Here is a 57671-nt window from a genome sequence, read left to right on the forward strand (position 1 = left end):
CAAGGCATCCACCGTGTACGCTTAGTCACTTAACCATACAACCCCAAAGAGTTTCAGATGAAACCATGAGATTGTTTAATCAAACAACCAAAGTTGTCTGCAATTTTTATACATGATGCAGACTCGATTTTGCCGTACTCAAATTCCAAGAACACTTGAATGTGTGTTGGTACCTAAATGATTAAATCATCTAGGATTTGAGAACTTTTAATTGAATAACATTAATCAAATGTTATTCGTCAGCTTTCCAAATTTTTAAAGAGCTAGTTTCTTTCGAAACCATTTTTAAGAACACTTCAGCAAATGTGCTTAAAGATGGTGGGCGATACCGGGCTCGAACCAGTGACCCCCTCCTTGTAAGGGAGGTGCTCTCCCAACTGAGCTAATCGCCCACGAAAGTCATTCCGTGGAATGTTCAAGAATGGTGGAGCTAAGCAGGATCGAACTGCTGACCTCCTGCGTGCAAGGCAGGCGCTCTCCCAGCTGAGCTATAGCCCCATTTCTTGAGAGTTCCTTCAAAGAAGGAATGGTGGGTCGTGCAGGATTCGAACCTGCGACCAATTGATTAAAAGTCAACTGCTCTACCAACTGAGCTAACGACCCAATGGTATCCCGTAGGGGAGTCGAACCCCTGTTACCGCCGTGAAAGGGCGGTGTCCTAGGCCTCTAGACGAACGGGACACTAAGTTGTAAGTGTTGGGCACTTACATTATCTCTTTACATCATAAACCATCAATCTGTGTGAACACTCATCGCAATAATCTTTCGTATAAGGAGGTGATCCAGCCCCAGGTTCCCCTAGGGCTACCTTGTTACGACTTCACCCCAGTCATGAACCACAAAGTGGTGAGCGTCCTCCCGAAGGTTAAACTACCCACTTCTTTTGCAGCCCACTCCCATGGTGTGACGGGCGGTGTGTACAAGGCCCGGGAACGTATTCACCGTGGCATTCTGATCCACGATTACTAGCGATTCCGACTTCATGGAGTCGAGTTGCAGACTCCAATCCGGACTACGACGCACTTTTTGGGATTCGCTCACTTTCGCAAGTTGGCCGCCCTCTGTATGCGCCATTGTAGCACGTGTGTAGCCCTACTCGTAAGGGCCATGATGACTTGACGTCGTCCCCACCTTCCTCCGGTTTATCACCGGCAGTCTCCCTGGAGTTCCCACCCGAAGTGCTGGCAAACAAGGATAAGGGTTGCGCTCGTTGCGGGACTTAACCCAACATTTCACAACACGAGCTGACGACAGCCATGCAGCACCTGTCTCTCAGTTCCCGAAGGCACAAGACTGTCTCCAGTCTCTTCTGAGGATGTCAAGAGTAGGTAAGGTTCTTCGCGTTGCATCGAATTAAACCACATGCTCCACCGCTTGTGCGGGCCCCCGTCAATTCATTTGAGTTTTAATCTTGCGACCGTACTCCCCAGGCGGTCTACTTAACGCGTTAGCTCCGAAAGCCACGGCTCAAGGCCACAACCTCCAAGTAGACATCGTTTACGGCGTGGACTACCAGGGTATCTAATCCTGTTTGCTCCCCACGCTTTCGCATCTGAGTGTCAGTATCTGTCCAGGGGGCCGCCTTCGCCACCGGTATTCCTTCAGATCTCTACGCATTTCACCGCTACACCTGAAATTCTACCCCCCTCTACAGTACTCTAGTCAGCCAGTTTCAAATGCAGTTCCGAGGTTGAGCCCCGGGCTTTCACATCTGACTTAACTAACCACCTGCATGCGCTTTACGCCCAGTAATTCCGATTAACGCTCGCACCCTCCGTATTACCGCGGCTGCTGGCACGGAGTTAGCCGGTGCTTCTTCTGTCGCTAACGTCAAACGATGCCGCTATTAACGACACCGCCTTCCTCACGACTGAAAGTGCTTTACAACCCGAAGGCCTTCTTCACACACGCGGCATGGCTGCATCAGGCTTGCGCCCATTGTGCAATATTCCCCACTGCTGCCTCCCGTAGGAGTCTGGACCGTGTCTCAGTTCCAGTGTGGCTGATCATCCTCTCAGACCAGCTAGGGATCGTCGCCTTGGTGAGCCATTACCTCACCAACTAGCTAATCCCACCTGGGCATATCCTGACGCGAGAGGCCCGAAGGTCCCCCTCTTTGAGCCGAAGCTATTATGCGGTATTAGCCATCGTTTCCAATGGTTATCCCCCACATCAGGGCAATTTCCCAGGCATTACTCACCCGTCCGCCGCTCGACGCCGTTAACGTTCCCCGAAGGTTCAGTTAACTCGTTTCCGCTCGACTTGCATGTGTTAGGCCTGCCGCCAGCGTTCAATCTGAGCCATGATCAAACTCTTCAATTTAAGATTTTGTCGGCTCAATGAATACTGAACATTACATAAGTAATGTTTGAATTGACTGTGCTGAATCTTTCGATTCAATGGTCACTTCGTTTCATTGAAACCTAATTTGATACCGCTCTTTATTAAGAGAAATATCTAATTTGATTATCATCAACGAGTGCCCACACAGATTGATAGGTTTATATTGTTAAAGAGCTTGTTTCAAAGCTTCCCTTGAAACGGACGGCCATTTTAGCGAGATAAGTTTTCGTGTCAACCACTTTTTTCAACTTATTTTGCTAAGCTTCTTAGAAGCTTGTGACCTTCTGACTCGTTGGGGATTTCGTTGTCCTTTCCCGTGTCAGCGAGGGGGCATTATAGAGATCGAAATCACATTGGCAATACCCTAAATGCAGTTTTTTCGCATTTTTTGTTTGCATGGTCATTTTTTGTGCTTTAGCGCTGTAAATTACTGCAATAACTCGCCAAAATAGCTCCATTCCACAGATTTAGAGACTGATATGACTTCAATTCGCAGTTACAAGGGCATTGAGCCACAATTAGACAGCTCCGTCTATATAGATGAAACCAGTGTTATCGTCGGCGATGTCCGCTTTGGTAAAGATGCCAGTGTTTGGCCCCTAGTGTCGGCGCGTGGTGATGTGAACCATATAGAAATAGGTGAGCGCACTAATATCCAAGACAACAGTGTATTGCACGTTACCCATAAGAATGCGGAAAACCCTGAAGGCTACCCATTACTCATAGGTAATGACGTTACTATCGGTCATAAGGTAATGCTGCATGGCTGCATCATCAAAGATAGGGTTCTTGTGGGTATGGGGAGCATCGTACTTGATGGCGCAACCATTGAGTCCGATGTGATGATAGGAGCAGGTTCGCTGGTGCCACCTAATAAAGTTTTAGAAAGCGGCTACCTCTATGTAGGCAGTCCGGTCAAACAGGCTCGTCCTTTAACCGATAAAGAAAGAGCCTTTTTGCTGCGCTCTGCCAATAACTATGTGCAGAACAAAAATGACTATATGCAGGAAGTAACGATCATTCGTTAGTTAATGATAATGCGTCCCTGTTCATCGAAAGCCTCATCTTCAACGAGGCTTTCAGCTATCTCTTCTATATCAAAGCGCGCCGCTTCAAACTGCTCTAAGGCGTTTTCCTTGGAAACCTCACTGGAGTTATTAAGCTTACCCAGCTTGTCCAGACTCACCAAACAGATAATCAACATTCCAGCCTGCTGAGCATGAAACTCAACCATGCCGGCTTCCTCATTCCAAGTAAGCTGGTCAGAAAACAAAATGGACTGATTCATTCGATTAACCTTCTAGGTTCTTTCTTAGTTCTCGCAAGATCTGCTTAGTGCCTGGCCTCAAGCCTCGCCATAACATGAAGCTTTCGGCTGCTTGCCCCACTAGCATACCTAAACCATCATAAGCGAATCTTGCGCCAGAGTCCTTAGCCCATTGATTGAATGTCGTGAGCCCTTGACCATAAGTCATGTCATAACTCACGGTGTGGTTAGCAAAGATAGCACTGCTAACATCAGGAAGCTGTTTGTAGAGGCTGGTAGAAGAAGAGTTGATGACCACATCATAGGCGTTTGCAATATCGCTCATTGGAACTGCTGCAATTGGGCCAAACTCATCAAAAAGCTCAGAGAGCTGCTGTGCTTTTTCAAAAGTACGGTTGGTGATGGTTATAGATGCGGGCTTTTGATCGAGAAGTGGCTTGAGAACACCTCGAGCAGCACCACCAGCACCAATCACTAAGATAGATGCGCCTTCTAGCTGAACTTGGTGTTGTAGCAGATCTTGAACCAAGCCTTCGCCGTCGGTGTTATCTCCAATGATTTCGCCGTCATCGAGTTTCTTGAGTGTATTGACCGCGCCAGCAAGCTGCGCGCGTTCGGTCAGACGACCAGCGAACTGATAAGCGTCTTCTTTAAATGGTGCGGTAATGTTGCACCCTTTGCCACCCGATAGAAAAAAGTCCGTTGCTGCTTGCTTGAAGCCTTCAGGTTCTGGTTCTTGGCGACCATACTCTAGGTTTTGCGAGGTTTGTCGTGCGAAAAGTGTATGAATATACGGTGACTTACTTTGTGAAATGGGGTTACCAAATACAACGTACTGATCGGGCTTGCTCATGTCTGTGCCTACTGTCCTTGCCTAATGGGTGCCGAAAGGTATAGCTCGACACTATCATTTCGACACACATTCGCCAAGTTGAACCATGGCTATTTGAACTGTGGCTATCCGCTCAATTACCACTCTCTAGGTTGTAGATAGTCGCTATACAGCTTCGCCTCGGCACTTCCCTCTTCTGGTTGGTAACTGTATTCCCAACGAGCCAATGGAGGCATCGACATCAGAATGGACTCTGTACGGCCGCCACTTTGCAAGCCAAACAGCGTCCCACGATCATAAACAAGATTAAACTCTACATAGCGTCCGCGACGATACAATTGGAAATTGCGCTCGCGTTCACCATAAGACTCATCTTTGCGCTTCTCGACTATAGGCAAGTAAGCATCGGTATACCCATTACCTACCGCCTGCATGTAGGCAAATGAGCGCTCAAATCCCCACTGGTTGAGATCATCAAAGAATAAGCCACCTACACCACGAGTTTCATTTCGATGCGGCAAGAAGAAGTAATCATCACACCACTTCTTATGCTCTGCATAGACTTCTTCGCCAAATGGCTGACAGATTTGCTTAGCGGTATCATGCCAGTGCTGGCAATCCTCTTCGAACGGATAAAAAGGTGTCAGGTCAAAGCCTCCACCAAACCACCAAATCGGATCTTCTCCCTCTTTTTCTGCAATAAAAAAGCGCACATTGGCATGTGAGGTAGGGATATAAGGGTTTTTAGGGTGAATCACTAGCGAAACCCCCATCGCTTCAAACTTACGCCCGGCTAGCTCTGGTCGGTGAGCCGTTGCGGAAGCGGGCATCTTGTCGCCAAACACGTGTGAGAAGTTCACGCCGCCTTGCTCAAACACGTGGCCGTCTTTCATCACTCGACTGCGACCACCGCCACCTTGCTCTCGTTGCCACTCATCTTGTTGAAAGGTAGCGACACCGTCTTGTTGCTCTAGCTTTTGGCAGATATCGTCTTGAAGCTGAAGTAGAAACGCTTTGACTTGATGTTTATCGACTTGCTGCACAGGGTCTCCTTAACCTTGTCTTAGTACTTTTAAGGTGCGCGCATCGCGGATTTCACTAGGCTTGTTTCGACCGCCGGTTTCACCCTCGAGAATAGCCACTAATCGGTCACCGAGCTGCTCTTTCACTTCTTCTGTCGTCATGCATGATGGCATACCGGAAAGGTTAGCACTGGTTGAGGTAATCGGCTTGCCGTAGGCCAAACACAGCTTTTGCACCAGTTGATGGTCGGTCACGCGCACCGCAATGGTATCAAAAGCACCGCTTAACCAAGAAGAGACACGAGAGCTGGCTGGCATGATCCAGGTATAAGGCCCTGGCCAGGTCTGTTGAACACTCTCAAGCTGTTGCTGCGTTAGTTGTGTTTCATCTATATAGGGACGCAGCTGTTCAAAATTGGCCGCGATGAGGATAAGACCTTTCTCTACCGGACGCTCTTTTACTGCCAGCAGTTTTTCAATCGCCTTAGTATCATCAGGGTCACATCCAACACCGAACACACCTTCCGTTGGATAAGCAATTACTTCACCGGATTGAAGCGCCGCAACTGTGGTTTGAAAATTATCCACCGAGACTTCCTTTTATTAAAAGCTAAACAATTATTTTACATTTCAACGGCACTATGCTCAAAAGCCGGGTGAGAATCCAGAAAAAAACACAAAATTCACCCACGCAAACGTTTTCCTAAGAAAAAAATCCTCGTATAATGCGCGCAAATTAGTCCATTTGCACACGCCTTGAAGGAGCTTCGGATGAAAGTCGGCATTATTATGGGTTCAAAATCAGATTGGCCAACCATGAAACTTGCAGCAGAAATGCTGGATCAGTTTGGTGTGGATTATGAAACCAAGGTTGTTTCTGCTCACCGTACACCGCAACTACTCGCTGACTACGCGACCTCTGCTAAAGAGCGTGGCATCTCAGTTATCATCGCCGGCGCCGGCGGTGCTGCACACCTTCCAGGTATGGCTGCAGCATTCACAAGTGTTCCTGTATTAGGCGTTCCAGTTCAAAGCCGTGCTCTAAAAGGCATGGACTCATTACTGTCTATCGTGCAAATGCCAAAAGGCATTGCGGTTGGCACACTGGCAATTGGTGAAGCAGGTGCAGCAAATGCTGGTATCCTAGCTGCGCAAATCATTGGTGTTCACGATAATACCGTGATGGAAAAAGTTGAAGCGTTCCGCAGCCAACAAACAGAAACCGTACTTGCTAATCCAGATCCTTCTGAGGACTAATAATGAAACACGTACTGGTTCTAGGGGCCGGACAACTGGCACGTATGATGTCACTGGCTGGCGCTCCATTGAATATTCAAATCTCCGCATTTGACGTGCGTAGCGAGAATATCGTTCACCCGCTAACACTTGAAGTTTTAGGTAACGGTCTAGAGCAGGCTATCGCTCAAGCTGATGTGATTACTGCTGAGTTCGAACATATTCCACATGACGTGCTCGCAATCTGTGAGAAGAGTGGCAAGTTCCTACCTTCGACAGAGGCCATCAAAGCCGGTGGTGACCGTCGCATAGAGAAAGCACTTCTCGACAATGCCGGAGTGAAGAACGCTAAATACGCTGTCATCAACACACGCGCTGATTTCGACGCGGCTATTGAGCATGTTGGCCTTCCAATGGTGCTCAAAAGCGCTTTAGGCGGATACGATGGTAAAGGCCAGTGGCGATTGAAAACGCTTGATGACGTCGATGCTATCTGGACCGAAATGGCACAGTGCATTGCTGAATCAGACAGCCAAGCCATTGTTGCCGAGGAGTTTGTTCCTTTCCAACGGGAAGTCTCATTGGTTGGTGCTCGCAATAAGCAAGGTGAGATTGCTATCTATCCACTGGCTGAAAATGTGCACACCGATGGCGTATTGACACTATCTACTGCGATTGATGAACGTGAACTTCAAGCACAAGCGGCACAGATGTTTACCGCTGTTGCTGAGTCTCTGGACTATGTGGGTGTACTCGCGCTTGAATTCTTCGATGTCAATGGTCAGTTGCTTGTCAACGAGATCGCTCCTCGCGTGCACAACTCTGGGCATTGGACTCAGCAAGGTGCTGATACGTGTCAGTTCGAAAACCACCTACGCGCAGTATGCGATATGCCGCTGGGCTCGACACAAGCCATTCGCACGACATCAATGGTAAACATTTTGGGTGAAGATACCCTGCCAGAAGCCGTGCATGCTCTGACTGGCTGCCACGTGCACTGGTATGGTAAAGACAAACGTGCTGGTCGTAAGATGGGTCACATCAATGTGACTGCAGACGACAAAGCCGCGTTAAAAGCGCAGCTGCTTGCCTTGTCTGAACTCCTAGATGAGACCGCTTTTCCTGCACTTAAACCAGCCGCTGAAGCACTTTAAGCTTGGTTAAACGCTAGAATTTAAAACGGCTCCCATTGGGAGCCGTTTTGTTATTCGCTTTCTTGCACTTTATGGCAGCGCCTTGACGCGCACTCAAGTACCGTACCTGATGCCCGCTTCTTTTCTACCAACAACTCAAAACCACAATACTGACAGTGCCCCTCGACTGGAGGGTGATTAACTGCGAACTTACACTTCGGATACTGATCGCAGGCATAAAAGGCCTTGCCAAAGCGCGACTTTCTCTCTGTCAGCGCGCCTTTAGCACATTCCGGACAGGAGACCGTCGCTTGGGTTGGTTGCTCTGGCTCTTCTTGCTTGTTGGGTGATTGAATAAAATGACATTCTGGGTAGTTACTGCAGCCGATAAACATTCCAAATCGTCCTTGGCGCAGCAGTAGCTCTGAGCCACAGTCAGGGCACGCTACACCTAACTCTTTGATGATATGACCATCATTTTGATGCAAGGGTTTAATGTAATCGCAGCTAGGGTACTGGTCGCAACCTAGAAAAGGGCCGTGTTTGCCATTTTTAAGGATCAGCTTACCAGCGTCACATTGAGGACACGGCTCATGATCCAGTGCATGCTCATGAGCCGAGAAAAGTTGATTGTCGATTTTACCACTCATGGTGTTCTCTTAACGCAAGCAACCCAATTGATTGGGCTGGGAGGATTAATGCACCACACCTCGTTCAGCGGTGTAGATGAGTTCTTCCATGAGAGTGTACGCGTTTTCGTTGCCTGGAACATTGAACAAAACCATTAAAATGATCCATTTCAGGTCATCGAGCTCAAAGTCGTTGGTTTCCAGTCCCATTACACGGTCGATAACCATTTCACGGGTTTCTGTGGTCAGTACACCAATCTGTTCTAAGAACATCAATAGTCCACGACTTTTCACATCCATGCGCGTCATTTCTTGAGCAGTGTAGATTCGTGTCGAGGTCGCGGCACTCATCGCAATGGCGGAGTGATTGTCGGTGTTTTGCAGCTCAGCTAGATCCTCAAGCCATTCGAGTGCCTTGTAGATATCTTTTTGCTTAAAGCCTGCTCTTAACAGCTCATCCTCAAGTTCGTCTTGGTCAACCTGCAGATCTGCATCGCTATGCACGTAGGTTTCGAACAGGTACATCAGTATGTCCATCATCATAGCTAGCCTCTCCCCTTAAGAATATAACCACCGTTTACAGCAACAACATGACCCGATAATTCGAGCTCTAAAAGCTGTTGCATGACCTCTTGAACAGGAATATGGGTCTTTTGCGCCAAAATATCAACCGGCGTTGCCTCTATTCCTACGTTAGCCAACAGATCTGCAAATGGCAATTCTTCTTTATCAATAACTTGGTCAAAAAGTGTTGGTTGTACTTTTTTAGACCAGTTAGACAGAGATTCTATTTCACACAATACATCTTCAACACTTTGTACGAGACAGGCACCGGTTCGTATTAATGAATGGCAACCTGAGTGATAGGCATGACGAATAGAACCAGGAACGGCAAAAACTTCACGTCCTTGCTCCGCTGCATATTTTGCGGTTATCAGTGAGCCACTTTTCTCGGCCGCTTCCACCACCACGACACCGAGCGATAGCCCGCTGACAATTCTATTTCGTCTCGGAAAGTGCTCGGCTCTCGGCTTTATCCACGGAAGATGTTCACTCACCAAGGCTCCTTGCTGAGCAACCCTTTGCGCGAGGGAACGGTGGCGGGCTGGATAAATAGAGCCTAGCCCTGAGCCCAATACCGCTATGGTTTTCCCGCATGCATCTAGTGCGCCCTGATGTGCATGGCCATCAATTCCGAGTGCCAGACCACTTGTCACGCAGTAGCCATACCGAACAAACTCAGCCGCAAAGCTGCGCGCGGTTTCGAGCCCCCCTGAGCTCGCATTTCGGCTGCCTACCATGGCGATTTGCTGATCGGACAACACACTCACATCGCCTTGGACATAAAGAATAGGAGGGCAGCCCTTAGACTCACGCAATAATGGCGGATAGTGCTCATCTTGATGGATTAAGATGTGGTTGTCGGCACAATTGCTCCATTCCATCGCTTTATGTGCAAGCTCAACTGACTTACGCCGAATAAAGCTCACTTGATTTGGCTTGAGCCCTATCGCAGATAAGGTTTGTTCATCTGACTCCACAATGTTGCGCGGGTCATCAACGGCTAGCAGCTTATAGAACGTGACGGGACCAATTCCCGGACACAGGGAGAGGCGGAGCCAAGCTACTCTCGTATTATCATCCATAGCATTCATCCATACCTTTCATCAATAGCATGGCCCATTAACTGGTCGGCGTTTTATCAGGATTAGCCACGATGGTTTGGCGAGTAATGGGCTCACTGGCCTCGGTAATGAGAGCGATACTGAAAAACGGATAGCTGCGAATCACCACAAGATGCCCAATTTCTATCGTCGGCAATTGTTGTGATAGCCCTTCGTGGTAGGTGTCAGTCAATCCGTGCTCCCCTTGAGCGAACTGAAACGCCTGTGCCGGTCTCACCAGTGTGTAGCTACTCCCTTGCTCAATACCAGACACAAACCCGTGATTAAGTACCACCGCCTGACCTCGAACCGCATAATGGGTGGCTTCCATCATGCCAACGATAGCAAGTCCATCGACGGGTATTCCGGCGTGAGGTTCAAAAGATTGGAGATGTTCAGGCGTTTGAATCGACGACAGAGGAATCACCACATCCTGTTGTTTAACTTCATGAATGAGCCTTTCAATCTCAAGTGTTGTGATGTCAGCACTTTGTGTTTTCGTCTTCGCGACTGCCACCATCCTAACCTGCTGCATACTGTACTCTGGTTGCAATGCAGAGAATGTTTGGCTTACGCGGTAAATAGCCCAATCGGTCTCATTACCTTGATAGTTGATATAAACATCATCTTGCGCGGTGACATACTTTAGCCCGTTGCTGGAGCCAATCACTTTGGGAAAATCTCGCAGCTCACTACTTAAGACCAATCCTTCTGTGCGTGTATAGCGAGCTTGCGTTATCGCGTTAATTGCAGCGATTGGTGCTTTGCTCGCGATTTGAATTCTCGGCGATAGCTTCTCAAGTTTTTTATGAGTCAATCTTGGCTGCCCATCGACCCAGCTCAGCGACAATCGATCACCAGGATAAATAAGGTGTGGATTATGGATGTGTCTATTCTTTCCCCAGAGTTCTGGCCAGCGCCACGGAGAGTGCAGATAAAGGCTGGAAATAGCCCAGAGCGTGTCGCCCTTTCTCACTTCGTAGAGTGAAGGGGCTTGGTCTTTTAAGGTGAGTGAATTATCAGCGAGAGTAGGAAAACCTAAGACGAGCGTGACGACAACAATGTAACCCCTCAATAACAGCACATTTCCCTGCTTCATACACCGCAATCCTTCGCTTTGTTTCAAGGGATGCTGTCATTTAGGTTGGAAAATGTCTAGAATTGAACCAACGAAGTCCAAGCCTATTCGGCACAGTTCAACATTTTGAGTGTATATGTCTGTATTACAAGTATTAACTTTCCCGGATGATCGCCTAAGAACGGTAGCAAAGCCCGTTGAAGCGGTAACGCCGGAAATCCAAAAAATCGTCGACGACATGATTGAAACCATGTACGACGAAGAAGGTATCGGTCTGGCAGCAACCCAAGTTGACGTTCATCAGCGAATTGTTGTGATTGATATTTCAGATACTCGCGACGAGCCTATGGTTCTGATCAACCCAGAAATCACTGAAAAACGTGGTGAAGACGGTATCGAAGAAGGCTGTCTATCGGTTCCTGGCGCTCGCGCATTGGTGCCTCGCGCAGCTGAAGTAACAGTAAAAGCGCTAAACCGCGACGGTGAAGAGTTCACTTTCGATGCGGACGATCTACTGGCTATCTGTGTTCAACATGAGCTTGACCACCTAGAGGGTAAACTGTTTGTTGATTACCTATCCCCTCTAAAGCGCAAGCGTATTAAAGACAAGCTTGAAAAAATTAAGCGCTTTAACGCTAAGCAGTAATCGAATAAGAATTTAAGTTAAGAGAGGTCAGTGTGAGCCAATCATTACGTATTGTGTTTGCCGGTACTCCAGACTTCGCCGCCCGTCACCTGGCGGCGTTATTGTCTTCGGAGCACGAGGTTGTTGCTGTTTATACCCAGCCAGATCGCCCAGCAGGTCGTGGTAAAAAACTCACCGCAAGTCCTGTTAAAAACATTGCGCTTGAGCATGACATCCCGGTTTATCAGCCCGTCAATTTTAAATCTGATGAGGCAAAGCAAGAGCTAAAAGATCTTAACGCTGACATCATGGTTGTCGTGGCGTACGGTCTTCTGCTTCCTCAAGCTGTTCTAGATACACCCAAGCTTGGTTGTATCAACGTGCATGGTTCGATCTTGCCTCGCTGGCGCGGTGCGGCGCCGATTCAACGCTCTATTTGGGCGGGCGATGCAGAAACTGGTGTTACCATCATGCAGATGGACATCGGTCTTGATACCGGCGACATGCTAAAGATCGCAACGCTTCCAATTGAAGCCACCGACACCAGCGCGACTATGTACGATAAGCTCGCCGAGTTAGGCCCAGAAGCTTTGGTTGATTGTCTTGGCGATATCGCGTCAGGCAATGCCAGTCCAGTAAAACAGGACGATGAGCAAGCCAATTACGCCAGTAAGCTGAGCAAAGATGAAGCCAAAATTGATTGGTCTCAAGATGCCGCGTTTATTGAGCGCTGCATTCGTGCATTTAACCCGTGGCCAATGAGTTTCTTCTCTGTTGAAGAGAACAACATCAAGGTTTGGCAATCGCGCGTTGAAGCGAATGCGACAGACGCCACACCGGGGACTATTCTTAAGGCTGATAAAACAGGAATTTACGTCGCAACGGGCAAAGACACCTTGGTTCTGGAGCAGATTCAGATCCCAGGCAAAAAAGCCATGTCAGTGAGTGATGTTCTTAATTCCAAAGCTAGCTGGTTTGAAGTCGGTAGTATCCTAGGATAACGATACCGACCACGTACGATATTTAGGGCCAGTACTGACCAGTACGGGCCCTAGTTTGTTTTCATAGCAACACAATTTTAGGTAACTAACATGAACGTTCGCGCTGTCGCGGCTAATATCCTTTTCCAAGTGGTTGATAAAGGCCAATCGCTATCGAGTGCTCTTCCATTGGGCCAGCAGCAGGTGAAACCTCGCGACCAAGCACTGCTACAAGAGATCTGCTTTGGTGCACTTCGAATCTTGCCTCGCCTTGAGTCTGTCGCCTCCGAATTAATGGATAAACCCCTAAAAGGCAAACAGCGCGTATTTCATCATTTAATTTTGGTCGGACTCTACCAAATCGGCCATATGCGTATTCCCGCGCACGCTGCGGTTGGTGAGACAGTAGAGGCCACCAAAGCACTCAAAGGCCCAAGGCTGCGTGGCTTGATTAATGCGGTACTGCGTAACTATCAGCGCAATCAAGAAGAGCTAGACCAAAAATCGGTAAGCCACAACGCAGGTAAATATGGTCATCCAAGTTGGCTGCTGAAGCTGCTGCAACAGAGCTACCCTGAGCAGTGGGAGAGCATTGTTGAAGCCAACAACATGAAGGCGCCTATGTGGCTGCGCGTGAACCACCAGCACCTACCTCGTGATGACTATCAGGCACTTCTCAAAAATGAAGGCATAGATTCCACCTCTCACCCAGAAGCGCAAGATGCCCTAAAATTGGCCGCGCCTTGCGATGTGACCAAATTACCGGGTTTTGAAAAGGGCTGGGTCTCAGTTCAAGATGCGGCGGCACAGCTATCGATTAACTATCTACAGCCACAAGATGGCGAGCTAATTCTAGACTGCTGTGCAGCGCCAGGCGGAAAGACTGCGCATATCCTAGAGCGCACCAAAGAGAGTCAGGTTGTCGCGATTGATTGTGACGAAACACGTCTTAAGCGTGTTCATGACAACCTAAAACGTCTGAATCTCCAGGCAAAAGTCGTCTGTGGAGATGCAAGAACGCCACAAGAGTGGTGGCAAGGTGAGCAGTTCGACCGCATCTTATTGGATGCACCGTGTTCTGCGACTGGCGTTATCCGCCGCCACCCCGACATTAAGTGGCTGCGCCGCGCTGACGACATCGAAGCACTCGCTGAGTTACAACGCGAAATCTTTGATGCTATGTGGCAGCAATTGAAAGTAGGCGGTACCTTGGTTTATGCGACATGCTCTATCACGCCGCAAGAAAACAGAGACCAAGTGATTGCTTTCTTGGCTCGTACGGCAAATGCCAAGCTTATCGGCTCAGATAAAGAGAACCCTGGACGTCAGATTCTTCCGGGTGAGCACGATATGGATGGCTTCTATTACGCTGTTCTACAAAAGACGCAGTAATCGACCATTAGATAGTGAACTTAAAAATCAATAGCATGCTAACTTATTGATGGCTATGCTATTGGCGTAATGAGTTTATAAAAAACAGAAGAGCGAAATGTTATGAAAATCATCATTCTTGGAGCTGGTCAAGTTGGTGGCACCCTAGCGGAGAACCTCGTTGGTGAAAACAACGATATTACTATCGTCGACCGCGACAGCGACCGCCTAAGAGAGCTGCAAGATAAGTATGATTTGCGCGTGGTGAATGGTTACGCCTGTCACCCAGACGTTTTAAGAGAGGCCGGCGCACAAGATGCTGACATGTTGGTCGCGGTGACCAACATGGACGAAACCAACATGGCAGCCTGTCAGGTCGCGTTCTCGCTCTTCAATACACCAAACCGCGTGGCACGTATTCGTTCTCGTGAGTACCTGATCGAAAAAGAGAGCCTGTTTAACTCAGGTGCTATCCCTGTTGACCACCTTATCGCACCAGAAGAACTCGTTACCAGCTACATCGAACGACTGATCCAATACCCAGGCGCATTGCAAGTGGTCAGCTTTGCCGACGAGCGAGTTAGTCTGGTCGCGGTTAAAGCCTACTACGGCGGCCCGTTGGTTGGTAATGCGCTGTCTACATTGCGTGAGCACATGCCACACATTGACACCCGCGTAGCGGCAATATTCCGTCAAGGGCGACCAATCCGTCCTCAGGGTACCACCATCATTGAAGCCGATGACGAAGTATTCTTTGTCGCGGCAAGCAACCACATTCGCTCGGTCATGAGTGAGCTACAGCGTCTGGAAAAGCCGTATCGCCGTATCATGATTGTGGGTGGTGGTAATATCGGTGCCAGCCTCGCTAAACGTCTGGAGCAAACCTACAGCGTTAAACTGATTGAACGCAGCTATCAGCGCGCTGAAAAACTCTCTGAAGAACTAGAAAACACCATCGTATTCTGCGGTGATGCCGCTGACCAAGAGCTGCTTGCCGAAGAAAACATCGATCAAGTTGATGTGTTTATTGCCCTCACCAACGAAGATGAAACCAACATCATGTCAGCCATGCTGGCAAAGAAAATGGGCGCTAAGAAGGTAATGGTACTGATCCAGCGTGGCGCCTACGTGGACTTGGTGCAAGGCGGTACCATCGATGTGGCGATTTCACCGCAACAAGCTACGATTTCGGCGCTACTGACACACGTTCGCCGCGCTGACATCGTTAACGTTTCGTCACTCCGTCGCGGCGCTGCCGAGGCCATCGAAGCCGTTGCACATGGTGACGAAACCACCTCCAAAGTAGTTGGCAAAGCTATCGGCGATATCAAGCTACCACCCGGTACCACCATTGGCGCCATTGTGCGCGGTGAAGAGGTATTGATTGCCCATGACCGAACCATTATCGAACAGGACGACCACGTAGTGATGTTCTTGGTTGATAAGAAATACGTGCCTGACGTTGAGGCATTGTTCCAGCCGAGTGCGTTCTTCTTGTAAGGCAATTTTATGGTTAACGCCCGCCCGGTCTCGTTCGTTATAGGGTTAGTACTCTCTAAACTCGCCCTGTTCATGTACGTACCGACATTGGTCGCCTTCTTTACGGGTACTGATGGCTTCCTCGATTTTGGTCTAGCGGTCATCATCACCCATGTTGCGGCATTCTTGTGTCTATCTATAGGCCGAACCAAACACTTTAAGCTTGGTGTTCGAGATATGTTCTTGATCACCAGTTTAGTGTGGACCATTGCCAGCGCTTTCGCGGCGCTGCCCTTCGTATTCATCAACCACATCAGCTTTACCGATGCCTACTTCGAAACTATGTCAGGTATCACGACAACAGGCTCTACCGTACTCAGTGGCCTAGACAATATGGCACCGAGTATTTTGTTGTGGCGATCCATCTTGCAATGGCTTGGCGGCATTGGTTTTATCGTTATGGCGGTGGCGGTGCTCCCCATGCTCAACGTGGGTGGTATGAGGCTGTTCCAAACCGAGTCCTCCGATTGGTCAGATAAGAGCAGTCCACGCGCCAAGACCGTCGCGAAAAACATCGTTGTGGTGTACCTAGTGCTAACTGGGCTGTGTCTGCTCGGCTATCTCGCCACTGGAATGAACCTTTTTGATGCCATCAATCACTCCTTTACCACCCTATCCACCGGAGGATACTCAACCTCTGACGGCTCAATGAATCATTTCTCACAGGGCTCACATTGGGTTGGTACCGTGTTTATGTTTTTAGGTGGTCTGCCATTTCTGCTTTTTGTTGCCGCACTGTCTAAGCGAGATCCTAGAGTGCTCTTGAATGATGCACAGGTACGAGGCTTCGGTTATCTATTTCTAGTCTCTAGCACCGTTGTTGCTCTTTGGCTGTTTATTGAAGATGGCTATGCACTCTCCGATGCCTTCCGCGTGTCCATGTTCAATATCGTTTCCGTCGTCACCACCACTGGATTTGGACTGGAAGATTTCACCGCTTGGGGACCTCTCCCATCCGTGGTCTTTGCCTTTATGATGATGGTCGGTGCCTGCTCAGGCTCGACATCCGGTGGTATCAAAATCTTTCGCTTTCAGATAGCGGTGACTCTGCTTCACAAGCAGATGATGAAGCTTATCCATCCTTCAGGCGTGTTTGTTCAGCGATACAACCAAAGGCCAGTAAACGACGACATCGTCCGCTCGGTTGTCGCCTTTGGTTTAATGTTCTTCGTGACCATTATCGTGCTGGCGGGTGCACTTAGTGCCATGGGATTGGATCCAGTGACTAGTATCTCTGGCGCAATAACGGCCGTTGCCAACGTAGGCCCAGGAATGGGATCGATAATTGGCCCAACAGGAAACTTTGCCCCTCTACCGGATGCCGCTAAGTGGTTACTCAGCTTTGGCATGCTGATGGGACGCCTAGAAATCCTGACCCTTATCGTACTATTCTTTCCTGCGTTTTGGCGCCGCTAAGCGTTTTAACTGAGCGCTAAACAGGCTCTACATACCGATACACGGCGAAGAAGTGACACGCTGCGCCACCGAGAACAAACAGATGCCAAATAGCATGATTGTAAGGAATGCGCTTATTGGCGTAGAACACCACACCGAGCGTGTAAATCGCGCCACCAGCAGCCAGAAGAATCAAACCGGATGGGTCGAGATGTTTGGCAAGCTGGTAAATCACGATCAGCGACAGCCATCCCATCACCAAATAAGTAATCAATGATGCGCGCTTATATCGATACACGAAGAACAGCTTCATTATGATGCCTATCACGGCCAACGCCCAAATCACGATCATCAATCCCACCGCGAGTGGGGTTCTCAAGCTGACAAGCATAAATGGGGTGTAGCTGCCGGCGATAAGCAAGAAAATGGCGCAATGATCAAAGGTCTTGAGCCAGCGCTTACTGCTAGGGTTTGGGATGGAGTGATACAGCGTTGAGGCGAGAAATAAGGTAATCATGCTACCACCATATAAACTCATGCTGGTAATGGTCATGACGTCGGCACCCGCTGCCAGCGATCGCTGCAGCAGCATTATCAATCCGATAATAGAGAGGATAACGCCAATGCCGTGGGTAACACTGTTTGCCCACTCTTCACGTAGACTGTAATTAGAAGTGATCGTCGACATTGAGCATACTCTCATTTTCGCCAGAAAATCAGAGTATGCCACATTCAGCGAACATGTGTTAGCTCAAACTTAGGTGGTTTGCTCTAGATAATCGAGGACTTGTTGTCCAGCCTCTTCACCTGACAGGGAACTTGGCAATGTCAATTCTCGTTTCAGTTGACCTAGACCAATCAAGCTAGAGAGCATACCTTTCACTCCCTCTTTGTTGCGGTCAATCTCAAACCACAGCTTGAGCTCATCTTCGCTTCGATAGGCGATGATCTCGAGCTCACGCCAACGTCCGTGATAAGGCCCTGTGGTTGGCACAAACTCAAACTCTTGAACAAAGGGCATCGCAAAGCCCTTAGCTGCCTCGCATTCGACCTGACGAATGCGCAGCCCTTGATCTTCAAGTGCGACGAAGATGCCATCAATCAAAGGATCGGGGCGAACGGTCAGCATGTCTTTGTCTTGAGGGTCCGCCGCCATTGCGATATCCAAACCGGTTTCCAACCAGACTCGAGAATCACCAATCGTCACGGGCGTGTTCCAAGGCACATCTAGCTCGACATCAAAGTCACGGGTTTCCCCGGGCTCGATGGTAAAGGCGTATGGAAGCGTCCACGATTGCAACTCGTAGGTCTTGGAAACTTTCTTTTTGGGGACGCCATGGTGGTTACTGTTGTCGTTTTGGTTTTGAGCCACTTCATCAATATAGCGACAACACAGTTTTAGCTTGATGTTATCAACTGTTTGCGCCGTTTTACCACCATACACATGAATGGTCACTTTTGCCGTTTCCCCCGGGTGGAGAAACTCTTGATGCAGGACAGAGTCAACTTTGGCCGCCCCTATCCCAAAACTTGCTAAGGTTTTTTTGAAAAAAGACATACTTACTTCCCTTTATAACCAAAGACACTGTTAGTGTTGTATCGTAAATCTGCCGAGAAAACAAACGATATGCGCACAGAGTCGGTGAAGAAAAATTAACCACTTTTTTTATGGGATCTATCGAATATACCGAAGCTTACTGCTATTCTATGCGTGGTGTGCATGCACACCGTAATTCCTGATTACTTATTTGGAGTGGCATTAGTCAAAAAAGAGCGACATTGGGAGTCTATTCAGTGTTTCTCATAAGTAGTCAGGCCAACTATTTGGCAACGGAATTGCCTGACTTGTTAGGTTACAAAAATATGCGCCCAACACCCGTCAGGTTCTCGCACTCAGTACATCGCAGTGCGTCAATGCGTCGTCGCAGTGGTTTTGTCTCTGCTCCTGTCGCGAAAAAAGTCGCTCCTTCAATGACCCTGGTTGAGCAAGGTGTCCGAATGACATCAACGCCAACACGCGTTGTTAAAGCAGCTTAATAAAAAGCGCAGTCTGTCTGCGCTTTTTTTTGCCTTCCATTTCACCACATATTGGTATTCTCAATGAACTTTGATACTTTTACTCAAAAATACCTATAAATTTTGTGGAGAAAGTTATGAAGTGTCACCGCGTCAACGAACTAATCGAGCTCATTCACCCTGAATGGCAAAAAGATTCTGATCTTAACTTGTTGGAATTCCTAGTGAAGCTTGCTAATGAAGCGGGCTATGATGGCAAACTGGAAGAATTGACCGACGATGTACTCATCTATCACCTAAAGATGCGTAACAGTAAAAAAGACGAAATGATCCCAGGCCTTGCCAAAGACCAAGAGGATGATTTCAAGACAGCTTTGCTCAAGGCTCGCGGCATCATCAAATAACGAATAGTTATAAAAACGACCCTCTAAGGGTCGTTTTTTATATGAGCCTTGGCTAATTTTGTTGTTAAAGGTTGATAGCCTTAAAGAAATGAAATTGTTATCAGGGTTATAATCCTTGGGTTTTCATACTGCGTACCGAATAAAACTGCCACATAAAATGGCATGGCGTCGTACACAGTCAATGCAATGTCGGAATAGATAGAGTGCGTCCGAAACGCACCGTCAGCCCAAGAAGGACACTCAACAATGAGTCAGGATAAAATCGACGTAAAGGATGTAACACCCAAAACGTTCAACCCCAAAACCCACAAAGGCAACGGCGACAGATTCAACCCAAGTAATCGAATCTATGTACGCGAGAGCAAAGGTACCTTTCAAAAACTCAGACGCTACGGTGGCTGGTTCTTACTCGTACTCTTTGCCATCATTCCATGGATACCCTACGGCGAGAGACAAGCGGTACTGCTTGATATCGGTAATCAGCAGTTTAACTTCTTTGGTACCACCCTTTATCCGCAAGATCTCACTCTACTCGCTCTGCTATTTATGGTCGCGGCCTTTGGTCTGTTCTTTATCACCACCTTTCTAGGTCGTGTCTGGTGTGGTTACTTGTGCCCACAAACCGTGTGGACCTTTATGTACATCTGGTTTGAAGAAAAACTGGAAGGCAGCGCGAACAAACGCCGCAAGCAAGATAGCGGAAAACTCACCGGCAACCTTATTGCTCGCAAAGGTCTCAAACATGCCGCTTGGATTGCGATTGCACTCGCTACCGGCTTTACCTTTACCGGCTATTTTGTACCCATTGGTCCACTGGTCAGCGATTTCTTCACCTTCAATGCCAGCTTTTGGCCTGTGTTCTGGGTTGTGTTCTTCGCTGCATGTACCTATGCCAATGCAGGATGGATGCGCTCTATCATGTGTATCCACATGTGCCCGTATGCACGCTTCCAGTCTGCAATGTTCGACAAAGACACCTTTATCGTCGGTTACGATACCAAGCGCGGTGAAAAGCGCGGACCTCGCTCTCGCAAAGCCGATCCCAAGCAGCTTGGCTTAGGCGACTGTATCGACTGCGATCTGTGCGTACAAGTTTGTCCAACGGGTATCGATATTCGCGATGGTCTGCAATACGAATGTATCAACTGCGGCGCCTGTATCGACGCTTGTGACAAGACCATGGACCGCATGGGCTACGACAAAGGGCTGATTAGCTACACCACTGAACATCGACTCTCAGGTAAACACACCAAAGTCATGCGACCAAAACTGCTCGGCTATGGCGCGGTATTGCTGGTCATGGTGGGACTGTTCTTTGCGCAAGTATCCGCGGTAGACCCGGCAGGCTTGAGTGTACTTCGCGACCGTAACCAACTGTTCCGCGTCAACAGTGACGGTTTGGTCGAGAACACCTACACCTTAAAGGTCATCAACAAAACCCAGCAAGAGCAGCAATACACCTTGAGCGTCTCTGGTTTAGAAGGGGCAACCTGGTATGGCAGACAAACCATCACCGTTGAGCCTGGCGAGGTGTACAACCTGCCGATGAGTCTAGGTGCAAATCCTGATGAGCTAAGTTCACCTGTCTCGACAATTCAGTTTATACTGAGCGACAGTAATGACTTCTCCGTACAAGTGGAGAGTCGATTTATCAAAAAGCTCTAGCTCGCTAGCAGCACGACATAATAGGAAAGGGCTCGGCAACGAGCCTTTTTTATCATCACGATGACAGATACTGCGTTCAACTTCGATGCCCTGACACCCGATTTCATGTGGTACGCCCTTGAAAGTATTGGAGTCAGAGCCGAATCCGGTCTACTTCCCCTCAATAGCTATGAAAACCGTGTGTATCAGTTCACTGATGAAGAACGCCGACGCTATGTGGTGAAGTTTTATCGCCCTCAACGCTGGACACACGCACAGATTCAAGAAGAGCACGATTTCGCTCATGAACTACTGGAACATGAAGTGCCAGTCTCTGCACCACTCATTATCAACGGACAGTCGATTCATGAGTATCAAGGCTACCTATTTACCTTGTTTGCTAGCGAAGGCGGAAGGCAATTCGAGGTCGATAACCTTGAGCAGATTGAATGGGTGGGACGCTTCCTTGGTCGTATTCATAAAGTCGGTGCAAGCAAGCCATTTGAGCACCGCCCTACCATAGGTCTGGATGAGTATCTGTATCAGCCTCGTACCCTGCTGCAAAACTCGAGCTTTATCCCAGCGCATTTAGAGAACGCCTTCTTTAGTGATTTGGACATGCTTATTAATCAGATTGAAGCGCATTGGCAACCCACTGAGACCATTAGGCTGCATGGCGATTGTCACCCAGGCAACATTCTATGGCGTGATGGTCCAATGTTCGTCGATCTCGACGACGCGCGTAACGGACCTGCGGTTCAGGACCTGTGGATGCTGCTCAATGGTGACCGTCAGGACAAACTGATGCAACTCGACGTGTTATTGGAGGGGTATCAAGAATTCAGCGACTTACCTAGCAGTCAATTGAAACTTATTGAGCCTTTACGCGGTCTACGTATGGTGCACTACATGGCATGGCTAGCCAAGCGCTGGCATGATCCTGCGTTTCCGCTCGCGTTTCCTTGGTTCAACGACGCCAAATATTGGGAAGGCCAGGTACTGGGGTTTAAGGAGCAAATTGCCGCTCTTAACGAAAAGCCACTTTCATTGCAGCCGCAGTGGTGACAAACTAGTCGAAATCCATCAATAGGATTGCGTTATACACATGGAGAAAATAATGAAAAAAATCATCGCACTTTTTGCGACGCTACTCGTCAGCCTAAGCGTCAGTGCCGCACAGTTCCAAGAAGGCACACACTATAAAGTGTTGGAGCTAGAAAAGTCATCTAAGCCCGTCGTCACCGAGTTCTTCTCATTCTATTGCCCACACTGTAATAGCTTTGAGCCTATCATTGCTCAGTTGAAGAAAAAGATCCCTGCTGACGCGAAATTCCAAAAGAACCACGTCTCTTTTATGGGTGGTAACATGGGTATGTCAATGAGCAAGGCTTACGCGACCATGATTGCACTTAAAGTCGAAGACAAGATGGTACCGGTGATGTTCCGCCGTATCCATGACCTAAACCAACCACCAAGAAACGATGAAGAGCTTCGCCAGATCTTCCTTGATGAGGGTGTTGATGCGAAGAAATTCGACTCAGCATTCAAAGGTTTTGCTGTCGATTCAATGGTGCGCCGCTTTGACAAGCAGTTCAAAGACAGTGGCTTATCTGGTGTTCCAGCGGTAGTAGTAAACAACAAATATCTAGTGGAATCTGGAAGTATCCAGTCTCTGGATGAGTATTTTGAGCTGGTTAACTTCCTACTGAAGAAGTAACCCTAGCGTCGAAATAACGAATGTAGAAAAAACCGAGCCCAGTCAACACTGAAGGCTCGGTTTTTTTATTTACGATGAACCTCTTTCAGCGCTTCATCTTTCTCTTGCCAGACCTCTCCCAGCCATTGCTGGAAGCGACGTTTGTATGGCTTGTCATTAAAGTAATCGCCGCGGACATTCTCGTCGACGGGTAAGGTTCGCACCTTAACCACGATCTTGGTCATGTTCCCCATCAACGCGGCCTTAAAGGGCTCAACACGGTTTTCTGGGTAGGCGAGTGTCACATCGATAATGCTATCAAACTGTTCGCCCATCGCGGCCAGTGTGTAAGCTATGCCACCCGATTTAGGCTGCAGTAAGTGCTCGAAGCCAGCTTTGCTGCGTTTTTGCTTCTCTGGTGTAAAGCGCGTCCCTTCGACATAGTTCACGACCGTCGTCGGGGTATCCTTAAACTTGGCGCATGAGCGGCGGGTAGTTTCCAAATCTTGACCACGCTTCTCTGGGTGCTTAATCAAATACTCGCGAGAATAGCGCTTCATAAAGGGCATATTCAGCGCCCAACACGCCATCCCTACGAATGGCACATACAGCAGCTGCTGTTTAAGGAAAAACTTTGGCATTGGAATACGGTCTTTAAACACGCTACACAGCACGACAATATCAGTCCAGCTAAGGTGATTGCTGATCATCAGATACCAGCCATCTTTTTTCAGCGATTCTATTCCTTCAATTTCCCATTCGAGCTTTGGATTCACCAAATGCAGTATGCCGTGGTTTATGGTTGCCCATAGCCACATAAACTTGTTTGCCAGCGAGGTACACAGTGCCTGAATAGGCTTAAACGGCAACACCAATTTGATCAGCCCAAAACCCAAAATTGGGATAGAGCAAAATGCCGTGTTGAGAATGACGAGCGACGAACTCATTACAAAAATTAGGTATCCAAGCATATCTAACGTTCTATGAAGTATTTGTAACAGTTTTATGGCGGTTAATTGTACAAGGGGAAAAGCCCCACGCAACGATTAATTTATTGGTCTGATTTGTGTTGTAACTTGCAAAAAACAATCTTATTCTGAACCAATAACATAACATAAACATATAATTACAACCGTTACCTCGATATTCAGAATGTGATAAGGAACCGTTATGAAAAGGGCATGGAGTGTCTTAGCAGTGTCACTGAGTGTTGTCTCTCATGGTGCAGTGGCTAAATTAGGAGAAAGTAATGGCTTTAGTGGCGAGATAGCAATAAACGCCGCTTACGCCAGTAAAACGTCAAATCTCACCAATACCGATGATGAGTTCCGTACCTACAATGGGGGACAGCAAGAAAATAGCAGCGCGCTCGTTCTGCCTCTAGGTAACGTTCAATACACGTGGGGCTCACGCTCCAACCATCAAGTTTTCTTAGGTACCTCTCGAGCAGACGTAGCAGTAGGTACTCTTGCGCTAGAAACAGGCTATCGCTATCAGTTTCAAGGTGGCACCAAGTGGAGTCTAGCAGTACTCCCAACCATTCTTGAAGGCGAAGTTTGGCAAGACCCATACCTCCTCAATACCGCGCGAAACACCACGGATGAGAAAGGTACCGCCTACCGTATGCAAATCGATAATATCGCTGGTTCCCTATTTAGCCTCGATCTTGCTTACGGTGAACGTAGACTGGATTCAGAACTATCCGGATCGGGAGCGGGCTTAACCGCCGAAGAAATGGCAACGCTGGACCGAAATGCCGATATCTTCTACGGCAAGTTCAAGATGATGCTACCGATCAACCGAGGCGTTCTGTTGTTCCCAGCACTGATCTACACCCAGCAAGATGCCAATGGCAGCGCGATGAAGAGCAATACCTATGGTGCTGAAGTGTCTTCCTTCATCTCGGCAGGAAATCACCAATTTGCCTTCACTGTAACCTACTTGAACCGTCAGTATGACGGTGCCAACCCAGTGTTTGATGATGTCACTCGCAAAGATGATGAGTGGAAAGCCTTCTTGGCCTATGAGTACCCAGGCATCTTTTACTCAGACAACCTCTCATTGGTTGCTTTCGGTGGTATCAACAACAGCACTTCAAACATCGAGTTCTATGACTCCAAAGATTGGATTACGTCTGTTGGTCTAAACTGGGAGTTCTAATAGAAGCTCGCCCAAAGCATTAAATTAACCGATATATGGCTTAGCAAGATGTGTTGTTAAGCCATTTTTTGTCGTTAAAGTATCCGCACTAAATATAGGTGTACGTGATGAGCGTGCCTTTTTCTGACGGATATAGTATGACGATAAGCAAGCCTCTTCTCAGCGCCACTCTGCTGGTAGTGTTCTCCCATTCAGTATCGGCGGCTCTTGCACCCGAGAGCGGGTTTAGCGGAGAGATATCCATCAGTAGTGCGCAGGTTGGTGATAAGTCGAATCTTGTCGCAAGCTTAGATCCAAAAATCAGCGCCTCGCAAGAAGCCTATGATGATTTTTGGATGCCACTTGGCATGGTGAAATACACCTATGGTGCTCAGCGTGACAAAGAGTGGTTTGTCGGTACATCTCGAGACGACATCGCAGTAGGTACCTTTGTGCTCGAAGGTGGCTATCGCCAGCAATTGCAAGACGGCTCCATTTGGAGTGCCTCTTATCTCCCTACCGTGATTGGTGAGCCCATCTGGAAAAACCCTTACGTCGGTGCCGATCAGCTCGAAGAAACCGAAGCAAGGGGCGAAGCCTATCGCCTACAGATAGAGAATATTGCGGGCTCATTATTTACCCTTGATATGGCTTACGGCAACCGCGAGGTAACCGACGAAAGCTCCGCCGCCAACCTAACAAACAACCTGTCGAGTCAATACGACCGTAACAGTGACATGTACTACGTCAAAGGCTCTTACACCCTATCAATGAGCAACGCTTGGACGCTGTTTCCCTCGCTGATTTACCTCCTCGATGACGCCAAAGGCGAAGCGCTTAACAACCAAGGTGTGGGCAGCGAACTTACTGCTTTGTTTGTTCATAAAAAACATAGCATCGCTGCAACCATGAGCTACATGAATCACGAATATCGTGGTAACAACGCAATATTCGAGCAGTCTGGTCGTATCGACGACAAGTACAGTGCGTTTCTTGCCTATGAATACCTGTCGCTAGGAAACATCGACTCACTGTCGCTGATCTCACTATCTGGCTACAACGCGACAGATTCCTCAATCGCCTTCTATGACTCCGCAGACTGGATCACCTCTATCGGTATGAACTTCGCGTTTTAACTACACCGCTTGCGCAGTAAGCTGCTTGAGCAATCTGTCCATGGCGCGGTAGCCTAGCGCCTCTGCGATATGAGCTCTCTGGATGTTGGGCTCATTGGCAAGGTCAGCAATGGTTCGCGCCACCTTGATAATACGATGATACGCGCGTATCGATAGACCGAGTCGATGCAGAGCATTCTCCAGAAACTCGGCATCGGCTTTTTCTAATTGGCAGTAATGCTCAATTTCACGACTTTGCAACAGGGCATTGACCTTGCCACTTCGCGATAGCATGGTCTCTCTGGCAACCAACACACGCTGCTTAACCACTTGCGTGGTTTCTCCCCTATCGCCACCTTCCGCCAAGGTCCCTTTGGGCAGTGAAGGTATCTCGATAGACATATCAAACCTGTCCAGCAGAGGTCCGGATAATCGGCTCAGATAACGAAGAATGAGCTGGGGATTGGTTCTGGCTTGATTGCCTTCGTAGTAGCCTGTAGGGCTCGGGTTTAGTGCACCAACAAGCTGAAATCTCGCTGGAAAACGCGTTTTTCCTTGGGCGCGAGAAATGATGATCTCACCAGACTCTAGTGGCTCACGAAGTGAATCCAGCACTTTACGCTCAAACTCCGGCATCTCGTCTAAGAAAAGCAGCCCGTTGTGCGCCAGAGAGATTTCTCCCGGTCTTGGAATAGATCCGCCACCAACCAGTGCGGCCATTGAACTGGAATGATGGGGCGCTCGAAAGGGTCTGGTTTTCCAGTTGCTCTCGTTGATCTCCTGCTGAGTTAACGAAGCGACAGAGGCGGTTTCCATCGCTTCTTCTTCACTCATCTCCGGCAGCAAGTCACACAGGCGAGAGGCAAGCATGGTCTTGCCGGTGCCCGGTGGTCCCAAGAACAATAGATTATGATTACCTGCCGCTGCGATCTCCAAGGCACGTTTACCCTGTTGCTGACCAATAATATCTTGAAGATCGCGCGTTTTAGCGGAAGATGGCGCTCGCGCTTCACTGGTCACTAAAGAAAGCGTCTGCTGCCCCATCAGATAGCTGCACACATCCAATAGTGAGGAGGCAGACTTGTGGTTCTCTTTGCCCACGAGCGCAGCTTGATCGCCATTGTCTTCTGGCACAAGCAAGCAGCGCTGCGCTTTGTTGGCGGCGAGCGCGGCAGGTAGCACACCTTTCACCGATCTAAGCTCCCCAGACAGAGCCAGTTCACCGACCAACTCATGTGCCAGCAGCTTATCGTGTGGCAGTTGGTCGGACGCGGCGAGTATTCCTAACGCTATTGGTAAATCAAACCGTCCTCCCTCTTTAGGCAGATCCGCAGGGGCGAGATTAACGGTAATTCTTTTAGCAGGAAATTCGAAGCGAGAGTTGATGATGGCACTGCGAACTCTGTCCTTGGATTCCTTTACGGTTGTCTCGGGAAGTCCTACCAGTGTAAAGCCTGGCATACCATTACTGATGTGCACTTCCACCGTCACCAAAGGTGCCTCCACACCAACGCTGGCACGGCTATAAATAATAGATAATCCCATAGAATCCCTTTTTTATTCCGACTTCTCTTTGTTGGGCGGTTAAAAGTCAGATTTTTATATATACCCAATGTTATATCTCGACATTTAATGCTGAGTAAATGTGAAGAAAGTATGATTTTTTGCTTGTCAGCTAACAGAAATTTGTGATACCACTAGGGACGCAAACAATTTCGTTAGACACAACGCAACGATTAATAAACAAGATAATGACTTTTAACGCACACTCTCACACTCTGATTAGCCTGATTATTGTGGTCCTGATTGGTACCGCACGGGGGCATGTGGGCGTTAAATAACCACAAGATTTTAAAAACCCCCGCACTGAAAAGTCCGGGGGTTTTTTTACAAACTCATATTAGTAATTTGATAGTGATCACTCATTGAAGGCCAACTGGCTGAGATGACAGGAAGAATGGAGCACAACATGTGCAAGCGAACGACAAATCGTCACGATAAGCGTGGCACTCAAGGAGGCTATAATGACAGGTGCTGAATTAGTTGTAGCCGCATTGAAGCAGCAAGGTATCGAGACCGTGTTTGGTTACCCAGGGGGAGCCATCATGCCAATCTACGATGCCTTGTATGACGGTGGTGTGGAACATATCCTTTGCCGACACGAACAAGGCGCTGCAATGGCTGCCATCGGAATGGCAAGAGCCACCAAAGATGTTGCTGTTTGCATGGCAACCTCAGGCCCTGGAGCCACCAACCTTGTCACCGGCCTTGCCGACGCTTTCCTTGATTCTATCCCTCTCGTTGCTATCACTGGCCAAGTTGCTAGTTCACATATCGGTACTGATGCCTTCCAAGAAATGGATGTGATCGGTATGTCTCTCTCGTGTACCAAACACAGCTACCTCGTGACTGATATCAACGAACTCGCTCCCACTCTAGCCGAAGCATTTGAAGTTGCTAAAACAGGCAGACCTGGTCCTGTCATCGTTGATATCGCCAAAGATGTCCAACTTGCTAATGCTCCGGTGGACGTGCTTCCTCCATTTACACCACCTGCAATCCCGGTTGCTGATGAGCAGCAGGTAAAACGCGCGCAGCAGTTGCTTGATGAAAGCTCTCGTCCGGTGCTGTATGTCGGTGGTGGTGTTCAGCTTGCCAATGCGACCGAGTCGGTTCGCGAATTCCTTCGCATCAACCCTATGCCAAGTGTCAGCACGCTAAAAGGTCTTGGTACGATTGACCGCCACGACCCTCACTATCTAGGCATGCTTGGTATGCACGGCACCAAAGCCGCGAACTTGGTGGTGCAAGAGTGTGACCTACTGATTGTAGTCGGCGCGCGCTTTGATGACCGCGTGACCGGTAAGCTAGATACGTTTGCACCGCACGCGAAGGTGATTCACATCGATATCGATGCGGCAGAGTTCAATAAGCTGCGCGAGGCGCATGCGGCGCTACGTGGTGACATCAATGTGATCTTGCCTCAGCTTGAGCTATCAAAAGACATCAACGCATGGGCACATCACAGTGAGAGTCTTCGCAGCGGCTTCAAATGGCGCTACGACCACCCAGGCGATCTGATTTTTGCTCCGCTGCTGCTAAAACAGCTTTCGGACATGATGCCAGAAAACTCCATCGTCTCTACCGACGTTGGTCAGCACCAGATGTGGGCTGCTCAGCACATTCAGCCAAGACTGCCTGAGAACTTTATTACCTCAGCGGGTCTCGGCACTATGGGCTTTGGTCTGCCTGCGGCGATGGGCGCGGCAGTTGGGCGTCCTGATGACCAATCAGTGCTGATTACCGGTGACGGCTCATTCATGATGAACGTTCAAGAGCTCGGCACGCTTAAGCGCCGTCAGATCCCAGTAAAAATTGTACTGTTAAATAACCAACGTCTTGGTATGGTAAGACAGTGGCAGTCACTGTTCTTCGACGGCAGACATAGTGAAACGATTTTGGATGACAACCCAGATTTCGTCATGCTAGCTAAAGCCTTTGATATTCCTGGCAAGACCATCACGCGCAAAGAAGAAGTCGAGCCAGCACTGAAAGAGATGCTGGAGTCAAAGACCTCTTACATGCTGCACGTGCTGATCGATGAAGAAGAAAACGTATGGCCTTTGGTTCCACCAGGTGCCTCAAATAGTGACATGTTGGAGAATACCTAATGGACAGATATCTACTAGACATCAAAGCCGATGACAAACCTGTCTTGCTTGAGCGCGTATTGCGCGTGATTCGCCACCGTGGCTTTATCATCAAACAAGTGGCCGCCACTCAAAACCATGAGAGTAAGATTGCCAGTGTTGAGATCATCGTAGACAGCGATCGCCCGATCACTACCTTGATCAACCAGATTGAAAAGCTTTGGGATATTCGTACCGTCGAGGTAACAGAGCTTAAACACAACGAACTGACCAATCACAACCTACAAGAACAAAGTGCATAAGGAAGGAATGCTAAATGGCTAAAAGTACAGCAGATTTTATTTGGTTTAATGGTGAGATGGTTCCATGGGCAGAGGCGAATGTACACGTCTTAACCCACGCAATGCACTATGGCACATCGGTTTTTGAAGGGGTTCGCTGTTACAACACGCCAAAAGGGCCTGTGGTATTCCGTCACCCTGAGCACGCTAAGCGTCTAAAAGATTCTGCAAAAATTTATCGCTTCCCAATTCCTTTTACCGAAGAAGAAATCATGGAGGCGACGCGCGAAACGCTACGTCAAAACAAGCTAGAATCCGCGTATATCCGTCCTCTTGGTTTTGTTGGTAATGTTGGTCTCGGTGTTTGTCCACCAGAAGGTACGGTAATGGATCTTATCATCGCTGCTTTCCCATGGGGCTCTTACCTAGGTGAAGAAGCACTCGCAAACGGTGTAGATGCGATGATTTCTAGTTGGAATCGCGCAGCACCTAACACGATTCCAACGGCGGCAAAAGCGGGTGGTAACTACCTATCGTCGCTCTTGGTTGGCGGTGAAGCCCGTCGTCATGGCTATGATGAAGGCATCGCGCTGAGCGTTGACGGTTACCTATCAGAAGGCGCAGGTGAAAACATTTTCGTGGTCAAAGATGGCGTGATTACGACGCCACCAGCCACCAGCGCTATCCTTCCTGGTATTACCCGTGACTCTATCATGACGCTAGCAAAAGACATGGGCTATGAAGTGCGTGAAGCCAACATTGCTCGTGAAGCGCTATATCTTGCTGATGAAGTGTTCATGACAGGTACGGCGGCGGAAATCGTTCCAGTTCGTACTATCGATAAGATTGAAGTAGGCGAAGGCAAACGCGGCCCAATCACCAAAGTGATGCAAGATGCGTACTTCGGTTTATTCAACGGCACCACTGAAGATAAGTGGGGCTGGTTGGACTACGTCTACCCACAAGATAACCAGTAAGCACCAAGTAAATTTAAGGAAGTATTACAATGCCAAAATATCGTTCTGCCACCACAACTCATGGTCGCAATATGGCTGGTGCGCGTGCTCTATGGCGCGCAACTGGCGTTAAAGAAGAAGACTTCGGTAAGCCTATCATTGCCGTTGTGAACTCGTTCACTCAGTTTGTTCCAGGTCACGTACACCTGAAAGACCTTGGTCAGCTCGTCGCTCGAGAGATCGAAGAAGCGGGCGGCATCGCGAAAGAATTCAACACCATCGCTGTGGATGACGGTATCGCGATGGGTCACGGCGGTATGCTGTACTCATTGCCATCACGTGAGCTTATCGCTGACTCAGTAGAGTACATGGTGAATGCACACTGTGCGGATGCAATGGTCTGTATCTCAAACTGCGACAAGATCACCCCGGGAATGCTCATGGCTTCAATGCGCCTTAACATCCCTGTGATCTTTGTGTCTGGCGGCCCAATGGAAGCAGGTAAAACTAAGCTTTCTGATCAGATCATCAAACTTGATCTGGTTGATGCGATGATCCAAGGCGCCGATCCAACGGTTTCTGATGAGCAAAGTGAGCAAGTAGAGCGCTCTGCATGTCCGACTTGTGGCTCTTGCTCTGGTATGTTTACCGCTAACTCAATGAACTGTCTAACCGAAGCGCTGGGACTATCTCAGCCAGGTAACGGCTCTCTACTTGCCACTCACGCCGATCGCGAGGTGCTGTTTAAGAATGCAGGTAAACGCATTGTTGACCTCACTAAGCGCTACTACGAGCAAGATGATGCGTCAGCGCTGCCGCGTAATATCGCCAGCAAAGAAGCATTTGAGAACGCAATGGCGTTAGATATTGCCATGGGCGGCTCAACCAACACGGTTCTTCACCTACTTGCCGCGGCGCAAGAGGGCGACGTCGACTTTGATATGGAAGATATCGATCAGATGTCTCGCCGCGTGCCAAACCTTTGTAAGGTAGCGCCATCAACGCCTAAGTATCACATGGAAGACGTACACCGCGCGGGTGGTGTTATCGGTATCCTAGGTGAGCTTAACCGCGCAGGTCTATTGAACAACCAAACCAAAACGGTACTTGGTCTGACAATGGAAGAGCAGCTGTCTCAATACGACATCATGCTGACGGATTCGGAAGAAGTGAAATCCTTCTACCGCGCAGGCCCTGCGGGCATTCGTACTACGCAAGCCTTCTCGCAAGATTGTCGCTGGGACACTCTTGATGACGACCGTGAAAATGGTTGTATCCGTACTAAAGAAAATGCGTACAGCCAAGACGGCGGTCTTGCGGTACTAAAAGGCAACATCGCACTGGACGGCTGTATCGTTAAGACAGCAGGCGTGGATGAGAGCATCCTTAAATTCCAAGGCCCTGCGGTGGTATTCGAAAGCCAAGAAGATGCGGTAGATGGCATCCTAGGCGGTAAAGTGAAAGCCGGTGATGTCGTGGTTATCCGCTACGAAGGTCCAAAAGGCGGTCCGGGCATGCAAGAGATGCTGTACCCAACGACTTACCTAAAATCTATGGGTCTAGGCAAAGAGTGTGCACTACTGACTGACGGCCGCTTCTCTGGCGGTACATCGGGGCTTTCTATCGGTCACGCCTCTCCAGAAGCGGCTAATGGCGGTACCATTGGTTTGGTGAAAGATGGCGATATGGTCAATATCGATATTCCAAATCGAGAGATCACGCTTGTTGTTTCTGAAGACGAGCTAGCCGCTCGCCGCGCAGAGCAAGACAAGCTTGGCTGGAAACCTGCTGATCGTGAACGTACTGTTTCTCTAGCATTGAAAGCCTACGCCAATCTAGCCACCAGCGCCGACAAAGGCGCGGTACGTGATAAGTCCAAACTCGAGGGCTAATCATGAGTGACGTAGATAATCATCCCGTATCTGGCGCAGATTATCTGCGTCAGGTTCTCAGAGCTCCTGTCTACGAAGTGGCGACCGTATCGCCACTTCAAGATATGCCAAGACTCGGCGCTCGCATCGGTAACCAAGTCCAAATCAAGCGTGAAGACAGACAGCCTGTACACTCGTTCAAGCTTCGCGGCGCCTACAACATGGTGGCGAACCTTAGCGATGAACAAAAGCGTGCCGGTGTGATTGCCGCTTCAGCAGGTAACCACGCTCAAGGCATGGCGCTATCAGGCACCAAGCTCGGTATCAATACGACTATCGTGATGCCAAAAACCACACCAGACATCAAGGTAGAAGCGGTACGTGGCTTTGGTGGCAACGTGGTACTTCACGGCAGCAACTTTGATGAGGCGAAAGCCGAAGCCGAGCGTCTCTCAAAAGAACATGGCTATACCTTTGTTCCCCCTTTCGATCACCCTTTGGTGATTGCGGGACAGGGTACTATCGGTATGGAAATGCTGCAGCAAAATGGTCACCTTGATTACATCTTTGTCCCTGTAGGCGGCGGTGGTCTGGCGGCGGGTGTTGCCGTGCTGGTTAAGCAGCTTATGCCTGAAATCAAAGTGATTGCGGTTGAGCCTGAAGACTCTGCTTGTCTAAAAGCCGCATTAGATGCTGGTGAGCCAGTCGTCCTTGACCAAGTGAGCATGTTTGCTGATGGCGTAGCGGTGAAGATCATCGGTAACGAGACCTTTAGGCTTTGTCAGCAGTACATTGATGGTCACATTACCGTATCTAGCGATGAGATCTGTTCTGCAGTGAAAGATATCTTTGAAGACACCCGTGCTATTGCCGAGCCATCTGGTGCCCTGGCGTTAGCAGGTCTTAAGAAGTTTGCTGAAAAACATCAGCTTAAAAACAAACAACTTGGTACTGTGCTTTCTGGTGCAAACACCAACTTCCACGGTCTTCGCTACGTCTCTGAGCGCTGTGAGCTGGGTGAGAAACGTGAGGGCTTACTCGCGGTCACTATCCCGGAGCGTCAAGGTGCTTTCTTTGAGTTCTGCAATATCATTGGTGGGCGTGCCGTTACTGAGTTTAACTACCGCTACAACGACGATGAGCTCGCAAACATCTTTGTTGGTGTGAGACTGGTTGGCGGCCAAGATGAGCTTGATGGCATTATTAGCGACCTTCGCACTGGTGGCTATCCAGTCGCTGATCTCTCTGATGATGAAATGGCGAAACTGCACATTCGCTACATGATCGGCGGTAAACCATCAAAGCAGCTTAAAGAGCGTTTATACAGCTTTGAGTTCCCAGAGTACCCGGGTGCCCTGCTTAAGTTCTTGAGCACGTTAGGCACGCACTGGAACATCAGTCTGTTTAACTACCGTAACCATGGTGCCGATTATGGTCGTGTGTTGTGTGGGTTTGAGCTTGAAGATAGCGATCTTAGTGAGTTCTCAACTCACCTTCGAGAGCTTGGTTATCAGTGCAAAGATGAAACGGACAACCCGTCCTATAAGTTCTTCTTATCCTAAAATAAAACACCCCGTTATGGGGTGTTTTTGTATCCGTTGCAATGAAGCTTACTGGCTTTCAACCAACTCAAGCTCCGGTGATTTAGCCTCACTGTACTGGCGATAATTCACGACGCGATCCCTGCCCTGCTCTTTCGCCATATAGAGCGCTTTATCCGCCATCTTAACCAGCCCCTCGATATCAGACGATGGCTCAGGGTAAGTCGACACACCAATAGAAACGCTTAGTTGACCCAACGATAGTCCTTTATGCTCAAGGTGCATGGTACGTATCTGTGTCACGATATTGTCGGCGTACTCAGTCGCTTCATCCATATCACTATGCGGCAAGATCACCGCCAGCTCTTCCCCACCCAAACGGCAAGCAATTTCATCATCAGAGACGGTGCGTTTTAGCATCGCACTGATCTCTTTGAGCACGTAATCACCCGCATCATGGCCGAAGTTGTCGTTAAATCGCTTGAAGTGGTCGAGATCCAACATCAACAGAGATAGCGACTCCGTGCTGGTCGCCGAGTTATTCACATGTTCTGTGAGCTTCTGCTCGAAGAAACGGCGGTTGTAGAGTCCTGTTAATGGATCGCTAAGTGCTTGCGAACGCAGCTTCTCTTGCAAGCTCAGGTTCGCCAGTGCCAACCCTAAGTGCTCGGCAACGCTATAGGCAAGCTGTGTTGTGATCTCATCAACCTCTATCTCTCCTTGACCAAAATAGAGATGCATAATACCAATGGTATTACCATGTGCGGTCAAAGGAATACACAGGGTTTGGTTCTGATCGATCGATGCCATATGCTCGCAAGAGAGATTATGGAAGGTCTCAATCGACAGATGACTTCGACCTTTGCGCAGCGACCAACATTCGTCGGGCGCAAAGCTGCGACTTCCCGGCCATGCCTCACCCCAATCCAATTGCGTCACCAACTGGTTTCGAGAAGATCGCATCAACGAGATACTGCCGTTTACCTTACCAAGAATACGCGGCACGATATCCTCAACCACACGCTGCGCTTCAATCAGGTTATTACAAGCAGCAAGCATATTCGCGAGGCGATGCATGAGCTCAATTTCTAAGGTGCGTTGGCGAATTCGCTCATCTTGTTTCTGTTTCTCTTCGGTCACGCTGAGGATGATTTGTCGATGACTCCAAACAGAAGTAGTGATCAGAATCGCTAAACTCAGTAGCGCTAATCCGATTAAGATGCCCATCAATTGATAGGTAATGCTTTTTAAGTGGTGCATTGGAACGGCAAGCACAATCACGTAGTCTTGATCGCCGACGTACATCTTGCGCGCCGAGTAGAACATGTCGACTGACAACACTGAGCTAAAGCGGACATCTTCACCAACACCTGTTTCCCATGCCTTGATGAACTCTGGGCGGTCTGCGTGGTTATCGAGATCCACCAGCGCTCTGTCCGACAGCGCCGTGTCCCCCACAACCGTACCAAAGCCATTAATCACCTGAATTCGCGCGTCAGCATCGGCTTGAGTGAGATCGCCGATGTAATCATCAATCGTCTGACTGCTGACAAAGCTTGGTGCATCTTCTTGAATTTCATAGATAACATCCGCAAGCAACGATTCTGTAGTTCGCCTTACGGAGTCATGGATGGATTTCTCCAATGTGATATAAAAACCGTACAACCCAACCAGCATACATACTGATAGCGCTATGACTGGCAGCATCTGCCACTTCTTATCAATCAGCTTAGACATACAACAACGCTACTTTTACCGAACACCATATTAACAGTTTTCAAAATAGCGTCATTTTTAATCAAGAGCAACGATTAGATGATATTTATGTCGATTGCAGCCAGTCACGATAGAGCTGCTGCTCATCGCCCAGATAATCCACCATCCACTCAAGGAGCTTATGGTTATCATGTTTTCGCCACACCATGCAGCATTCACTCGATAGCTTAGCGTCCGGCAATACACGCTCAACCAAAAGACCTTGGCGAACCAAAGGCTCAGCAATATGGCTGGGCATGTAGCCAATTCCTACATTGCTTTTCAAACACTCAATTGCGGTAAACCAGTTGGGAAGTAACAGGCGACGCTGCTGTGGAAAGTGCTCAGTGTGACGTTTTGGTAGTTCACGCGAGGTATCATCAATGCAAATCGCGGGATATTGGCTCACTAGAGATTCATCCAGCACATCGACTTGAGCGCATGGGTGCGTGGGTGACATGACAAGAGCCCAATCTAGACTACCAATCTTCTTCACTCCATATTCGCCACTCACTGGAACGGCTGAGGTCGCGCCAATCACGATATCGGCACGCTCTTGCGAGATAGCCTCCCAAGCTCCGTTATATACTTCCATGTTGATCTGCAGCTCAGCAAACTCAAACTCCCGGTAAAAATCTTCGATAAGATCCGACAGCTTGTCGACCTTAACGATATTATCTAGGGTCAGCTTTAAGCTACTTTGCCAGCCTTGAGCTGCACGGCGGGTTTGGTGAGTCAGTTCATCCATGCGGCGCAGCATTTGGCGAGCTTCCAGTATGAATACCTCGCCGGCAGGTGTCAGCTCAACCTTGCGTGGTAAACGGGTAAACAGCTGCACGCCAAGCTCTTGCTCTATCTGACGCACGCTATAGCTGATCGCAGAGGGGACTTTGTGCAGTACTTCTGCTGCCGCGCTAAAACTGCCTAAATGTGCCACCACATCGAGCATTTCTAATGAAGAACGTGAGTACATAACTAGCTTTCAAATTTTTTGATAGATAACCACAAAATATAGCGTTTTATTTTTGTTTTATCCAAAAATAGAATACACCCCATCAGCAGTATGGGCTGGCGCCAATCCATTCCTGTGAAAATATTTCAAGGAATAACAATGAAAATCTCTAAACTTCAACTTGTCTACTTATCCGCATTGTCCATGTTGGGCTTTATCGCCACGGATATGTATTTGCCTGCGTTTAAACTTATCGAGCAGGACTTTGCCACTGGGCCCGAGCAGATCGCGCTATCACTGACGGTATTTCTTGTTGGTATGGGGCTGGGTCAATTTGTATGGGGGCTGGCGAGTGATCGCTTTGGCCATCGTAAAACGCTATTTGCTGGACTCGCTATCTTCACCGTCGCGTCATTTGGTCTAGCTTGGAGCGAACAGGTGTGGCAGTTGCTATCGCTGCGTCTGCTGCAGGCGATTGGTGTCTGTGCACCCGCTGTTATCTGGCAATCTATGGTTATCGATAAATTTGATAAGAAAACCAGCCAACAGATTTTTGCCACCATTATGCCGCTCGTCGCACTATCTCCAGCGCTCGCGCCACAGCTTGGTGTCTTGCTGACAGAAATGTGGGGCTGGCACAGTATTTTCGTGGTGCTTGCGATCACTGGTGCGCTACTGGCAATGATCACCCTATCACTTGAAGATCAGCCAAAATCCATCGAGCAACGATCCTCAATCAGCGCCGATCTTAAGAGTTTGTTTGGATCAAGAGAGTATATGGGCAATGTGATCATGTACGGGGTGGCATCGGCGGCATTTTTCGCTTACCTAACCGGTATGCCAGAAATCATGAGCCAGCTTGGCTACTCGGCAAAAGACATTGGTCTTAGCTTTATCCCACAAACCGTGGCCTTTATGGTTGGTGGCTATGCGGGTAAAAAGCTAGTAGCAAAACTCGGTGACGACGCTGTACTTAAGCAGCTTCTTGGCTTAGAAACCTTGGCTATTCTTATGGTGTTTGTGGCGTGTCAGTGGGAGCTTAGCAGTGTTTGGCCAATCCTATTGCCATTCTGTTTGTTAGCTGTCGCCAATGGCGCTCTATACCCAATCGTAGTGAACCGAGCACTATCAAGCGCAGCGCACTGCTCAGCAACGGCTGCGGGTCTGCAAAATAGCCTACAGATAGGGGTAAGCAGCCTAGCCAGTGCCATTGTGGCTGCGTTTGCGGTTATGGCGCAATCCGCGGTTGGCTACGTGATTCTTGGCTGCTTGGCGGTCATGTGGATTGGCTATCTGATTGCTAACCCAGCGGTCACCGAGGAGCTAACGATTCCTGATAACTCTCGCGTCGTTAGCGACGAATAAAGACAAAAAAGGGCGACCTCGCACAGTATGCAGGTCGCCCTTTCTACTTATCGACTGGACTTATTATCGACAGTGCTTACAGACTTTTCAGTCCCCATTTCTCTGCCGTCGCGTCAAAGAAGCCTTGGGTCTTCTTAAGCTCTACCCAGTGGTTTACGTAGTTAATCCATACTTGGTCTTTTTGTGGCAGCAGCATAGAGATTGGCGTTGGCTTACGTGGCTCTTCTACTGGCACAATCGCCAATTGCTTAAACTTGGTCACCAAGGTCGCCGCTTCAACGTTTGAAGTCACAGAGACATCAGCTCGTCGAGCTAAGAGCTCTTGGAAGTCACGGGCTGGCGCTTCAATCACGATGTGTTCGGCATCAGGGAAGAAGTCTTTGACCATCTTCTCTTGCACTGTACCTAATGTCGCTGCCACCTTAACTTCAGGCTTGTTGAAGTCTGCCCAATCAGCGTACTTATCAAGGTCTTTCTTTTGCACTACTGGTACAAAAGCTAAGTAGAAATACGGTTGGCTGTACCCTGCTACCTTAGCGCGGGACATGTTAAGTGACGCGCTTCCCGTGATATCGTATTTGTTGGCGGTAATACCGTTAACCAATGTCTTCCAATCGGTCGCCACATACTCAACCTTGACGCCAAGATCTTTGGCAAGCTCAGTAGTCACATCAATATCAAATCCACGATAAGAGTTGGTCGCCGGATCTTTCATGGTCATCGGGTTCCAGTCTCCCGTGGTTCCGACCCTAAGCACACCTGAGTCTAAGATTTTTTGTAGACGACTGGTTTCCGCCGCTACCTGACCGATAGAAAGAAAAGTAATAATAAAACCCAGAATCCACTTCTTCATTGAATAGTCCCTAAAATTATTAAACATTCGTGGTACATCCTTGATAACATAGCAGTAACAGATGGATTTTTCAGGAATATTTAGGGACGATTGTGAGCTATCGATTACTTGCTGCTGTTTTGTGCCTACCACTACTAAGTGGTTGTTCTGATTACGAGTGGGGCTGGTATGTGCTCGACCCCTCCACCGAACAAGGGAAAACCAACCTCGGCTTCTTATTGGCAGGTTTTAAGGACACTATCTATGTGTCGCTGCTCAGTATGGTATTTGCCATGCTGTTGGGTCTACTTGTTGCCTTTCCAGCGCTTTCCGACAAACCTTGGCTGCGCGCGATAAACCGCGTCTATGTTGAAGTAATACGCTCCATTCCGGTGCTGGTACTGCTGCTCTGGGTCTACTACGGCATGCCCACACTGCTTGACGTTTCACTTAACCATTTCTGGGCTGGCGTGATAGCACTGACTATCGCTGAGAGTGCTTTTATGGCTGAGGTGTTTCGTGGCGGTATTCAAGCCGTGACTCGTGGTCAACATGAAGCGGCAGAATCGTTAGGGCTCAACTATTGGCAGAAAATGCGCTTGGTTATTTTGCCTCAGGCGTTTAGGCAGATACTGCCGCCGCTGGGGAACCAGTTTGTCTACATCTTAAAGATGTCTTCATTGGTGAGTGTCATTGGCTTGAGCGACTTAACTAGGCGTGCCAATGAGTTGGTGGTTAACGAGTACTTACCATTAGAGATCTATACCTTCCTGGTACTGGAGTATTTGGTGCTGATTCTGCTGGTTTCTCAGGCCGTGCGCTGGCTAGAGAAAAGGATTGCGATCCCAAGTCACTAACCACCAGCACAATATATCACAAGGCTTAACTAAGCTTCAGAAACCAAAAAGGGTCTCAATGAGACCCTTTTCACGATGAGAATGTAATCTTGATTACTTTTTCTTTACTGGACGCTGCCAGCCTGTGATCTTGCGCTCTTTAGCGCGAGTGATCACTAACTCACCTTCTGCTACGTCTTTGGTTAGGGTAGTACCCGCACCAATCGTTGCGCCATCCGCGATCGTCACCGGCGCAACTAACTGGCTGTCTGAGCCTACGAACACATCGTTACCGATAATGGTCTTAAACTTGTTCGCGCCATCGTAGTTACAGGTAATAACACCGGCCCCAACGTTAGTGCGCTGACCTATCTCTGCATCACCAAGGTAAGTAAGGTGGTTTGCTTTAGAGCCTTCGCCTAGGCGAGCATTTTTCACCTCAACGAAGTTACCCACATGAGAGTCATTGCGCATGTCAGCACCAGGACGTAGGCGAGTGAATGGACCTACGGTACATTGTTCACCAACCGTCGCGCCTTCAATCACGCTGTAAGGGCGTACAATCGTGTTGTCATCGATTTCACAGTCTTTCAGCACACAGCCGGCACCAATCACTACGTTATCGCCTAGCGTTACGCTACCTTCGATGATGACGTTAGTATCGATTTCGACATCCATACCACACTGCAGCTGACCACGTAGGTCGAAGCGTGCCGGGTCACGCAGCATAACGCCCTGCTCTAGCAGCTTCTGCGCTTGCATAGATTGGAATGCACGCTCTAGACGAGCGAGCTGAGCGCGGTCATTAACACCTTCAACCTCAATTGGGTTCGCTGGGTGTACCGCTTCTACTGCACGGCCCTCATCGTGTGCCGCTGCGATAACATCTGTCAGGTAGTATTCGCCCTGAGCATTATCGTTGCTGAGCCCTGATAACCAACGCTTAAGATCGCCACCCGTTGCGACCATCACACCCGTGTTGATCTCTTTAATCAGCTTCTGCTCTTCAGTCGCATCTTTTTGCTCGACGATAGCAACCACTGGACCATTCTTGCGCACGATACGACCGTAACCCATTGGGTTATCCAGCACGACAGTAAGCAGTGCAATACCGCCTGTTGGCTGCGCATCTAGCAGGTTTTCAATAGTTTGTTCAGAAATCAGCGGTACATCACCGTACAGAACAAGAACCTTCTCGTCATCGGCTAGATGAGGTGACGCTTGATCCACTGCGTGACCGGTGCCCAGTTGATCGGCCTGCAGAACCCAGTTTACGGTTTCTTGCTCAAGAGCAGATTTCATTAGGTCGCCACCGTGGCCATACACTAGGTGGATATTTTGAGATCCCAAACCTTCGCACGTATCGATGACATGTTTCACCATCGGCTTACCCGCTAGGGTATGCAGCACTTTCGGCTTATTGGAATACATGCGGGTTCCCTTTCCCGCGGCGAGAACAACTGCGCTGAACTTCATTATTATCAAACCATTGACGTTAAAAATACTGTCAACATTCTAACGATGAATCGCACCAGTGTTAATGTCGGTATGCAAATTTACGCTAAAAAATAAGCAAAAAGGCGACCAAACGGTCGCCTTTCTCATCGCGGTTAATCTAATCGAGCTAGATTAACGACGTTTTTTTGTCAGTTCGATTACTCGAAGCTGAGCAATGGCTTTAGCCAGTTCACTGGCCGCTTGCGCGAAGTCCATGTCGCCATGCTGATTAGAAATCGATTCTTCAGCTTTGCGCTTGGCTTCTTCTGCCTTCGCTGCGTCTAGTTCCTCACCACGGATAGCCGTATCAGCCAGTACAGTCGCTGTACCAGGCTGAACTTCTACAATACCACCAGAGACATAAATGAACTCTTCGTGGCCGTGCTGTTTAACGATACGCACCATACCAGGCTGAATAGCGGTCAGCAGCGGTGTGTGACCATGGAAGATACCAAGTTCACCTTCGCTACCGGACACCTGGAACGTTTCTACGCGACCAGAGAAAAGCTTTTTCTCAGCGCTTACTACGTCTAGGTGAAAGGTTATTGCTGCCATATCGCCTCCTATTTAGCCTTATAGCTTCTTAGCATTCTCGATAGCATCGTCGATAGTACCGCAGTACATGAACGCTTGCTCTGGAATGTCATCGTAGTCACCAGCTAGTAGACCTTTGAAGCCACGTAGAGTCTCTTTAAGAGGTACGTAGATGCCTGGGTCGCCAGTAAATACTTCCGCTACGTGGTAAGGCTGAGTTAGGAAACGCTCAATCTTACGAGCACGAGATACAACTTGCTTATCTTCTTCAGATAGCTCGTCCATACCTAGGATCGCGATGATGTCTTTCAGCTCTTTATAACGCTGCAGTGTTTGCTGCACACCACGAGCAACCTCGTAGTGCTCTTGACCAACCACTAGTGGATCAAGCATACGAGATGTTGAATCTAGTGGGTCAATCGCTGGGTATAGACCCATAGCAGCGATGTTACGGTTAAGTACAACCGTTGCATCCAAGTGCGCGAACGTTGTTGCTGGAGACGGGTCAGTCAAGTCATCCGCTGGTACGTATACCGCCTGTACAGACGTGATAGAACCCGTTTTCGTTGACGTGATACGCTCCTGTAGTACACCCATCTCTTCTGCAAGAGTTGGCTGGTAACCTACCGCAGATGGCATACGACCTAGAAGAGCCGATACCTCTGTACCTGCAAGTGTGTAACGGTAGATGTTATCAACGAACAGCAGTACGTCACGACCTTCGTCACGGAACTTCTCTGCCATTGTTAGACCAGTCAGTGCAACACGTAGACGGTTGCCTGGTGGCTCGTTCATCTGACCGTAAACCATTGCTACTTTTGATTCTTCAGGCTTCTCAACGTTTACAACGCCCGCTTCCTGCATCTCAAAGTAGAAGTCGTTACCTTCACGAGTACGCTCACCTACACCCGCAAATACGGATAGGCCTGAGTGTTGTAGTGCGATGTTGTTGATAAGCTCCATCATGTTAACGGTCTTACCTACACCTGCACCACCGAATAGACCGATTTTACCACCCTTAGCGAATGGACAAACCAAGTCGATTACTTTAACACCCGTTTCTAGAAGAGCGACTTCGTTAGATTGCTCTTCGTAGCTTGGCGCTTCACGGTGAATCGCATAGCTTTCTTCTGCACCGATCTCACCACACTCGTCAATCGCATCACCAAGTACGTTCATGATACGACCAAGAGTCTTAGTACCTACTGGTACTGAGATTGGCGCGCCTGTGTTCTCTACTGTTACGCCACGACGTAAACCATCAGAGCTACCCATTACGATACAACGAACTACGCCACCGCCTAGCTGTTGTTGAACTTCAAGAACAAGACGCTCTTTAGAGTCCGTTACGTTTAGAGCGTCGTATACACTTGGTACGTCACTCTGTGGGAACTCTACGTCGACTACCGCACCGATGATCTGTACGATCTTACCTGTAGCCATCGTTAATCCTCTAATCTATTTCGTTTTACCTAAGCTTAAACCGCAGCTGCGCCGCCAACGATTTCTGATAGTTCTTGTGTGATAGCCGCTTGACGCGCCTTGTTGTACACAAGCTCTAGATCATCAATCAAGTTGGTCGCATTGTCCGTTGCAGCTTTCATTGCAATCATTCGAGCCGCTTGCTCACAAGCAAGGTTCTCTACCACACCTTGATACACTTGAGATTCGATATAACGAAGCAATAGTGCGTCTAGTAGTGGTTTTGGCTCAGGCTCATAAATGTAGCCCCATGAATGTTCGCGCTGCATCTCATCACTGTCAGATTTAGGCAGAGGTAGCAATTGATCGATCGTTGGTTCCTGAATCATAGTGTTCACAAAGTGGTTATACACTACATACAGGCGATCCAATTCGCCTTCGTCATATTTCTTCAGCATGACGCCTACAGTACCGATTAGGTCTTCTAAGCTAGGCTCATCACCCAGACCAGATACCTGTGCCGCTACTTTCGCACCGCTGTTGTTAAAGAATGCCGTTGCTTTTGAGCCAATCACAGCCAGCTCAACTTCAGCACCCTTTTGTTTCCAATCCTGCATCTCTAGGACAGCTTTTTTGAACAAGTTAATGTTCAAACCGCCACAGAGACCACGGTCGGTAGAAATAATGACATAACCAACACGCTTGGCTTCACGCTCTTCTAGGTACGGATGTTGGTACTCTAGGTTTGCGTTAGCCAAATGACCGATCACTTTACGCATAGTTTCAGCGTATGGACGAGAAGCTTCACGCGCGTCTTGCGAACGACGCATTTTTGAAGCTGCTACCATTTCCATCGCTTTCGTAATTTTCTGAGTGCTTTTCACACTACCGATTTTATTACGTATCTCTTTTGCGCCGGCCATCGTTACTCTCCATAAGTGGTGACCAGAAGGTCACCCACCAATTACCAAGTCTGAGTTGCTTTGAAATCGTCAGTCAGTTTCTTAAGCTGAGCTTCGATATCGTCATTGTAAGCACCCGTAGTGTTGATCTCTTTAGCAAGATCAGCATATTGACTGTGAGCATACGATAGAAGCGCTGCTTCGAAGTCTAGAATCTTGTTGATTTCAACATCATCTAGGTAGCCGCGCTCAACAGCAAAGATAACTAGCGCTTGGTCAAATACAGACATAGGAGCATATTGCTTCTGCTTCATTAGCTCTGTCACTTTTTGACCGTGGCTTAGCTGACGCTTAGTTGCTTCATCTAGGTCAGATGAGAACTGTGCGAATGCCGCTAGTTCACGATAAGCCGCTAGTGCAGTACGGATACCGCCAGATAGCTTCTTAATGATCTTAGTCTGTGCTGAACCACCTACACGAGATACTGAGATACCTGGGTCAACGGCTGGGCGTACACCCGCGTTGAAGGCTTCAGTTTGTAGGAAGATCTGACCATCGGTAATCGAGATTACGTTCGTAGGTACGAACGCAGATACGTCACCCGCCTGAGTTTCGATGATAGGAAGAGCAGTCAAAGAACCTGTCTTACCTTTCACTTCACCATTAGTGAAACGCTCTACGTACTCTTCGTTTACACGAGCTGCACGCTCTAGTAGACGTGAGTGAAGGTAGAATACGTCACCTGGGAATGCCTCACGGCCTGGTGGACGTTTAAGTAGTAGAGAGATCTGACGGTAAGCTACCGCTTGCTTAGATAGATCATCATAAACAATCAGAGCGTCTTCACCGCGGTCACGGAAGTACTCACCCATTGCACAACCAGAGTATGGCGCAAGATATTGCAGTGCAGCAGATTCAGATGCAGATGCTACAACAACGATAGTGTTTTGTAGTGCACCATGCTCTTCCAGTTTACGCACAACGTTTGCGATTGTAGATGCCTTTTGGCCAATCGCTACGTAGATAGAGAAGATACCAGAGTCTTTCTGGTTGATGATTGCATCGATCGCCATCGCGGTTTTACCGATCTGACGGTCACCGATGATAAGCTCACGCTGACCACGACCGATTGGGATCATTGAGTCAACTGACTTATAACCAGTTTGTACTGGCTGATCAACCGATTTACGGTCGATTACACCCGGTGCAATCACTTCAACTGGTGACGTAAGTTTCGCTTCAATTGGACCTTTACCATCAATTGGCTCACCTAGCGTGTTTACAACACGACCAAGCAATTCTGGACCAACTGGTACTTCAAGAATACGACCAGTACCTGTTACTTTCATGCCTTCCTTAAGGTCAGCATATGGGCCCATTACTACCGCACCAACCGAGTCACGCTCAAGGTTAAGTGCTAGTGCATAACGGCCACCCGGTAATTCAATCATTTCACCTTGCATCACGTCCGCTAGGCCGTGAATGCGAATGATACCATCGCTTACCGATACGATAGTACCTTCATTACGAGCTTCACTCACAACATCGAAAGATTCGATACGCTGCTTGATTAGGTCGCTAATTTCTGTGGAATTAAGTTGCATGCTCCAATCCCCATCAAGACTGCATTGCTTCACTCAGGCGGTTCAAACGACCACGTGCTGAGTTATCAATTACAAGATCTCCGGCTCGAATAATAACCCCACCAAGTAGGGTCTCATCTACACTGCAATTCAGCTTAACTTTGCGTTCAAGACGCTTTTCAAGTTTGTTGCTGATCTCAGTGCGCTGCTCTTCGGTTAGCTCAGATGCAGAAATCACGTCTACATCGATTTGCTTTTCTAGCTCTTTTTTCAGCTCTAGAAACTCAACTAACACATCAGGCAACGCGACTAGTCGACCATTTTCAGCCATTACCTTAATCAGGTTTTGACCAAATTCATCAAACTGTTCACCACCAATTGCGTTGAAAATTTCAGCCACTCGCGTCGCTGTCACAGATCCTGAAATCAGGTCTGCAATTTCATCGTTCTTAGCGATTGCAGCGGCAAACGTTAGCATTTCGACCCACTGGTCTAGCGCTTGTTTTTCCACCGCAAAGTCAAATGCTGCTTTAGCATAGGGGCGTGCGATTGTAGTCAATTCAGACATAGGCGCCCCTCGCTTTAAAGTTTCGCAGTAATATTGTCGAGAATGTCTTTTTGCGCATCTTTATCGATACTACGCTCAAGAATCTTCTCAGCACCAGCTACAGCCAGAGTTGCAACCTGTTTGCGCAGGTCATCGCGAGCACGGTTACGTTCCGCTTCAATTTCCGCTTCAGCTTGCGCTAGGATTTTTTGACGTTCTGCCAAAGCTTCCTCACGAGCTTCATCGATAATTTGTGCTTTACGCTTGTTTGCTTGCTCAATAACCTCGGTTGCAGTGCGCTTCGCTTCCTTCATTTGATCAGAAGCGTTGGCTTGCGCTAGATCTAAGTCTTTTGCAGCGCGTTCAGCGGCTACAAGACCGTCAGCAATTTTTTTCTGACGCTCTTCAATCGCATTCATGATTGGCGGCCATACATATTTCATGCAGAACCACACAAACATTGCGAATGAGATTGCTTGACCTAGCAGAGTTGCGTTCATATTCACAACAGCTACCCCTCTAAAGATTCATTGACGAGCTAAAGTTTAATCAGTTGACAAGCTCGAAGCTTGTCGGAGAAAAATCTGATTAACCTAGCTGACCAACGAATGGGTTCGCGAATGTGAATAGAAGTGCGATAACAACACCAATCATAGGAACCGCATCAAGTAGACCAGCGATGATGAACATCTTAACTTGAAGCATCGGAGCCATTTCAGGTTGACGAGCAGCACCCTCAAGGAATTTACCACCCAAAAGACCAAAACCGATCGCAGTACCGAATGCAGCCATACCAATGATGATACCTACGGCGATTGCAGAAAAGCTCAGTAAAGTTTCCATTACTATCTCCAATTTATAGTTGTTGGCTTAAATTTGCCTAAATAAAACGCGTTAAAATTAATGACTGTCTTCGTGTGCCATTGATAGATAAACAATCGTTAGCATCATAAACACGAAGGCTTGAATCGTTATTACTAGAATATGGAATATCGCCCATGGTAGTGAGCCCATCCATTGTAAATACCATGGTAGCATTGCCGCACAAAGGATGAAGACCACCTCGCCCGCAAACATGTTACCGAACAGACGCATACCAAGTGAAAGTGGCTTTGAAAGCAAAGACACAACTTCGATAAGCATGTTAAATGGAATCATGATTGGGGTATTAAACGGGTGTAGGGTCAACTCTTTTGTAAAGCCAACTAGACCTTTTACTTTGATGCTGTAGTAGATCATCAGAGCAAAAACACCTAGTGCCATAGCCATCGTGATATTGACATCAGTAGTAGGCACCACTTTCAAGTAAGGGATACCCATTTGCTCTGCAGGGTAAGGAATGAAATCGATAGGCACTAAGTCCATCAAGTTCATTAGGAATACCCAACAGAAGATAGTTAGTGCTAGGGGCGCGATGAGTGCGTTGCGTCCATGAAACGTATCCTTGACGTTTTCGTCAACGAATTCCACGATCATCTCAACAAAACACTGCAGCTTGCCCGGCACACCAGCTGTTGCTTTCTTTGCTACTGAACGGAATATCCAAAGGAATACCAAACCAGTTAGCAGAGAAAAAAACAGGCTATCGATATGTACGTTCCAGAAACTCGACTCGTCCACTAAACCTAGCTTTCCTAAAGAAAGGTTGGTCAAGTGGTGAGTGATGTATCCGGCCGATGTTAGCGCTTCACCTGGCGCAGCCATAACTCATCCTATTTTTTGTTGTTAACGAAAATTACTGGAGCCATAAGGTTAATTAAGACGACCAGTAAAAATGTGAGATTCAGAGGAATCACTTCCACCTGAATATACATGTAAGCTATTGAGAATAGGGAGGCTATAATAAGGATTTTCAGGGCGATACCCGCATAGAAAGACGCGGCAACTTTCTTCGCTGCACGAGCCCCACTAAACAGAAATGCGCACAACGCAAAAACAGCATTAGCAATAACAAAACTGCCACCACCAATGAGCGCTGAAATTCCCCACTCAGCATTTACAGCCACTGTCATCCCAACAGCTACTAACGCAACCGCACCCGCTTGAATCAGTAACAATCGCTTTGCAAGCGCTCGTCCTGGTCTCGCTAATGCCGCTACCATGTATTCTTACCTTTAGTTCTATCCACTTTGCACCTAATAACTACTGTGCTGGGAGATTGGCGAAAATTATACTTTCTACCAAAGTTATTGCAATCAAAGCGCATCAAAAAGACATACTTTCATTCACAAAACCATAACTTTCGCACAAATTTATCATTTATCAATAATTGACCTACATCAATTATCTCATTTAGCTCTCAAGCTTGGCAATAAGTTGCTCCAATTTGTGAGGTTCATCAAGACTTATCGTTACCTTTGACTTTCCACTCGCGTTTCTTGTCAAAGAAACTTTAGCCCCAAGTTTTGCGCTCAACCTTTGGGAAATTTCTTGTGCATCACGGTCTTCAGACTGTTTTTTCTCTGAAGAGTTCGGTTTTAAGCATTTTTTTACCAAATCTTCAGTTTGTCTGACGGTCAATTGCTTGTTCGCCACAGTCTGTGCGATCTCACACTGAACCTCACCTTCAAGTGCCAATAGTGCACGTGCGTGACCCATATCGAATTGCTTGGTTTCAACAAGCTTCTTCACGGGAGTTTCTAACTGATTCAAACGCAGCAAGTTACTGACTGCCGTGCGAGACTTACCAATCACATCAGCAACTTGCTGGTGGGTAAGCTCAAACTCATCTTGCAATCGCTCGAGTGCCTGTGCCTCTTCAATCGCGTTAAGATCTTCGCGCTGAATGTTCTCGATTAATGCCATGGCAACTGCCGCGCGATCTTGAACATTTTTCACGAGGCAAGGGACCACTTTCAGACCCGCTTGTCGTGCCGCGCGCCAACGGCGCTCGCCCGCAATGATCTCAAACTGATCGTGTCCGACATTTCTGACAACAATCGGTTGGATGATGCCTTGAGATTGGATGGATGCAGCCAGTTCTTCCAGAGCTTCAGGTGCCATATCTTTTCTTGGCTGATAGATACCTGGACGAAGGCTGTTAATTGAAAGTTCAGTCAACTCTCCATCGGTAGAGAGTGTCTGACTTTGAGTTGCAACCTGCTGTTTTTCTCGTGCAAGCGAACTAGTCGACAGCAGTGCGTCTAGTCCTTTCCCTAAACCACGTTTAGACATTGAATCTTTTTCCTTAAGAGCGTTAAGCCGTTACTTCTTCTCGTCGTAGCATCTCACCAGCCAACGCTAAATACGCTTTCGCCCCTGCAGAATACTTGTCGTAGTACATTGCAGGCTTGCCATGGCTAGGAGCCTCAGCGAGGCGGACGTTCCTAGGGATAACGGTTCGGTAGACTTTGTCGCCGAAGTGTTTTTTCAATTGTTCCGATACTTCATTCGCCAGACGGTTTCGAGGGTCATACATAGTTCGAAGCAAACCTTCGATCTTAAGATTCTCATTCACCACCGCGGCCAGCTTACTGATGGTATCCATCAGTGCGGTCAGACCTTCAAGCGCGAAATACTCACACTGCATCGGCACGAGCACAGAGTCTGCTGCAGCCATCGCATTAATTGTAAGTAGGTTCAAAGAGGGAGGACAATCGATAAAGATGAAATCATAGTTATCACGGATTGGCGCTAACGCGTGTTTTAGCCGAACTTCGCGCGCAAACACCTCCATAAGCTTGATTTCCGCTGCAGTTACGTCCCCGTTCGCAGCAATTAGATCAAATTGGCCCGAGGTATCGGTGCACACAACTTGGTCAAAAGGTAGCTCATCGACCAGTAAATCGTAAGCAGTTGTTTCAACTTGGTACTTATCAACACCGCTGGCCATTGTCGCATTGCCTTGAGGGTCAAGGTCAATCACTAACACTTTACGCTTTGTCGCTGCCATCGAGGCAGCTAAGTTAATACACGTGGTAGTCTTCCCAACCCCACCTTTTTGGTTCGCGATAGCGACAATTTTTCCCACGACAAGCTCTCCGTTATCCTTTCTTGGATAAGATTACAAGATGACGGTCACCTTCCAACTCAGGAACTTGCAAAGGTTTGATTTCGATCACAGAACACCATGACGGTAATTCGGCGATCTCCTGTTCGTGAAGCTGACCCTTTAGAGCATAAAAGCGACCAGACTGTGGTTTTGGTAAATGTTCACACCAGTTCACCATGTCTGTCATTGACGCAAATGCACGACTCAATACTCCATCAAAGCCTTCTCCTGCGTCAAATTCTTCCACTCGAGATTGGACTGGGCTGACATTTTTTATCTTCAGTTCGTGCGCAACCTGCTTTATGAATCGAATTCGCTTGCCAAGACTATCCAACAAGGTAAATGACTTGGTTGGGTTCATGATGGCAAGAGGAACGCCAGGCAATCCAGGGCCTGTACCGACATCAATAAAGCGTTCGCCTTCAATATGCTCACCCACGATGATGCTATCAAGAATATGTTTCACTAACATATCTTCAGGGTGGCGCACTGACGTGAGGTTGTAGGCTTTGTTCCACTTATCGAGAAGCTGAACGTAGCCTACGAGCTGTTCACGTTGAAGTTCAGAGACCTCTAGTGAGGTCTCCGCAATGAGTTGATCAAGTTTTGTTCTTAGGTTGCTCACGCAGCTTCACCTTTTTTAAGCACGCCTTGCTTTTTCAAATAGACTAGCAAGATTGAGATTGCCGCTGGAGTAATACCAGAAATACGGGACGCAATACCGATAGTTTCAGGCTTGGCTTCACTCAGCTTCGCCACTACCTCGTTAGATAATCCTTTGACATCGCTGTAATCGAGATCCGCTGGGATCTTAGTGTTTTCATGACGCAGCGATTTTTCGATCTCGTCTTGCTGTCTTTGGATATAACCTTCGTATTTCACTTGGATCTCTACCTGCTCACTCGCTTGTTGATCTTCAAGAGCAGGACCAAAGGCATCGAGCGCGGTCAGTTGCGAGTAGGTTAGCTCTGGACGACGCAACAGATCTTCACCGCTGGCCTCACGAGAAATCGGGGTTTTTAGCAAGGCATTTAGTGCCTCAACACCTTCAGACTTAGGGTTAATCCACGTTTCTTTTAGACGCTGACGCTCTTTCGCCATGTTCTCCATCTTCTCGTTGAAGCGGCTCCAGCGCTGCTCATCGATAAGGCCAAGTTGGTGCGCGTGTTCCGTCAGACGAATGTCGGCGTTATCTTCACGTAGCAGAAGTCGATATTCTGCACGAGAGGTAAACATACGGTATGGTTCTTTCGTGCCCATCGTTGATAGGTCGTCAATCAATACACCCATGTATGCCTGATCGCGACGCGGGCTCCAGCCTTCTTTGCCTTGAGAGAACAAGCTCGCATTCAGACCGGCCATCAAACCTTGTGCAGCGGCTTCTTCGTAACCAGTGGTGCCATTGATTTGTCCAGCAAAGAACAAACCAGAAATAAATTTGGTTTCGTAGGTCTGTTTTAGGTCACGAGGATCGAAGAAATCGTACTCAATCGCGTAACCTGGACGAACGATATGTGCATTTTCAAAGCCTTTCATCGAGCGAACGATCTGAACCTGTACGTCGAACGGCAAGCTCGTCGAGATGCCATTTGGGTACAATTCATGTGTCGTTAAGCCTTCTGGCTCAATGAAAATTTGATGACTATTTTTATCCGCAAAGCGCATGACCTTATCTTCGATAGACGGACAATAGCGCGGACCAATACCTTCGATCACACCGGCGTACATTGGGCTGCGATCTAGGTTGTTACGAATCACTTCATGAGTGCTTTCGTTGGTGTGCGTGATAAAACATGGAATCTGAGTTGGATGCTGTGTGCGCTGCCCCAAGAACGAGAACACAGGTGTTGGGTTATCACCGTGTTGTACCTCTAATTCAGAGAAATTAACACTACGTGCATCGATACGTGGTGGTGTGCCTGTTTTAAGGCGATCCACTCTAAATGGTAACTCACGAAGACGATGGGCAAGCGCGATAGACGGCTGATCCCCCATGCGACCACCGGATGAACTTTCCATACCGATGTGGATCTTACCACCAAGGAAGGTGCCGACTGTTAGTACCACGGATTTAGCGTGGAACTTAAGTCCCATTTCCGTTACAACACCGCGCACTTGATCTTGTTCGACGATCAAATCATCTACCGACTGTTGGAATAAGGTCAGATTCGGCGCGTTTTCTAGTGCGTGACGTACGTACGCTTTGTACAGTGCACGGTCTGCTTGTGCACGAGTAGCACGTACCGCTGGACCTTTAGACGCATTTAACGTGCGGAACTGAATACCAGCATGATCGATGGCCTCTGCCATTAGACCACCCATAGCATCCACTTCCTTTACTAGGTGCCCTTTGCCGATGCCACCAATAGCTGGGTTACATGACATCTGACCCAGAGTATCAATATTGTGCGTTAGCAGAAGTGTTTTTTGCCCTGTGCGAGCAGATGCGAGTGCGGCTTCCGTTCCTGCATGTCCGCCACCTACAACGATGACGTCAAATGTTTCGTGATAAAGCATGAACCGACCTCAGTATTCAATCGATAGAAATAGACAAACCAAAAGGAGCGGTATTCTACCGCTTTTCTGGTATTGAGAAAATCGCTTTTAAAACATTTTGGATCTAAGAAATAAGAATATAAAGATAAGATCTATATATATGATCTTTTATTAGATCTATTATTAAGATCCACAATCTCTGTGGATAACTCGAAAATGATCAACAATACCATGGATCTTTTTGAGATCGCTTGTTGTGATCTAGTGTTGATCTAGAGCTGTATTAGCTGGGATCAAAATGGCATGTTATACACAAGGAAATGGGCGATCAAAACTTGTTCTTTGGATAAATATAGGTTTTTCACCGAAAAGATCATGTTTTATCCACAGATAATTAGGTTAAATAGTGTGCAGTTGGCTTTTGTTTGGTAGAAAAAGTTACTCACAGGCACAAAAAAAGCGGCTTATGCCGCTTTATTTACACGTATTGTGGCTACTGGAACTTACTGAGGTGCTCATTGAGCCATTCTTCCGCCGCATCTTCTGGCACGGGATGGTTGAGAATGTCGATCTCCAAGCAGTCCGTTAGTGGCGTGCCACCAATATCCTCAAGTAGCGAGTAGGCATGTTTACCTGCCGCGCAGAAGGTGTCATAGCTAGAGTCGCCAATACCGACCACCGCAAACTTTACTTCAGACATGCGAGGTGGGGTCGCTTGCAGCGCAGCAATAAACGGCTGAATGTTATCTGGGTATTCACCCGCGCCGTGCGTTGAGGTGATAACCAGCCAAGTACCTTGTGCAGGTATGTCTGCAAGCTCTGGTTGGTTATGGATAGTGGTCTCTAGGCCTTGTTCTACCAGCAAGTCACTGAGATGGTCGCCCACATACTCAGCGCCGCCAAGTGTGCTGCCTGTGATGATATGAATCATTGATGTTCCTTTTTCAATACCGCTTATTTACCAATACAGAAAGACGAGAAGATGCGTCCGAGTAGATCATCTGAGCTGAACTCTCCGGTGATCTCATTCAAATGCTGCTGAGCAATGCGCAGCTCTTCTGCCAAAATTTCGCCGGCCATATAGCCTTCAAGCTGCTGCTGGCCAATATCAAGGTGCTCGGCTGCACGCTCCAAGGCATCGAGGTGGCGGCGACGAGCCATAAAGCCACCTTCACTCGCGCCAGAGAAACCCATAATGGACTTAAGGTGCTCGCGAAGTGCGGGTACGCCTTCTCCTGTGCGTGCAGAAAGACGAATTAACGTCGGATCGTTAACGTGGCAGATCCCCAGTGTTTCACCGGTTTCATCGACCTTATTGCGGATCACTGTTATGCCGATCGACTCTGGTAAGCGATCAATAAAGTCAGGCCAAATCTCTTTTGGATCCGTGGCGTCTGTTGTGGTGCCATCAACCATAAATAGCACACGGTCTGCTTGCTCGATCTCTTCCCAAGCTCGCTCAATACCAATGCGTTCCACTTCATCAGAAGCATCACGCAGACCAGCGGTATCGATGATGTGCAGTGGCATACCATCAATATGGATGTGCTCACGTAGAACATCACGAGTGGTGCCGGCAATATCAGTCACAATCGCTGACTCTTTACCAGAAAGGGCGTTGAGTAGGCTTGATTTACCCGCATTTGGGCGCCCGGCAATGACCACTTTCATGCCTTCACGCATGATGGCGCCTTGGTTGGCTTCTTTGCGCACAGAATCGAGATTATCGATGATGGTTTGCAGATCACCCGCCACTTTACCGTCGGCGAGAAAGTCGATTTCTTCTTCAGGGAAATCAATCGCGGCCTCAACATAGATGCGCAGATGGATAAGCGATTCCACCAGCACTTGAATACGTTTAGAGAACTGACCTTGCAGAGATTGCAGTGCTGACTTTGCCGCTTCTTCTGAGCTTGCATCGATGAGATCGGCGATCGCTTCTGCTTGTGTCAGGTCCATCTTGTCGTTGAGAAACGCACGCTCACTGAACTCACCCGGTCTGGCAGGACGAACGCCAGGGATAGAGAGAATACGCTTAATCAACATATCCATGACGACAGGGCCGCCGTGACCTTGGAGTTCAAGAACATCTTCACCCGTAAAGGAGTGTGGGTTAGGGAAGTACAGCGCAATACCTTGGTCCAACTCGCTGCCATTTTCATCTTTAAACGGAAGATAGTCAGCGTAGCGAGGCTTGAGTGTTTTGCCTGTTACTTGCTGTGCGACTTCTTGAGCCATAGGGCCTGAAACGCGAATGATACCCACGCCACCGCGGCCTGGGGCTGTAGCTTGAGCCACAATTGTATCTGTTGTCATTGTATTGCCTATTCGCCGTGCTTTAGCCAAATTGTAATCATGGACAATGAAAAAGGCGACCACTTAGGCCGCCTTTATTTATTCGAATTCGTTTACGATTCGTCTGGACTACTTAGAGTGTAGACCTTTCTTCTCGAGCGCTCGATAAATCAGCGTTTGCTGGATAAGCGTCACGATGTTCGATACCAACCAGTATAGAACCAGACCTGATGGGAACCATAGGAAGAAGAAGGTGAACATAACCGGCATAAAGGTCATGATCTTCTGCTGCATTGGATCCGTTACTGTCGTCGGGCTCATCTTCTGGATAAGGAACATACTTGCACCCATTAGTAGAGGCAGAATGTAGTATGGGTCCTGAGCTGAAAGGTCATGAATCCAACCGAAGAATGGTGAGTGACGAAGCTCAACCGATTCCATTAGTGCCCAGTACAGAGCGATGAAGATAGGCATCTGAAGCAAGATTGGTAGACAGCCACCCAGTGGGTTCACTTTCTCTTTCTTGTACAGTTCCATCATCTCTTGGCTCATGCGCTGACGGTCGTCGCCAATACGCTCACGCATTGCTTGCAGCTTAGGCTGAAGCATACGCATTTTCGCCATCGAGGTGTACTGCGCTTTCGTTAGCGGGTACATCGCACCACGAACAATGAAAGTCAAACAGATGATCGCCAGACCCCAGTTAACCACAATACCTTGAATGAATGACAGTAGCGTGTGAAGTGGTTTCGCAATGAACCATAGCCAGCCGTAGTCAACTACTAGGTCTAGGTTTGGCGCGACTGCAGCCATCTCGCTTTGCAGTTTAGGACCAGCCCAAAGCGTTGCTTTTAGCGTCGCTGCTTGGCCATCGGCAATCGTCGTGTTTGGCATGCGAACGCCGATATCACCTAGGTTACCAATCACGCGAGTGTAAAGGTTAGTACCTGGTGCTTCACGTGGGATCCACGCCGCTGCGAAGTAGTGCTGGATCATCGCTGCCCAACCTTGACCATCAGTCAGGTTAAGAGACAAGTTACGATCTTGCATATCGTCGAAGCTGTATTTTTTATAGCGAGTGTCTTGAGTTGAGTAAGCACCGCCATTGTAAGTAGGCATTGTGATGCTGCCGCCTTTGTCTTGAAGATTTTGACGAAGGTGAGCGTACATGCCAAACGTCGCGTTTTGACCAGAGTTGTTGTTTACAGTGTATTCAACATCAATGTCGTATTTGCCACGTTTTAGAATGAAGGTTTTGGTGTAGCTGATGCCATTCGCTTCGAATGTCATTGGTACACGTAGCTCGTCTTGACCATCTGCTAGCGTGAAGCTGTCAGCAGATACAGTATAAGCTGGACGGCTCGTGCTGCTTAGGTCGATACCTTGAGGGCCTACTAGACCACTTTGAGCAATAAACTGGTGACCCTGTGAGTCTTTTAGTAGCTCAAACGGGTCGCTAGATTCCAACTCGGTTGCGTACTCGTTTAGGTTTGCGGTAACAACATCACCACCCACAGTTGTCACACCTAGGGTCAGTACGTCGGTTTTCACTGTGATGATTTTATCTGCGGCCGCTTGTGTGTGGCCTGGCGCAGGATCATGCTCATCAGCGAAAGATGGCGCAGGTAGAGTACTGCTTTGCGTCTGCTGAGTCGGAACTGGTGCTGGGTTCTTGTACGATTGCCATTGTTGGAACAGCAAAAAAGAAACCAATGCCAAGCCGATTAACAGAATATTACGTTGAGAATCCATCGTTATTTATCTCTGTCTTGTTTTTGGGCTGGTGGTACGGGGTCAAAACCCCCTTCATTCAAAGGATGGCATTTTAATAGACGTTTGCCTGATAACCAACACCCTTTTACAAAACCGTGAGCTTTAAGGGCTTCTATTGCATAAAGAGAGCAAGTTGGGTTGAACCGACAACGTGGCCCAATAAGAGGACTGATGACCCATCTATACAGATAGACGAGACCAATAGCTAACCACGCGAGGGGCGAGACAGGCGATGCCATAGCTTATCTAGAAGTTTGAACATTTCGTCATTGCTGAGAGTTTGCGCACTCTTTTTCGCAATTACAACAAAATCTTTGCTTGGAAGCTCGTGTTGTTTGTTACGAAAACTTTCACGTACCAAACGCTTGAAGTGGTTTCTGCCGACAGCTGTTTTAATCTGCTTTTTAGGAACCGCTAGGCCAAGGCGAGGGTGTGATAGCGAGTTTTTGCGGGCAATGATGGTG

At 48.2% G+C, this 57671-nt stretch carries 56 protein-coding genes, 4 tRNA genes and 2 rRNA genes (2 of these 62 only partly in view); 22 read left to right on the forward strand and 40 right to left on the reverse strand.

Annotated elements, in window-relative coordinates:
• The 6 genes from LY387_RS16320 to LY387_RS16345 form a co-directional block, all read right to left on the reverse strand.
• Positions 1 to 35, reverse strand: a 23S ribosomal RNA gene (locus LY387_RS16320) (it extends 2853 nt beyond the left edge of the window).
• A 281-nt stretch (positions 36 to 316) separates the two neighbouring features.
• A tRNA-Val gene (locus LY387_RS16325) sits at positions 317 to 392 on the reverse strand.
• A 30-nt stretch (positions 393 to 422) separates the two neighbouring features.
• Positions 423 to 498: transfer RNA gene (locus LY387_RS16330), tRNA-Ala, on the reverse strand.
• A 29-nt stretch (positions 499 to 527) separates the two neighbouring features.
• Positions 528 to 603: transfer RNA gene (locus LY387_RS16335), tRNA-Lys, on the reverse strand.
• A 2-nt stretch (positions 604 to 605) separates the two neighbouring features.
• Positions 606 to 681 (reverse strand) — tRNA-Glu (locus LY387_RS16340).
• 89 nt (positions 682 to 770) lie between these two features.
• Positions 771 to 2322: ribosomal RNA gene (locus LY387_RS16345) — 16S ribosomal RNA — on the reverse strand.
• Together the 16S and 23S rRNA genes with 4 tRNA genes alongside form the textbook arrangement of a ribosomal RNA operon.
• Before the next feature lie 500 nt (positions 2323 to 2822).
• Here LY387_RS16345 and LY387_RS16350 point away from each other — a divergent pair.
• A complete protein-coding gene (locus LY387_RS16350; protein ID WP_128649129.1) occupies positions 2823 to 3371 on the forward strand; it encodes a gamma carbonic anhydrase family protein in 549 nt (182 codons plus the stop codon).
• On the opposite strand, the gene LY387_RS16355 is transcribed toward LY387_RS16350, so the two are convergent.
• The 4 genes from LY387_RS16355 to LY387_RS16370 all read right to left on the reverse strand — a co-directional run bounded on the left by LY387_RS16355 (position 3368) and on the right by LY387_RS16370 (position 6052).
• A complete protein-coding gene (locus LY387_RS16355; protein WP_234494862.1) occupies positions 3368 to 3631 on the reverse strand; it encodes a DUF1488 domain-containing protein in 264 nt (87 codons plus the stop codon). The two genes, LY387_RS16350 and LY387_RS16355, sit on opposite strands and share 4 nt — an antisense overlap.
• A 4-nt stretch (positions 3632 to 3635) precedes the next feature.
• A complete protein-coding gene (gene aroE / locus LY387_RS16360; protein ID WP_234494863.1) occupies positions 3636 to 4463 on the reverse strand; it encodes a shikimate dehydrogenase in 828 nt (275 codons plus the stop codon).
• A 116-nt stretch (positions 4464 to 4579) separates the two neighbouring features.
• Positions 4580 to 5485, reverse strand: a complete 906-nt coding sequence (gene hemF, locus LY387_RS16365) for an oxygen-dependent coproporphyrinogen oxidase (RefSeq protein WP_234494864.1) — start codon at positions 5483 to 5485, stop codon at positions 4580 to 4582.
• Between the two features lie 9 nt (positions 5486 to 5494).
• Positions 5495 to 6052, reverse strand: coding sequence for an L-threonylcarbamoyladenylate synthase (locus LY387_RS16370; RefSeq protein ID WP_234494865.1), 558 nt, complete (start codon positions 6050 to 6052; stop codon positions 5495 to 5497).
• 183 nt (positions 6053 to 6235) lie between these two features.
• Between LY387_RS16370 and purE the strand changes: the two genes are divergently transcribed.
• Complete coding sequence (purE, locus tag LY387_RS16375) at positions 6236 to 6721, forward strand: 5-(carboxyamino)imidazole ribonucleotide mutase (RefSeq protein WP_234494866.1); 486 nt, start codon at positions 6236 to 6238, stop codon at positions 6719 to 6721.
• Positions 6722 to 6723: 2 nt separating this feature from the next.
• Positions 6724 to 7854 (forward strand): 5-(carboxyamino)imidazole ribonucleotide synthase, encoded by a 1131-nt coding sequence (locus LY387_RS16380; protein ID WP_234494867.1) that lies wholly within the window; start codon positions 6724 to 6726, stop codon positions 7852 to 7854.
• Between the two features lie 50 nt (positions 7855 to 7904).
• Here the strand turns inward: LY387_RS16380 and LY387_RS16385 are convergent, their stop codons facing one another.
• From LY387_RS16385 to LY387_RS16400, 4 genes are read right to left on the reverse strand one after another with little or no spacing between them, the layout of a single operon-like run.
• Positions 7905 to 8483: a type I DNA topoisomerase gene (locus tag LY387_RS16385; RefSeq protein WP_234494868.1), complete on the reverse strand. Its 579-nt coding sequence runs from the start codon at positions 8481 to 8483 to the stop codon at positions 7905 to 7907.
• A 45-nt stretch (positions 8484 to 8528) separates the two neighbouring features.
• Complete coding sequence (locus LY387_RS16390; RefSeq protein ID WP_042478052.1) at positions 8529 to 9005, reverse strand: DUF494 family protein; 477 nt, start codon at positions 9003 to 9005, stop codon at positions 8529 to 8531.
• A 2-nt stretch (positions 9006 to 9007) separates the two neighbouring features.
• Positions 9008 to 10108 (reverse strand): DNA-processing protein DprA, encoded by a 1101-nt coding sequence (gene dprA, locus LY387_RS16395; protein ID WP_234494869.1) that lies wholly within the window; start codon positions 10106 to 10108, stop codon positions 9008 to 9010.
• A 37-nt stretch (positions 10109 to 10145) separates the two neighbouring features.
• Positions 10146 to 11225, reverse strand: coding sequence for a LysM peptidoglycan-binding domain-containing protein (locus LY387_RS16400; protein WP_234494870.1), 1080 nt, complete (start codon positions 11223 to 11225; stop codon positions 10146 to 10148).
• 115 nt (positions 11226 to 11340) lie between these two features.
• On the opposite strand from LY387_RS16400, the gene def reads away from it, so the two are divergent.
• The 5 genes from def (at position 11341) to LY387_RS16425 (ending at position 17135) form a co-directional block, all read left to right on the forward strand.
• On the forward strand, positions 11341 to 11850 hold the full coding sequence (gene def, locus LY387_RS16405; RefSeq protein ID WP_042478058.1) for a peptide deformylase: 510 nt from the start codon (positions 11341 to 11343) through the stop codon (positions 11848 to 11850).
• Positions 11851 to 11882: 32 nt separating this feature from the next.
• On the forward strand, positions 11883 to 12830 hold the full coding sequence (gene fmt, locus LY387_RS16410) for a methionyl-tRNA formyltransferase (protein WP_234494871.1): 948 nt from the start codon (positions 11883 to 11885) through the stop codon (positions 12828 to 12830).
• A 90-nt stretch (positions 12831 to 12920) separates the two neighbouring features.
• Complete coding sequence (gene rsmB, locus LY387_RS16415; RefSeq protein WP_234494872.1) at positions 12921 to 14201, forward strand: 16S rRNA (cytosine(967)-C(5))-methyltransferase RsmB; 1281 nt, start codon at positions 12921 to 12923, stop codon at positions 14199 to 14201.
• 102 nt (positions 14202 to 14303) lie between these two features.
• The gene (trkA, locus tag LY387_RS16420) at positions 14304 to 15680 is read left to right on the forward strand and encodes a Trk system potassium transporter TrkA (protein ID WP_042478065.1); all 1377 of its coding nucleotides are present in this window, start codon (positions 14304 to 14306) and stop codon (positions 15678 to 15680) included.
• 9 nt (positions 15681 to 15689) lie between these two features.
• The gene (locus tag LY387_RS16425; RefSeq protein ID WP_234494873.1) at positions 15690 to 17135 is read left to right on the forward strand and encodes a TrkH family potassium uptake protein; all 1446 of its coding nucleotides are present in this window, start codon (positions 15690 to 15692) and stop codon (positions 17133 to 17135) included.
• A 16-nt stretch (positions 17136 to 17151) separates the two neighbouring features.
• Here LY387_RS16425 and trhA read toward each other — a convergent pair whose 3' ends face one another.
• Together trhA and LY387_RS16435 are read right to left on the reverse strand one after the other, a co-directional pair.
• Positions 17152 to 17802 (reverse strand): PAQR family membrane homeostasis protein TrhA, encoded by a 651-nt coding sequence (trhA, locus tag LY387_RS16430; protein ID WP_419153416.1) that lies wholly within the window; start codon positions 17800 to 17802, stop codon positions 17152 to 17154.
• 69 nt (positions 17803 to 17871) lie between these two features.
• Positions 17872 to 18672, reverse strand: coding sequence for a sporulation protein (locus tag LY387_RS16435; protein WP_234494874.1), 801 nt, complete (start codon positions 18670 to 18672; stop codon positions 17872 to 17874).
• 236 nt (positions 18673 to 18908) lie between these two features.
• On the opposite strand from LY387_RS16435, the gene LY387_RS16440 reads away from it, so the two are divergent.
• The 5 genes from LY387_RS16440 to LY387_RS16460 all read left to right on the forward strand — a co-directional run bounded on the left by LY387_RS16440 (position 18909) and on the right by LY387_RS16460 (position 22895).
• The gene (locus tag LY387_RS16440) at positions 18909 to 19151 is read left to right on the forward strand and encodes a hypothetical protein (RefSeq protein WP_234496147.1); all 243 of its coding nucleotides are present in this window, start codon (positions 18909 to 18911) and stop codon (positions 19149 to 19151) included.
• 116 nt (positions 19152 to 19267) lie between these two features.
• Positions 19268 to 19534 carry a YihD family protein gene (locus tag LY387_RS16445; RefSeq protein WP_042478074.1) on the forward strand — a complete coding sequence of 89 codons (267 nt, stop codon included), beginning with the start codon at positions 19268 to 19270 and terminating at the stop codon, positions 19532 to 19534.
• Positions 19535 to 19780: 246 nt separating this feature from the next.
• Positions 19781 to 21199 (forward strand): cytochrome c oxidase accessory protein CcoG, encoded by a 1419-nt coding sequence (gene ccoG / locus LY387_RS16450; RefSeq protein ID WP_234494875.1) that lies wholly within the window; start codon positions 19781 to 19783, stop codon positions 21197 to 21199.
• A gap of 60 nt (positions 21200 to 21259) precedes the next feature.
• Positions 21260 to 22243 (forward strand): serine/threonine protein kinase, encoded by a 984-nt coding sequence (locus tag LY387_RS16455; protein ID WP_234494876.1) that lies wholly within the window; start codon positions 21260 to 21262, stop codon positions 22241 to 22243.
• A gap of 52 nt (positions 22244 to 22295) precedes the next feature.
• Positions 22296 to 22895: a thiol:disulfide interchange protein DsbA/DsbL gene (locus LY387_RS16460; RefSeq protein WP_042478078.1), complete on the forward strand. Its 600-nt coding sequence runs from the start codon at positions 22296 to 22298 to the stop codon at positions 22893 to 22895.
• A 65-nt stretch (positions 22896 to 22960) separates the two neighbouring features.
• On the opposite strand, the gene LY387_RS16465 is transcribed toward LY387_RS16460, so the two are convergent.
• Complete coding sequence (locus tag LY387_RS16465) at positions 22961 to 23845, reverse strand: acyltransferase (RefSeq protein WP_234494877.1); 885 nt, start codon at positions 23843 to 23845, stop codon at positions 22961 to 22963.
• A 199-nt stretch (positions 23846 to 24044) separates the two neighbouring features.
• Here LY387_RS16465 and LY387_RS16470 point away from each other — a divergent pair, with 199 nt between their 5' ends.
• Entirely contained in the window at positions 24045 to 25034 is a 990-nt protein-coding gene (locus tag LY387_RS16470) for a DUF2860 family protein (protein WP_234494878.1), read from the forward strand.
• Positions 25035 to 25171: 137 nt separating this feature from the next.
• Entirely contained in the window at positions 25172 to 26149 is a 978-nt protein-coding gene (locus tag LY387_RS16475; RefSeq protein WP_234494879.1) for a DUF2860 family protein, read from the forward strand.
• Here LY387_RS16475 and LY387_RS16480 read toward each other — a convergent pair whose 3' ends face one another.
• On the reverse strand, positions 26150 to 27673 hold the full coding sequence (locus tag LY387_RS16480) for a YifB family Mg chelatase-like AAA ATPase (RefSeq protein WP_234494880.1): 1524 nt from the start codon (positions 27671 to 27673) through the stop codon (positions 26150 to 26152). It abuts the gene before it with no gap.
• Between the two features lie 479 nt (positions 27674 to 28152).
• On the opposite strand from LY387_RS16480, the gene ilvG reads away from it, so the two are divergent.
• Genes ilvG through ilvA form a run of 5 tightly spaced genes read left to right on the forward strand, consistent with a single transcriptional unit; the run spans position 28153 to position 34448 of the window.
• On the forward strand, positions 28153 to 29799 hold the full coding sequence (ilvG, locus tag LY387_RS16485) for an acetolactate synthase 2 catalytic subunit (protein ID WP_234494881.1): 1647 nt from the start codon (positions 28153 to 28155) through the stop codon (positions 29797 to 29799).
• Positions 29799 to 30080 carry an acetolactate synthase 2 small subunit gene (ilvM, locus tag LY387_RS16490; RefSeq protein WP_103881691.1) on the forward strand — a complete coding sequence of 94 codons (282 nt, stop codon included), beginning with the start codon at positions 29799 to 29801 and terminating at the stop codon, positions 30078 to 30080. Before ilvG ends, ilvM begins: the two co-directional genes overlap by 1 nt.
• A gap of 14 nt (positions 30081 to 30094) precedes the next feature.
• The gene (locus tag LY387_RS16495; protein WP_128649116.1) at positions 30095 to 31036 is read left to right on the forward strand and encodes a branched-chain amino acid transaminase; all 942 of its coding nucleotides are present in this window, start codon (positions 30095 to 30097) and stop codon (positions 31034 to 31036) included.
• Between the two features lie 29 nt (positions 31037 to 31065).
• Entirely contained in the window at positions 31066 to 32907 is a 1842-nt protein-coding gene (gene ilvD, locus LY387_RS16500; RefSeq protein ID WP_234494882.1) for a dihydroxy-acid dehydratase, read from the forward strand.
• 2 nt (positions 32908 to 32909) lie between these two features.
• Positions 32910 to 34448, forward strand: a complete 1539-nt coding sequence (gene ilvA, locus LY387_RS16505; protein WP_234494883.1) for a threonine ammonia-lyase, biosynthetic — start codon at positions 32910 to 32912, stop codon at positions 34446 to 34448.
• Between the two features lie 48 nt (positions 34449 to 34496).
• Here ilvA and LY387_RS16510 read toward each other — a convergent pair whose 3' ends face one another.
• Complete coding sequence (locus LY387_RS16510) at positions 34497 to 36164, reverse strand: sensor domain-containing diguanylate cyclase (RefSeq protein ID WP_234494884.1); 1668 nt, start codon at positions 36162 to 36164, stop codon at positions 34497 to 34499.
• 85 nt (positions 36165 to 36249) lie between these two features.
• Entirely contained in the window at positions 36250 to 37155 is a 906-nt protein-coding gene (gene punR, locus LY387_RS16515) for a DNA-binding transcriptional activator PunR (RefSeq protein ID WP_234494885.1), read from the reverse strand.
• Positions 37156 to 37293: 138 nt separating this feature from the next.
• Between punR and punC the strand changes: the two genes are divergently transcribed.
• Positions 37294 to 38499 (forward strand): purine nucleoside transporter PunC, encoded by a 1206-nt coding sequence (punC, locus tag LY387_RS16520; protein WP_234494886.1) that lies wholly within the window; start codon positions 37294 to 37296, stop codon positions 38497 to 38499.
• Positions 38500 to 38575: 76 nt separating this feature from the next.
• On the opposite strand, the gene LY387_RS16525 is transcribed toward punC, so the two are convergent.
• Positions 38576 to 39352 (reverse strand): transporter substrate-binding domain-containing protein, encoded by a 777-nt coding sequence (locus LY387_RS16525; RefSeq protein ID WP_234494887.1) that lies wholly within the window; start codon positions 39350 to 39352, stop codon positions 38576 to 38578.
• 92 nt (positions 39353 to 39444) lie between these two features.
• On the opposite strand from LY387_RS16525, the gene LY387_RS16530 reads away from it, so the two are divergent.
• Positions 39445 to 40188, forward strand: a complete 744-nt coding sequence (locus LY387_RS16530; RefSeq protein ID WP_234494888.1) for an amino acid ABC transporter permease — start codon at positions 39445 to 39447, stop codon at positions 40186 to 40188.
• 93 nt (positions 40189 to 40281) lie between these two features.
• Here LY387_RS16530 and glmU read toward each other — a convergent pair whose 3' ends face one another.
• The 19 genes from glmU to rnpA form a co-directional block, all read right to left on the reverse strand.
• Positions 40282 to 41643, reverse strand: a complete 1362-nt coding sequence (glmU, locus tag LY387_RS16535) for a bifunctional UDP-N-acetylglucosamine diphosphorylase/glucosamine-1-phosphate N-acetyltransferase GlmU (protein WP_234494889.1) — start codon at positions 41641 to 41643, stop codon at positions 40282 to 40284.
• A gap of 153 nt (positions 41644 to 41796) precedes the next feature.
• On the reverse strand, positions 41797 to 42219 hold the full coding sequence (locus tag LY387_RS16540) for a F0F1 ATP synthase subunit epsilon (protein ID WP_042478114.1): 423 nt from the start codon (positions 42217 to 42219) through the stop codon (positions 41797 to 41799).
• 18 nt (positions 42220 to 42237) lie between these two features.
• Positions 42238 to 43641: a F0F1 ATP synthase subunit beta gene (gene atpD, locus LY387_RS16545; protein ID WP_006073055.1), complete on the reverse strand. Its 1404-nt coding sequence runs from the start codon at positions 43639 to 43641 to the stop codon at positions 42238 to 42240.
• Positions 43642 to 43676: 35 nt separating this feature from the next.
• Complete coding sequence (gene atpG, locus LY387_RS16550; protein ID WP_042478116.1) at positions 43677 to 44543, reverse strand: F0F1 ATP synthase subunit gamma; 867 nt, start codon at positions 44541 to 44543, stop codon at positions 43677 to 43679.
• A gap of 41 nt (positions 44544 to 44584) precedes the next feature.
• Positions 44585 to 46126 carry a F0F1 ATP synthase subunit alpha gene (gene atpA / locus LY387_RS16555; RefSeq protein ID WP_006073059.1) on the reverse strand — a complete coding sequence of 514 codons (1542 nt, stop codon included), beginning with the start codon at positions 46124 to 46126 and terminating at the stop codon, positions 44585 to 44587.
• Between the two features lie 13 nt (positions 46127 to 46139).
• The gene (gene atpH / locus LY387_RS16560) at positions 46140 to 46673 is read right to left on the reverse strand and encodes a F0F1 ATP synthase subunit delta (RefSeq protein ID WP_042478162.1); all 534 of its coding nucleotides are present in this window, start codon (positions 46671 to 46673) and stop codon (positions 46140 to 46142) included.
• Between the two features lie 14 nt (positions 46674 to 46687).
• A complete protein-coding gene (atpF, locus tag LY387_RS16565; protein ID WP_042478163.1) occupies positions 46688 to 47158 on the reverse strand; it encodes a F0F1 ATP synthase subunit B in 471 nt (156 codons plus the stop codon).
• Between the two features lie 82 nt (positions 47159 to 47240).
• Positions 47241 to 47495 (reverse strand): F0F1 ATP synthase subunit C, encoded by a 255-nt coding sequence (atpE, locus tag LY387_RS16570; protein WP_006073065.1) that lies wholly within the window; start codon positions 47493 to 47495, stop codon positions 47241 to 47243.
• Positions 47496 to 47552: 57 nt separating this feature from the next.
• Positions 47553 to 48356, reverse strand: coding sequence for a F0F1 ATP synthase subunit A (gene atpB / locus LY387_RS16575; protein WP_234494890.1), 804 nt, complete (start codon positions 48354 to 48356; stop codon positions 47553 to 47555).
• Positions 48357 to 48364: 8 nt separating this feature from the next.
• The gene (locus LY387_RS16580; RefSeq protein WP_042478120.1) at positions 48365 to 48754 is read right to left on the reverse strand and encodes a F0F1 ATP synthase subunit I; all 390 of its coding nucleotides are present in this window, start codon (positions 48752 to 48754) and stop codon (positions 48365 to 48367) included.
• Between the two features lie 190 nt (positions 48755 to 48944).
• On the reverse strand, positions 48945 to 49826 hold the full coding sequence (locus tag LY387_RS16585; protein ID WP_234494891.1) for a ParB/RepB/Spo0J family partition protein: 882 nt from the start codon (positions 49824 to 49826) through the stop codon (positions 48945 to 48947).
• A gap of 22 nt (positions 49827 to 49848) precedes the next feature.
• Positions 49849 to 50622: a ParA family protein gene (locus tag LY387_RS16590; protein WP_042478124.1), complete on the reverse strand. Its 774-nt coding sequence runs from the start codon at positions 50620 to 50622 to the stop codon at positions 49849 to 49851.
• A 13-nt stretch (positions 50623 to 50635) separates the two neighbouring features.
• Positions 50636 to 51268, reverse strand: coding sequence for a 16S rRNA (guanine(527)-N(7))-methyltransferase RsmG (gene rsmG, locus LY387_RS16595; RefSeq protein WP_234494892.1), 633 nt, complete (start codon positions 51266 to 51268; stop codon positions 50636 to 50638).
• Positions 51265 to 53160, reverse strand: coding sequence for a tRNA uridine-5-carboxymethylaminomethyl(34) synthesis enzyme MnmG (gene mnmG, locus LY387_RS16600; protein WP_234494893.1), 1896 nt, complete (start codon positions 53158 to 53160; stop codon positions 51265 to 51267). The genes rsmG and mnmG overlap by 4 nt, the downstream gene beginning before the upstream one ends.
• Positions 53161 to 53632: 472 nt before the next feature.
• On the reverse strand, positions 53633 to 54070 hold the full coding sequence (mioC, locus tag LY387_RS16605; RefSeq protein WP_112481039.1) for an FMN-binding protein MioC: 438 nt from the start codon (positions 54068 to 54070) through the stop codon (positions 53633 to 53635).
• 23 nt (positions 54071 to 54093) lie between these two features.
• The gene (gene mnmE, locus LY387_RS16610; RefSeq protein ID WP_234494894.1) at positions 54094 to 55455 is read right to left on the reverse strand and encodes a tRNA uridine-5-carboxymethylaminomethyl(34) synthesis GTPase MnmE; all 1362 of its coding nucleotides are present in this window, start codon (positions 55453 to 55455) and stop codon (positions 54094 to 54096) included.
• A gap of 108 nt (positions 55456 to 55563) precedes the next feature.
• Positions 55564 to 57186 carry a membrane protein insertase YidC gene (gene yidC / locus LY387_RS16615; protein WP_234494895.1) on the reverse strand — a complete coding sequence of 541 codons (1623 nt, stop codon included), beginning with the start codon at positions 57184 to 57186 and terminating at the stop codon, positions 55564 to 55566.
• A 2-nt stretch (positions 57187 to 57188) separates the two neighbouring features.
• Positions 57189 to 57446, reverse strand: coding sequence for a membrane protein insertion efficiency factor YidD (gene yidD / locus LY387_RS16620; protein ID WP_081936191.1), 258 nt, complete (start codon positions 57444 to 57446; stop codon positions 57189 to 57191).
• On the reverse strand, positions 57413 to 57671 hold the 3' portion of the coding sequence (gene rnpA, locus LY387_RS16625) for a ribonuclease P protein component (protein WP_081936193.1). Its footprint extends 98 nt past the window's final position; only the last 259 of its 357 coding nucleotides appear in the window; the start codon falls outside the window, past its right edge — the gene reads right to left on this strand; the stop codon is at positions 57413 to 57415. Before rnpA ends, yidD begins: the two co-directional genes overlap by 34 nt.

The organism is Vibrio maritimus (genome assembly GCF_021441885.1).
In the GTDB taxonomy this organism is placed as follows: domain Bacteria; phylum Pseudomonadota; class Gammaproteobacteria; order Enterobacterales; family Vibrionaceae; genus Vibrio; species Vibrio maritimus_B.

Coding starts and splice junctions, on each gene's coding strand:
- LY387_RS16400 (WP_234494870.1), bottom strand. CDS start 11,225: ATGAAGCAGGGAAATGTGCTGTTATTGAGGGGTTACATTGTTGTCGTC.
- purE (WP_234494866.1), top strand. CDS start 6,236: ATGAAAGTCGGCATTATTATGGGTTCAAAATCAGATTGGCCAACCATG.
- LY387_RS16445 (WP_042478074.1), top strand. CDS start 19,268: ATGAAGTGTCACCGCGTCAACGAACTAATCGAGCTCATTCACCCTGAA.
- LY387_RS16495 (WP_128649116.1), top strand. CDS start 30,095: ATGGCTAAAAGTACAGCAGATTTTATTTGGTTTAATGGTGAGATGGTT.
- atpG (WP_042478116.1), bottom strand. CDS start 44,543: ATGGCCGGCGCAAAAGAGATACGTAATAAAATCGGTAGTGTGAAAAGC.
- LY387_RS16480 (WP_234494880.1), bottom strand. CDS start 27,673: ATGGGATTATCTATTATTTATAGCCGTGCCAGCGTTGGTGTGGAGGCA.
- LY387_RS16470 (WP_234494878.1), top strand. CDS start 24,045: ATGAAAAGGGCATGGAGTGTCTTAGCAGTGTCACTGAGTGTTGTCTCT.
- LY387_RS16425 (WP_234494873.1), top strand. CDS start 15,690: ATGGTTAACGCCCGCCCGGTCTCGTTCGTTATAGGGTTAGTACTCTCT.
- LY387_RS16540 (WP_042478114.1), bottom strand. CDS start 42,219: ATGGCAGCAATAACCTTTCACCTAGACGTAGTAAGCGCTGAGAAAAAG.
- LY387_RS16585 (WP_234494891.1), bottom strand. CDS start 49,826: ATGTCTAAACGTGGTTTAGGGAAAGGACTAGACGCACTGCTGTCGACT.
- atpH (WP_042478162.1), bottom strand. CDS start 46,673: ATGTCTGAATTGACTACAATCGCACGCCCCTATGCTAAAGCAGCATTT.
- mnmE (WP_234494894.1), bottom strand. CDS start 55,455: ATGACAACAGATACAATTGTGGCTCAAGCTACAGCCCCAGGCCGCGGT.
- atpD (WP_006073055.1), bottom strand. CDS start 43,641: ATGGCTACAGGTAAGATCGTACAGATCATCGGTGCGGTAGTCGACGTA.
- mnmG (WP_234494893.1), bottom strand. CDS start 53,160: ATGCTTTATCACGAAACATTTGACGTCATCGTTGTAGGTGGCGGACAT.
- LY387_RS16465 (WP_234494877.1), bottom strand. CDS start 23,845: ATGCTTGGATACCTAATTTTTGTAATGAGTTCGTCGCTCGTCATTCTC.
- LY387_RS16390 (WP_042478052.1), bottom strand. CDS start 9,005: ATGATGATGGACATACTGATGTACCTGTTCGAAACCTACGTGCATAGC.
- trhA (WP_419153416.1), bottom strand. CDS start 17,802: ATGTCGACGATCACTTCTAATTACAGTCTACGTGAAGAGTGGGCAAAC.
- ilvM (WP_103881691.1), top strand. CDS start 29,799: ATGGACAGATATCTACTAGACATCAAAGCCGATGACAAACCTGTCTTG.
- LY387_RS16525 (WP_234494887.1), bottom strand. CDS start 39,352: ATGAAGAAGTGGATTCTGGGTTTTATTATTACTTTTCTTTCTATCGGT.
- LY387_RS16455 (WP_234494876.1), top strand. CDS start 21,260: ATGACAGATACTGCGTTCAACTTCGATGCCCTGACACCCGATTTCATG.
- atpA (WP_006073059.1), bottom strand. CDS start 46,126: ATGCAACTTAATTCCACAGAAATTAGCGACCTAATCAAGCAGCGTATC.
- LY387_RS16510 (WP_234494884.1), bottom strand. CDS start 36,164: ATGTCTAAGCTGATTGATAAGAAGTGGCAGATGCTGCCAGTCATAGCG.
- yidC (WP_234494895.1), bottom strand. CDS start 57,186: ATGGATTCTCAACGTAATATTCTGTTAATCGGCTTGGCATTGGTTTCT.
- punC (WP_234494886.1), top strand. CDS start 37,294: ATGAAAATCTCTAAACTTCAACTTGTCTACTTATCCGCATTGTCCATG.
- LY387_RS16435 (WP_234494874.1), bottom strand. CDS start 18,672: ATGTCTTTTTTCAAAAAAACCTTAGCAAGTTTTGGGATAGGGGCGGCC.
- yidD (WP_081936191.1), bottom strand. CDS start 57,446: ATGGCATCGCCTGTCTCGCCCCTCGCGTGGTTAGCTATTGGTCTCGTC.
- punR (WP_234494885.1), bottom strand. CDS start 37,155: ATGTACTCACGTTCTTCATTAGAAATGCTCGATGTGGTGGCACATTTA.
- ilvA (WP_234494883.1), top strand. CDS start 32,910: ATGAGTGACGTAGATAATCATCCCGTATCTGGCGCAGATTATCTGCGT.
- LY387_RS16350 (WP_128649129.1), top strand. CDS start 2,823: ATGACTTCAATTCGCAGTTACAAGGGCATTGAGCCACAATTAGACAGC.
- trkA (WP_042478065.1), top strand. CDS start 14,304: ATGAAAATCATCATTCTTGGAGCTGGTCAAGTTGGTGGCACCCTAGCG.
- LY387_RS16475 (WP_234494879.1), top strand. CDS start 25,172: ATGACGATAAGCAAGCCTCTTCTCAGCGCCACTCTGCTGGTAGTGTTC.
- atpE (WP_006073065.1), bottom strand. CDS start 47,495: ATGGAAACTTTACTGAGCTTTTCTGCAATCGCCGTAGGTATCATCATT.
- aroE (WP_234494863.1), bottom strand. CDS start 4,463: ATGAGCAAGCCCGATCAGTACGTTGTATTTGGTAACCCCATTTCACAA.
- LY387_RS16580 (WP_042478120.1), bottom strand. CDS start 48,754: ATGGTAGCGGCATTAGCGAGACCAGGACGAGCGCTTGCAAAGCGATTG.
- rsmB (WP_234494872.1), top strand. CDS start 12,921: ATGAACGTTCGCGCTGTCGCGGCTAATATCCTTTTCCAAGTGGTTGAT.
- LY387_RS16380 (WP_234494867.1), top strand. CDS start 6,724: ATGAAACACGTACTGGTTCTAGGGGCCGGACAACTGGCACGTATGATG.
- LY387_RS16460 (WP_042478078.1), top strand. CDS start 22,296: ATGAAAAAAATCATCGCACTTTTTGCGACGCTACTCGTCAGCCTAAGC.
- glmU (WP_234494889.1), bottom strand. CDS start 41,643: ATGAAGTTCAGCGCAGTTGTTCTCGCCGCGGGAAAGGGAACCCGCATG.
- ilvG (WP_234494881.1), top strand. CDS start 28,153: ATGACAGGTGCTGAATTAGTTGTAGCCGCATTGAAGCAGCAAGGTATC.
- dprA (WP_234494869.1), bottom strand. CDS start 10,108: ATGGATGATAATACGAGAGTAGCTTGGCTCCGCCTCTCCCTGTGTCCG.
- ilvD (WP_234494882.1), top strand. CDS start 31,066: ATGCCAAAATATCGTTCTGCCACCACAACTCATGGTCGCAATATGGCT.
- def (WP_042478058.1), top strand. CDS start 11,341: ATGTCTGTATTACAAGTATTAACTTTCCCGGATGATCGCCTAAGAACG.
- atpB (WP_234494890.1), bottom strand. CDS start 48,356: ATGGCTGCGCCAGGTGAAGCGCTAACATCGGCCGGATACATCACTCAC.
- LY387_RS16385 (WP_234494868.1), bottom strand. CDS start 8,483: ATGAGTGGTAAAATCGACAATCAACTTTTCTCGGCTCATGAGCATGCA.
- LY387_RS16355 (WP_234494862.1), bottom strand. CDS start 3,631: ATGAATCAGTCCATTTTGTTTTCTGACCAGCTTACTTGGAATGAGGAA.
- mioC (WP_112481039.1), bottom strand. CDS start 54,070: ATGATTCATATCATCACAGGCAGCACACTTGGCGGCGCTGAGTATGTG.
- ccoG (WP_234494875.1), top strand. CDS start 19,781: ATGAGTCAGGATAAAATCGACGTAAAGGATGTAACACCCAAAACGTTC.